Annotated in this window: 42 protein-coding genes; 21 read left to right on the forward strand and 21 right to left on the reverse strand. The window is 71.1% G+C overall.

Going from position 1 to position 42,848, the window contains the following annotated elements:
- Nucleotides 1-479 precede the first annotated feature (479 nt).
- The gene (locus FV234_RS15645) at nucleotides 480-722 is read left to right on the forward strand and encodes a hypothetical protein (protein WP_147830298.1); all 243 of its coding nucleotides are present in this window, start codon (nucleotides 480-482) and stop codon (nucleotides 720-722) included.
- 9 nt (nucleotides 723-731) lie between these two features.
- On the opposite strand, the gene FV234_RS15650 is transcribed toward FV234_RS15645, so the two are convergent.
- Together FV234_RS15650 and FV234_RS15655 are read right to left on the reverse strand one after the other, a co-directional pair.
- A complete protein-coding gene (locus FV234_RS15650) occupies nucleotides 732-2,222 on the reverse strand; it encodes an amidase (protein ID WP_187273703.1) in 1,491 nt (496 codons plus the stop codon).
- 315 nt (nucleotides 2,223-2,537) lie between these two features.
- Nucleotides 2,538-3,059, reverse strand: coding sequence for a DUF2244 domain-containing protein (locus FV234_RS15655; protein ID WP_147751283.1), 522 nt, complete (start codon nucleotides 3,057-3,059; stop codon nucleotides 2,538-2,540).
- Nucleotides 3,060-3,079: 20 nt separating this feature from the next.
- On the opposite strand from FV234_RS15655, the gene nth reads away from it, so the two are divergent.
- Together nth and purC are read left to right on the forward strand one after the other, a co-directional pair.
- Entirely contained in the window at nucleotides 3,080-3,808 is a 729-nt protein-coding gene (nth, locus tag FV234_RS15660; protein ID WP_147830302.1) for an endonuclease III, read from the forward strand.
- A 392-nt stretch (nucleotides 3,809-4,200) separates the two neighbouring features.
- On the forward strand, nucleotides 4,201-4,995 hold the full coding sequence (purC, locus tag FV234_RS15665) for a phosphoribosylaminoimidazolesuccinocarboxamide synthase (protein WP_147728905.1): 795 nt from the start codon (nucleotides 4,201-4,203) through the stop codon (nucleotides 4,993-4,995).
- Here the strand turns inward: purC and FV234_RS26715 are convergent.
- The 4 genes from FV234_RS26715 to FV234_RS15685 form a co-directional block, all read right to left on the reverse strand.
- Nucleotides 4,943-6,688, reverse strand: a complete 1,746-nt coding sequence (locus FV234_RS26715) for a glycosyltransferase (protein ID WP_246686211.1) — start codon at nucleotides 6,686-6,688, stop codon at nucleotides 4,943-4,945. The two genes, purC and FV234_RS26715, sit on opposite strands and share 53 nt — an antisense overlap.
- 2 nt (nucleotides 6,689-6,690) lie before the next feature.
- Entirely contained in the window at nucleotides 6,691-8,688 is a 1,998-nt protein-coding gene (locus tag FV234_RS15675; RefSeq protein ID WP_246686212.1) for a glycosyltransferase, read from the reverse strand.
- Nucleotides 8,689-8,758: 70 nt separating this feature from the next.
- A complete protein-coding gene (locus FV234_RS15680; protein WP_238272672.1) occupies nucleotides 8,759-9,412 on the reverse strand; it encodes a hypothetical protein in 654 nt (217 codons plus the stop codon).
- Nucleotides 9,413-9,429: 17 nt separating this feature from the next.
- Nucleotides 9,430-9,933, reverse strand: a complete 504-nt coding sequence (locus FV234_RS15685) for an invasion associated locus B family protein (RefSeq protein WP_238272676.1) — start codon at nucleotides 9,931-9,933, stop codon at nucleotides 9,430-9,432.
- 334 nt (nucleotides 9,934-10,267) lie between these two features.
- Here FV234_RS15685 and FV234_RS15690 point away from each other — a divergent pair, with 334 nt between their 5' ends.
- Nucleotides 10,268-10,642 carry a hypothetical protein gene (locus tag FV234_RS15690; protein WP_147751280.1) on the forward strand — a complete coding sequence of 125 codons (375 nt, stop codon included), beginning with the start codon at nucleotides 10,268-10,270 and terminating at the stop codon, nucleotides 10,640-10,642.
- A 96-nt stretch (nucleotides 10,643-10,738) separates the two neighbouring features.
- Here the strand turns inward: FV234_RS15690 and FV234_RS15695 are convergent, their stop codons facing one another.
- From FV234_RS15695 to FV234_RS15705, 3 genes are all read right to left on the reverse strand, one after another.
- A complete protein-coding gene (locus FV234_RS15695) occupies nucleotides 10,739-11,470 on the reverse strand; it encodes a SprT family zinc-dependent metalloprotease (RefSeq protein ID WP_147830304.1) in 732 nt (243 codons plus the stop codon).
- 68 nt (nucleotides 11,471-11,538) lie between these two features.
- Nucleotides 11,539-12,813, reverse strand: coding sequence for a polyhydroxyalkanoate depolymerase (gene phaZ / locus FV234_RS15700; RefSeq protein ID WP_147830344.1), 1,275 nt, complete (start codon nucleotides 12,811-12,813; stop codon nucleotides 11,539-11,541).
- Between the two features lie 188 nt (nucleotides 12,814-13,001).
- Nucleotides 13,002-13,619, reverse strand: coding sequence for a YqgE/AlgH family protein (locus FV234_RS15705; RefSeq protein ID WP_147751278.1), 618 nt, complete (start codon nucleotides 13,617-13,619; stop codon nucleotides 13,002-13,004).
- 276 nt (nucleotides 13,620-13,895) lie between these two features.
- Between FV234_RS15705 and FV234_RS15710 the strand changes: the two genes are divergently transcribed.
- Nucleotides 13,896-14,378, forward strand: coding sequence for a peroxiredoxin (locus FV234_RS15710; RefSeq protein ID WP_147751277.1), 483 nt, complete (start codon nucleotides 13,896-13,898; stop codon nucleotides 14,376-14,378).
- 97 nt (nucleotides 14,379-14,475) lie between these two features.
- A complete protein-coding gene (locus FV234_RS15715) occupies nucleotides 14,476-15,117 on the forward strand; it encodes a DedA family protein (RefSeq protein WP_147751276.1) in 642 nt (213 codons plus the stop codon).
- Nucleotides 15,118-15,132: 15 nt separating this feature from the next.
- Here FV234_RS15715 and rnhA read toward each other — a convergent pair whose 3' ends face one another.
- From rnhA to FV234_RS15740, 5 genes are all read right to left on the reverse strand, one after another.
- Entirely contained in the window at nucleotides 15,133-15,603 is a 471-nt protein-coding gene (gene rnhA / locus FV234_RS15720; protein ID WP_147830306.1) for a ribonuclease HI, read from the reverse strand.
- The gene (locus tag FV234_RS15725; RefSeq protein ID WP_147830308.1) at nucleotides 15,600-16,565 is read right to left on the reverse strand and encodes a homoserine kinase; all 966 of its coding nucleotides are present in this window, start codon (nucleotides 16,563-16,565) and stop codon (nucleotides 15,600-15,602) included. The genes rnhA and FV234_RS15725 overlap by 4 nt, the downstream gene beginning before the upstream one ends.
- A 113-nt stretch (nucleotides 16,566-16,678) precedes the next feature.
- Nucleotides 16,679-17,686, reverse strand: coding sequence for a 4-hydroxy-3-methylbut-2-enyl diphosphate reductase (ispH, locus tag FV234_RS15730; RefSeq protein ID WP_147751273.1), 1,008 nt, complete (start codon nucleotides 17,684-17,686; stop codon nucleotides 16,679-16,681).
- A gap of 285 nt (nucleotides 17,687-17,971) precedes the next feature.
- The gene (locus FV234_RS15735) at nucleotides 17,972-18,904 is read right to left on the reverse strand and encodes a cytochrome c oxidase assembly factor Coa1 family protein (protein WP_147751272.1); all 933 of its coding nucleotides are present in this window, start codon (nucleotides 18,902-18,904) and stop codon (nucleotides 17,972-17,974) included.
- A 291-nt stretch (nucleotides 18,905-19,195) separates the two neighbouring features.
- A complete protein-coding gene (locus tag FV234_RS15740; RefSeq protein WP_147830310.1) occupies nucleotides 19,196-20,884 on the reverse strand; it encodes an MCP four helix bundle domain-containing protein in 1,689 nt (562 codons plus the stop codon).
- Between the two features lie 311 nt (nucleotides 20,885-21,195).
- Between FV234_RS15740 and FV234_RS15745 the strand changes: the two genes are divergently transcribed.
- From FV234_RS15745 to FV234_RS15755, 3 genes are all read left to right on the forward strand, one after another.
- Nucleotides 21,196-23,226, forward strand: a complete 2,031-nt coding sequence (locus tag FV234_RS15745; protein WP_147830312.1) for a monovalent cation:proton antiporter-2 (CPA2) family protein — start codon at nucleotides 21,196-21,198, stop codon at nucleotides 23,224-23,226.
- 4 nt (nucleotides 23,227-23,230) lie between these two features.
- A complete protein-coding gene (locus FV234_RS15750) occupies nucleotides 23,231-24,670 on the forward strand; it encodes an MATE family efflux transporter (RefSeq protein WP_238272678.1) in 1,440 nt (479 codons plus the stop codon).
- A gap of 157 nt (nucleotides 24,671-24,827) precedes the next feature.
- On the forward strand, nucleotides 24,828-25,604 hold the full coding sequence (locus FV234_RS15755) for a DUF937 domain-containing protein (RefSeq protein WP_147830314.1): 777 nt from the start codon (nucleotides 24,828-24,830) through the stop codon (nucleotides 25,602-25,604).
- 99 nt (nucleotides 25,605-25,703) lie between these two features.
- Here the strand turns inward: FV234_RS15755 and FV234_RS15760 are convergent, their stop codons facing one another.
- From FV234_RS15760 to FV234_RS15770, 3 genes are all read right to left on the reverse strand, one after another.
- On the reverse strand, nucleotides 25,704-25,913 hold the full coding sequence (locus FV234_RS15760) for a Flp family type IVb pilin (protein WP_238272673.1): 210 nt from the start codon (nucleotides 25,911-25,913) through the stop codon (nucleotides 25,704-25,706).
- A gap of 336 nt (nucleotides 25,914-26,249) precedes the next feature.
- Complete coding sequence (locus FV234_RS15765) at nucleotides 26,250-26,534, reverse strand: DUF3072 domain-containing protein (protein WP_147830316.1); 285 nt, start codon at nucleotides 26,532-26,534, stop codon at nucleotides 26,250-26,252.
- A 429-nt stretch (nucleotides 26,535-26,963) separates the two neighbouring features.
- Complete coding sequence (locus FV234_RS15770; RefSeq protein WP_147830318.1) at nucleotides 26,964-27,851, reverse strand: branched-chain amino acid aminotransferase; 888 nt, start codon at nucleotides 27,849-27,851, stop codon at nucleotides 26,964-26,966.
- Between the two features lie 314 nt (nucleotides 27,852-28,165).
- Between FV234_RS15770 and FV234_RS15775 the strand changes: the two genes are divergently transcribed.
- Together FV234_RS15775 and FV234_RS15780 are read left to right on the forward strand one after the other, a co-directional pair.
- On the forward strand, nucleotides 28,166-28,609 hold the full coding sequence (locus tag FV234_RS15775) for a MarR family transcriptional regulator (RefSeq protein WP_238272679.1): 444 nt from the start codon (nucleotides 28,166-28,168) through the stop codon (nucleotides 28,607-28,609).
- Nucleotides 28,609-29,322 (forward strand): response regulator, encoded by a 714-nt coding sequence (locus tag FV234_RS15780; protein WP_147751266.1) that lies wholly within the window; start codon nucleotides 28,609-28,611, stop codon nucleotides 29,320-29,322. Before FV234_RS15775 ends, FV234_RS15780 begins: the two co-directional genes overlap by 1 nt.
- A 150-nt stretch (nucleotides 29,323-29,472) precedes the next feature.
- On the opposite strand, the gene FV234_RS15785 is transcribed toward FV234_RS15780, so the two are convergent.
- Nucleotides 29,473-31,383: a KUP/HAK/KT family potassium transporter gene (locus FV234_RS15785; RefSeq protein WP_238272680.1), complete on the reverse strand. Its 1,911-nt coding sequence runs from the start codon at nucleotides 31,381-31,383 to the stop codon at nucleotides 29,473-29,475.
- Between the two features lie 249 nt (nucleotides 31,384-31,632).
- On the reverse strand, nucleotides 31,633-31,863 hold the full coding sequence (locus tag FV234_RS15790; protein WP_147751264.1) for a pentapeptide MXKDX repeat protein: 231 nt from the start codon (nucleotides 31,861-31,863) through the stop codon (nucleotides 31,633-31,635).
- A 218-nt stretch (nucleotides 31,864-32,081) separates the two neighbouring features.
- Between FV234_RS15790 and msrA the strand changes: the two genes are divergently transcribed.
- From msrA to FV234_RS15810, 4 genes are all read left to right on the forward strand, one after another.
- The gene (gene msrA, locus FV234_RS15795; protein ID WP_147830323.1) at nucleotides 32,082-32,810 is read left to right on the forward strand and encodes a peptide-methionine (S)-S-oxide reductase MsrA; all 729 of its coding nucleotides are present in this window, start codon (nucleotides 32,082-32,084) and stop codon (nucleotides 32,808-32,810) included.
- 248 nt (nucleotides 32,811-33,058) lie between these two features.
- Nucleotides 33,059-33,418 (forward strand): helix-turn-helix domain-containing protein, encoded by a 360-nt coding sequence (locus tag FV234_RS15800; protein WP_147830324.1) that lies wholly within the window; start codon nucleotides 33,059-33,061, stop codon nucleotides 33,416-33,418.
- Between the two features lie 112 nt (nucleotides 33,419-33,530).
- Entirely contained in the window at nucleotides 33,531-34,838 is a 1,308-nt protein-coding gene (locus tag FV234_RS15805) for an MFS transporter (RefSeq protein WP_147763548.1), read from the forward strand.
- 76 nt (nucleotides 34,839-34,914) lie between these two features.
- Nucleotides 34,915-35,784, forward strand: coding sequence for an amidohydrolase family protein (locus FV234_RS15810; protein ID WP_147830326.1), 870 nt, complete (start codon nucleotides 34,915-34,917; stop codon nucleotides 35,782-35,784).
- Between the two features lie 50 nt (nucleotides 35,785-35,834).
- Here the strand turns inward: FV234_RS15810 and FV234_RS15815 are convergent, their stop codons facing one another.
- Nucleotides 35,835-36,143, reverse strand: a complete 309-nt coding sequence (locus FV234_RS15815) for a YciI family protein (protein ID WP_147830329.1) — start codon at nucleotides 36,141-36,143, stop codon at nucleotides 35,835-35,837.
- A gap of 326 nt (nucleotides 36,144-36,469) precedes the next feature.
- On the opposite strand from FV234_RS15815, the gene FV234_RS15820 reads away from it, so the two are divergent.
- Complete coding sequence (locus FV234_RS15820; RefSeq protein ID WP_147830350.1) at nucleotides 36,470-37,687, forward strand: ABC transporter substrate-binding protein; 1,218 nt, start codon at nucleotides 36,470-36,472, stop codon at nucleotides 37,685-37,687.
- A gap of 106 nt (nucleotides 37,688-37,793) precedes the next feature.
- Here the strand turns inward: FV234_RS15820 and catC are convergent, their stop codons facing one another.
- Nucleotides 37,794-38,069 (reverse strand): muconolactone Delta-isomerase, encoded by a 276-nt coding sequence (gene catC / locus FV234_RS15825; protein ID WP_147751258.1) that lies wholly within the window; start codon nucleotides 38,067-38,069, stop codon nucleotides 37,794-37,796.
- 205 nt (nucleotides 38,070-38,274) lie between these two features.
- Between catC and FV234_RS15830 the strand changes: the two genes are divergently transcribed.
- The 5 genes from FV234_RS15830 to FV234_RS15850 all read left to right on the forward strand — a co-directional run.
- Nucleotides 38,275-38,523, forward strand: a complete 249-nt coding sequence (locus FV234_RS15830) for a plasmid stabilization protein (RefSeq protein ID WP_147830331.1) — start codon at nucleotides 38,275-38,277, stop codon at nucleotides 38,521-38,523.
- A complete protein-coding gene (locus FV234_RS15835) occupies nucleotides 38,520-38,942 on the forward strand; it encodes a type II toxin-antitoxin system VapC family toxin (protein ID WP_147830333.1) in 423 nt (140 codons plus the stop codon). The genes FV234_RS15830 and FV234_RS15835 overlap by 4 nt, the downstream gene beginning before the upstream one ends.
- 187 nt (nucleotides 38,943-39,129) lie before the next feature.
- Nucleotides 39,130-40,485: an aspartate aminotransferase family protein gene (locus FV234_RS15840; protein WP_147830335.1), complete on the forward strand. Its 1,356-nt coding sequence runs from the start codon at nucleotides 39,130-39,132 to the stop codon at nucleotides 40,483-40,485.
- 104 nt (nucleotides 40,486-40,589) lie between these two features.
- Nucleotides 40,590-41,651 (forward strand): SDR family oxidoreductase, encoded by a 1,062-nt coding sequence (locus FV234_RS15845; protein ID WP_147830337.1) that lies wholly within the window; start codon nucleotides 40,590-40,592, stop codon nucleotides 41,649-41,651.
- Between the two features lie 188 nt (nucleotides 41,652-41,839).
- Nucleotides 41,840-42,848: MCP four helix bundle domain-containing protein (locus FV234_RS15850; protein ID WP_147830338.1), on the forward strand; the 1,009-nt coding region annotated here is incomplete at its 3' end.

Genomic DNA, 42,848 nt, shown 5'->3' on the forward strand with positions numbered 1-42,848 from the left:
AATCCAGGGCTATCAACCCCAAACCACCTTGCCCGTCTTGGAGAACCGTGATACCGAACCAACCACTCGGTGGTCCGCCTCAGCGGTGGGAGGCGTCTAAGCCCACCTAAATCCCCTGTCAACCCCGAACCCGGCACCAAGGCCAGACCCGAAACCGACAACACCGCCGACACAAACACCAGGCCACCCGGCTCACGCCAGCTGCCCCTTCGCTCGTCATGTCGGTGGTCCCGAACCAGAACCGCGTCGCCGCCGCCCCCGTTCGATGAACAGGGGTATACGGACACCCACGCAGCCCGTCAACAGGCGAAATGGAACTTTTGCGGATTTTCACGACACAGACATGACAGAGACTGGAAGGCGGCCCCGAGGCGAACAGCGACGCCCTTCCATGACCCGGGGGGCATCCGCGTCGCGGAACGATCCGCCCCCCGATCCGTAGAACCGCGTCGCCACGGGGGCGGCACGGAGCATGCGCGATGGCGATCAAGGCCTTGAACGACCGCAAGAAGCTGTCGAACGACTTCAACGAGGCCAACGACGCCTTCATCGATGCGGTGCTGACCGCGCTGAAGGCCGACGAGATGCCTCTGGAGCTGGCGCGCGCCTACCTCGCCCACCCGGTGGCGATGATGCATTCGGACGGGGCGCAGGCGGTGGCCAACTACTTCGACCGCATTCTGGCGCAGCGCCCGCGGATCGACTGGACGCCGGGCGAGTAAGGCGATCGCTCAGAGCGCAGGCGGGGAGAAGCCGCCGAAGCTCGCCTCGAGATGGCGGCCGAGCGCCAGGGCGACGTCCTCGCGCCACGGATGGGCCGCCACCTGCAGGCCGATCGGCATCCCCTCCGGCGAGGTCCCGACGCGGACCGCCACCGCCGGCCAACCGGTGAGGTTGTGGTTCTGGGCATAGCCCGCCCCCCGTTGCAGCACCGGATCGAAGCTGGTGCCGTGCGGCGGCGCCACGTAGGGTAGAACCGGGGAGAGCACCGCATCGTAGCCGTGCAGGAACGCGAGCTGCGCGTTGCGGAACGCGTCCCAGCGGTTGAACGCCGCCAGCGCCGCGGTGATGTCGGGCATGGCCGGGGCCGCGCGCGAGTTCAGCGACTGCTCGAACAGCGGGGAGATCCGGTCGGTGCCGATCGATCTCAGGAAGGCGCGGGTGCCGGCGCCGCCGTCGCCCCGGGTCATGTCGTAGTAGATGGCAGCCGCCTTGTCCGCGTCCGGCAGGCGACGCTCCTCGACAGCGAGGCCCGCCTCCGCGAAGGCCCGCGCCGCCGAGCGGATCGCGGCGGCGATCTCCGGGGTCGGGGCGGAGGCGCCGTCGTCGTCGAAGTAGGCGAGCTTCATTCCGCGCAGGACGACCGCGCGGGGATCGCGCAGGGGCATGTCGACGATGGTGTAGTCGGAAAAATCCGGCCCGGCGACGACGGGCAGCGCCAGCGCGAGGTCGTCGACGCGACGGGCGATCAGGCTGACGTGGAACACGCTGTTGCGCGCGCCCATCGGCCGGGGGAACTGCCCGGTGCGCGGAATGCGGCCGGAGGTCGGCTTCAGGGCGGCGAGGCCGCAATAATGCGCCGGCACGCGGATGCTGCCGCCGGCATCGGTGCCGAGGCCGAGGGGCGAACCGCCGGCGGCGACGATCGCCGCCTCGCCGCCGCTGCTTCCGCCCGGGGTGCGGGCGAGGTCGTAGGGGTTGTTGGTGCGGCCGTAGACCAGGTTGTCGGTCTCCAGCGCGCCGGCGAGCTCCGGTACGTTGGTCTTGCCCAGCACGATCGCGCCGGCCGCGCGGAGGCGGGCCACCGCGGTGGCGTCGGCCTTCGGCACGAAGCCGGCGCGGCCGAGCGTGCCGCCGGTGCAGATTACGCCCGCGGTCTCCAGCGTGTCCTTGATCGTGACCGGCACGCCGTGGAGGGGTTTTGGTGCCTCGCCCCGCGCCAGGGCAGCGTCGGCGGCGGCGGCCTCGCGGCGGGCTGACTCCGCCGTGACCTGGACGACGGCGTTGAGCCGCGGGTTGACCGCGGCGATGCGGGCGAGATGCGCCTCCACCACCTCGACCGCACTGTAGCGCCGGCTGCGAATCGCCTCGGCCAGCTCGCCCGCCGAGGCGGCGGTGATGGCGTTCGCCTCGGTCCCACGGGCGGGCGACGCCGCGACGGCCGCAGCCGTCGCGATGCCGCCGAGCAGGGTGCGCCGGTCGATGGTGGGGGTGTCGTGCACGTGCGCCCTCCGCTCAGGTGTGAGGACCGAGGCATCTTCCGTGCCGACGAGGCCGGGAATGACAGGTGGTGCCGCGCATCCCCTCTCCCCGCATGCGGGGAGAGGCCCGCACGGACCTCGTCGTCCGTGCGGGGAGCGAAGGCGAAGCCGAAGCGGCGGTGAGGGGGAGGTGGCGGACTTGGCTCTTCCGGCCAAGCCCCCTCACCTTCGGCTACCGCCTCGCTTTGCCGACGACGAGATCGGCAAAGCCCTCTCCCCGCACGCGGGGAGAAGGGGTGCACCTTAGTTTGGGTGATGCGTCGTCGGTTCCTTCCGTCAGTACCCCTTCTTCACCTGCGCGAGCGCCCCGGTGAGGCCGCGGGCGATGCGGGCGCGCTCGTCGGGCGATGCGTCGCGGGCGACGACCACGTATTCCCGGCGCGAGACCAGGGTCAGGCGCTGCAGCCCGTATTCCTCGTCCTCGACCTGGGTGAGCTTGGTCCAGAGCGGGTTGAAGCGCCATTGGTGGCGCTCGCCGCGGTGGCTGACGCGGGTGAGCAGGATTTCGAGCTGCGAGATCATCACCTCCTCGAAGGAGCGGCCGCGGCGGAAGCTGACCTTGAGCGCGGCGTAGATCGCCAGCATGTCGAGTCCGAAGAAACCGGCGATCGGCCAGAAGCCCATGCGCCAGCACCACACCGAGATCACCAGGGAGACCAGGCAGCAGCCGGTCATCACCACCTTGAAGCCGACGCGGCTGAGGGATTGGGCCGGCCGGATGGTAGCCGAGAAGACCGGCTGGTCGATGGTGTCGGGATCGAGGCCGTCCGGGTGGACGTGGAGGTTGCCGCTCGCCATGGGGCCAATATAACCCGACGATGCCAGCCAGGAAGCCGCCCGCCGTGAAGAAAGCCGCGATCGGGGCCACGCTCGCCCGACCGATCGTCGCACGCGCCACCCGCGCGCCCGAGCCCGTCGGGCCGGAGACCCTCGTCGAGATCTTCTCCCGCCTGCGGGCGGCCGACCCGGAGCCGCGGGCCGAGCTCGAATTCCTCAACCCCTACACGCTGCTCGTGGCGGTGGTGCTGTCGGCCCAGGCGACCGATGTCGGCGTGAACCGCGCGACCGGGCCGCTCTTCGCCGTCGCCGACAACCCGGAGGCGATGCTGGCGCTGGGCGAGGAGCAGGTGCGCGGGTTCATCCGCACGATCGGGCTGTTCAACACCAAGGCGAAGAACGTCGTCGCGCTCTCGCGCATCCTGGTGGAGCAGCACGGCGGCGCGGTGCCGCGCAGCCAGGCCGAGCTGCAGGTGCTGCCCGGCGTCGGCGCCAAGACCGCGAGCGTGGTGCTCAACGTCGCCTTCGGCGAGCCGCGCATCGCCGTCGACACCCACATCTTCCGCGTGGCCAACCGCATCCCCCTGGTGGTGGCCGCCACCACCGACAAGGTCCAGGCCGGGCTGGAGGCGCTGGTGCCGGAGCCCTTCCGGCTCAACGCCCACCATTGGCTGATCCTGTTCGGGCGCTACGTCTGCAAGGCGCGCAAGCCCGATTGCCCGCGCTGCCCGATCGCCGACCTGTGCTGCTACCCGGACAAGACGGTGTGAGGGCGGCCCGCGGCTCTATCGTCCAGAGGGAGTGGGAACCCGCGCTTTTACCTTTCCTCTACCGTGATCGAACTTTCGCATCCGTGGGCGACGGCATCGAAGGAGTCGCTCGAAACGCCGACCGTCTCCCTGTCCCGAACGGGAGAAGGGACTGGCGCCCGCTTCGGTACCCGCGGAGCTCGACGAAACCGGCGGCCTTTCCGGGGAAGTGAAGAGCGCACGGCGCGTATCCCCCACCCGGCTAACGCGTTGTGCTGCCAACGCGCTTCGGGTAGTTTGCGGCACGGCCGCCGGAGTTCTGGAGTCATGACTTGTGCCCGCGGCCCGACCTCTCGCGAGGTCTGAACGCCGCGGAATCCGCGCACGTCACGTCGCCCAGGAGCCACGGCCCGATGGACTTCCTCAAACCACGGTACACGCCTATGAACCGCCGCCGTCGCATCTACGAGGGCAAGGCGAAGGTCCTCTACGAGGGTCCGGAGCCGGGAACGCTCATCCAGCACTTCAAGGACGACGCGACCGCCTTCAACGCGAAGAAGCACGAGATCATCGACGGCAAGGGCGTGCTGAACAATCGGATCTCGGAATTCGTCTTCCAGCACCTCAACGACATCGGCGTGCCGACCCATTTCATTCGCCGGCTCAACATGCGCGAGCAGCTGATCCGCGAAGTCGAGATCATCCCGCTCGAGGTGGTGGTGCGCAACGTCGCCGCCGGCTCGCTGGCGACGCGGCTGGGCCTCGAGGAAGGCACGCAGCTGCCGCGCTCGATCATCGAGTTCTATTACAAGAACGACGCGCTCAACGACCCGATGGTCTCCGAGGAGCACATCACCGCGTTCGGCTGGGCCACGCCCCAGGAGATCGACGACATCATGGCGCTGGCGATCCGCGTCAACGACTTCCTGTCTGGCCTGTTCCTCGGCGTCGGCATCCGCCTCGTCGACTTCAAGATCGAGACCGGCCGCCTGTGGGAAGGCGACATGATGCGCATCGTCGTCGCCGACGAGATCTCCCCGGATTCATGCCGCCTGTGGGACATCAAGTCCGCGGACAAGCTCGACAAGGATCGGTTCCGCAAGGACCTCGGGGGGCTGATCGAGGCCTACACCGAGGTCGCCAAGCGTCTCGGCATCATGTCGGAGAACGAGAAGGTCCAGACCGGCGGACCGCGCTTGGTCCAGTAGGCCGGTCGAACCATCCCGCGCGCAGCCGCGCGTGGGTCGAAAGGTTCGGGTCGAAGGCCGGATGATAATGGGGGTCCTGCGCCAGCAGCGGCCCCCATCGCATTTGAAATGCCGCGACCTCGCGGGCGTGGCGGCTTTCGGCCTCCTGCGAGCGCTTCCGGCTCGCCCCCTCGTGGTGATGCAGCACCGCGCCCGGCGCCACCAGCGTGCGATGGCCGGCCGCATTCAGGCGCAGGCATAGGTCGACGTCGTTGAAGTCCACCGCGAAGTGCTCGGCGTCGAAGCCGCCGACCGCGCGGAATTTCCGCGCCTCGACCACGAGGCACGCGGCGGTGACGGCCGACACCGCGTGCGTCGCCTGGAGGCGCATCCCGTAGCCGGGGGCGGCGCCCGGAAAGTGCCGGTGCGCGTGGGTCGCCAGCCCGCCGGTGCCGAGCACGATGCCGCCGTGCTGGATCCGCCCCGCCCCGTCGAGCAGCTTGGCGCCGACCGCGCCGACCTCCGGCCGCAGCGCCTCGCGCACCATCCGCCCGAGCCAGCCCGGCGCGAAGGCCTCGACGTCGTTGTTGACGAAGGCGAGCACCGCGCCCTGCGCCAGGGCGGCGGCGGCGTTGTTCATGCCGGCGAAGTCGAAGGGGCCGGGGCAGTCGACGATGCGCACCCCCTCCCCTTCCAGGATGCGGAAATAGGCCCGCGTCTCGGGCGCGCCGCTGTCGTTGTCGGCGACCAGGATCTCGAGGTTCGGCCAACCGGTCTGCGTGCGCAGGCTTTCCAGGCAGGGCCGCAGCAAATCGACCCGGTCGCGGGTCGGCACGATCACGCTGACGAGCGGGAGCGGGTCGGGCAGCGGATGCAGGACGACGACGACGCCGTCGGGTTCGCGCGCGAGTTCCGTCTCGGCCCGCCCGGTGCGGTCGAGGTGGCGGCGGAGGATCGCGAGACGCCGATCCAGCGAATGCTCCTTCTGCGGACTCGATGTTTCCACCTCGCCGACCGGCCCCCTCTCCCGTCCGGGAGGGGGTTGGGGTGAGAGGTGCGACCGCGCCGGAAAAACCTGGTCCCTCACCCTGTCCCTCTCCCGGACGGGAGAGGGGACCCGCGCCGGGCTTCGGACACCGGCGTCGCCCACATCCGCCCCGATTTGAACCGACGCGATCCCCGGCAGGTGCCCGATCGCGCCGACGCCGTAGCGCTCGGCGATGCGCAGCACGGCCTCCCGCGCAGAGATCTCCGCATCCGCGCCGGCGATCTGCAAAAAGCTCGTTCGGCGCAGCGCCAGCACTGGGCCGAGCCAGTCGACGGCCATCAGGTAGTCCGCATCGAAGGCCGGGCGCAGCAGCGGGAACACCGGCCCCCCGGGCGTCGGCTGGATCAGCGCGTCGCCGTAGAGCGCGTGCAGGCTGGGATCGGCGGCGAAGGCGTCGGCGAAGGTTCGGCACGCGCCCGCGACGAGGGTATGGCCCGGCGCGGTGAGCACGCGCAGGTCGGGCTCGTCCGTCGCCTCGCGTTCGATCGGGAAGCGGTCGAGGATGGCGGCCGGCAGCGCCAGTTGGTGGTCGATCCCGACGAGGGCGGCGAGGCGCTGCCGAGCGCGCAGGCGCCGGCCGGTCAGCCGCGCCCAGAGGATGTCGAGGGTCCGCTGCGGGTGACGTGCCAGGGTGGCGACGATGCCGGGGGGCCTTGCGCGCGCCATGGCTATTCCAGGTCCTCGCCGAAGGTCGTGAGCGACAGGCCTGGATGGTAGTACGGGTCGTGCCGGATCGCGTCGCGCCAGCGCTCGGCGAACCGGGCGGCCTCCTGTTCGAATCGGACGCGTTTAACCCCGACCGAAGGGCCGCGGCTCACCGATTCGAGATGGGCCAGGGTCGCTGCCGGCGTCCACATCGTCTTGCGTCCGGTGGCTTCGAGGCGGAGGCAGAAATCCACGTCGTTGAAGTCGACCGGGAACGCCTCCGCGTCGAAGCCGCCGACGGCGAGGTAGTTTTCCCGTGAAACAGCGAGGCACGCGGCGGTGACCGCCAAGACCTCGTGCGCGACGCGCAGGCGCCCGAGATGCCCTGCGGTGTCGCCCGGGCGCTTGCGCAGGATGTGCCCGGCCCGGCCGCCGAGCCCGACGACGACGCCGGCATGTTGCAGCGTGCCGTCGGCGTAGAGCAGCTTGGCCCCGACCGCACCGACTTTAGGCCGCAGCGCCTGCCTCACCATCGCGTCGAGCCAATCGGGGCGCAGCACCGCCACGTCGTTGTTGAGCAGGACGACGACCGACCCGGTCGCGGCGGCGACCCCGGCGTTGACCATCGCCGAGAAGTTGAACGGCGCGTCGTAGGCCACGATCGTCACTCGCGGATCGCGCCGGAGCGCGTCGTAATGCGCGAGCACGGCCGGATCGGTCGAGCCGTTGTCGACGATCACGCATTCGATCGCGGGATAGGCGGTCTCGTGCAGCACGCCGCGGCAGACCCGTTCGATCAGGTCGAGCCGATCGCGCGACGGGATCACGATGCTGATGCGTGGCGCTGGATCGGGCAGCGGCCAGAGCAGGTCGACCACGCGATCGCGGATCAAAGGCTCGGCGACAGCGGTCCGATGCTGGATGAGCAAATCGGCGCGCGCGACCGCATCCGGGTCGGCGCCGACCGTCTCGGCCAGCACGCGCGGCAAGTGTGCCACGCCGGCCGCGGCCTGCCCGAGCATCAGGTCGAGGGCGAGGGGAAAGGTTTCCCTCGGCCCGACCGGACCATCCGGCAGCCGCGCGAGCAGGGCCGGCGCAGCGAGCCAGGGCCGGCCCTGGTAGCCGGTGACGCGCGCGAGGTCGGGGCTCCAATCGGGCTTCAGCCGCGGGGCGCCGTCGCGCAACTCGTCGGCATAGATCAAGTCGGCCTGCCCGATTTCAGTGGCGAGCAAGCCCAGCGCCTCCGATACGAGGCGGTCTCCGGCGCGGAGGAGGCAGAGGGAGGCGTCCCCGACGAGATCGCGAAGGCTGCGGTCGTCCCGCCACGGCGCGTGCGCGATTCGGGGGTCGTCGAGCGTGGCTTGGTGGGGGGCCTCATGCAGGACGACGGCGCGCCAGCCGGGATGGCTCTGCGCCCGCAGGCTACCGAGCGTCGCAGCGAGGCTTTTGGAATCCGCATCCGCCAGGACGAGCACGCGGATCGCCATTGGATCGCGGGTCCCCTCTCCCGTTCGGGAGAGGGGGTCGGTCGCGGCAGCCGCGTTCCGTCGGTCCATGCCGCCACGGGGTTCGGGCAGCGGTGCGGCCCGCTCCGCCGCCCAATCCGAATACCGTGCGCGCGGCGTCACCGCGCAGGTGCCGCGGAGGGTGTCGCGGTAGCGGCGTTCGTCGCCGCGCAGGCCTTCGTAGAGCGCGGAGATTCCGCGCAAGGGCTTGGTCGCCAGGGCCTGCAGGAACAGGCTCGCCGTGCTGCGGCGCCCGACGCGCTCCAGCACGAAGCCGGGTTCGGCGGCGAGGTGGATCTCGCACAGGTCGTCCGGCAGCAGACCGAGCCAGTGGGCGTAGGCCTGTGTGACGCCGGGCAGCACCACGTCCTCGACGCCCTCCGCTCGGACCAAGCGAAGCATCGGCCGGCGCGGGCGAGTCGTCGGCGGTTCGCGATAGGTGAGGACGATCCAGCCGCCGCCCGCCATCTCCGGCAGCACCAGGCGCAGGTCGAAGACCGGGTCGGCGGCCGGCACGAGGCGGAACGGGGTCGCGCGCCCGAGGCGGGCGGTCAGGCGCGGAACGGGCCGTGTCCCGGCTGCGGCCTCACTGCGCGGCGCCCGCCTCGACGGGGGCTTCGGACGTCGTCGCTTGAGACGGCGCCGCGGCCACCGGGGCGCGGCGGCGAGGTTTCGGCTTCGTCGGCGCCTTCGGGGCGCCGCCCAGGCCGACCACGATCTCGTAGTCGGCGCTCATCGCCGCGGGGACGGGGATGTCGTCCTCCACCATCGAGGTGAAGCCCTGCGCCTCGCCGGGGCCGACCACCACCGCGACGCGGCGGGTGCGCGTGGTGACGGTCTTGTCGTCGTGCTTGATCGCGATGGTGAAGGGCACGTCGAACCGGCCCGCCGCGCCGGAGGGACCGAGCAGGACGCGCGCCTCGACGCCGACCTTGACGGAGATCGACCCGTCCGCGCGCCGGGTGCATTCGCGGGCGACGCGCCCGAGGGAGACCTGGCTGCGGATGCCGGCCGCCGTGGCGCCAGGCGGGTTGGTCAGCGCGGCGCCGCCCTCCGGCACGTCGACGGTCGGGCAATAGGCCGCCTCGAGTTCCTTGGGCTGCGACGGGGGCACGGTGGTGCCGCCGTACTTGAACAGGTTGGAGAAGACGTTGCCCTCCTCGGCGCCCGCCGGCGCCGCGCCGAGCGCCAAGACGAGCCCGCAAAGCGCCGCTCGTCCGATCCCCAAAGCCCCGATCATGCCGCGCCTCCCGATGGTCACTTCAGGCTGTCGAACCCGGCGGCGAAGCCCTTCATCGACAGCGGGATGCCAACGCCCTCTTCCGGCGTCTGGAACACGATGAAGGTCGCCTGCGTGCCGGCCTTGAACTGGCGCACGAGGCCCTCGTCCATCACCACCTCGGCGACACAGCCGGTGGTGAGGCAGCGCACGAAGCCGGCGCGGCCGACATCGGTCTGGTCGATCTTCAGCCCGAGCCCGGAGGGCAGCAGCACGCCGAGCGGCGCCACCACGCGGAGCAGGTAGCCGCGGTTGTCGGCGGTTTTCAGCACGATCACGACGAGGGTGAGGTTCGGCCGGTCCTCGGCGGCGAGGTACTGCACCATGGCGCATTGCTCGGCCTTGGCCCCGGCCGGCGTCTCGCAGCGCAGCTGCCAATCCTCGAAGGTCTTGCGCACCATCCCCTGCGCCTGAGCCGCCCCGCCCAGGCCGGCGAAGAATCCGGCACCGAGCAAGCCGGCGGCGAGGGCCGCGGATGCCAGGCCCAAGGCCGGGCGCCGGACGCGATCGAAACTCCTCCCGAAACTCCTGCGCAGCCGCACGGACGATCCCTTCACGAGCGTACCCCAAACCCGCCGCGGGCGGGGCCTTGCCGAAAACCCGGGTGTTCCGACCATGCGGGGGCCGGCGCTGTCAAGCGAGGCACACGCGCAGGCGCGGCATTCGAGGGAAGCCGACACTCGGTTCGGTCCGCGGAGCCGTCGAACACGCGGGACCCGGCCTTCCGCGGACCAAATGTTGCCGCAATGCGCTATCCCCCGAATGCGGCGCGGCCTAGATATCGCTGCGATGCATCACCACACGAGAGCCGGCGCCATGCGTGTCCTCGCCCTGACCGTCCTGCTGCTCGGCGCCTCCGGCGTCGCCGCGACGGCCGAGCCGCTTCCCATCGGCGAGACGACCTATGTCGAGCGCTCGCTCAACCACGACGGCCTGCTCACGGTGGAACACCCGCCGGTGGAGCGGAATCCCTACGGCCGCCGCAACGGCAACGCCGCCATCGCCGGCTTCTGCCGCGAGGGCGGCCTGGTCCGCCGCCGCGACGAATACGGCAACCCGATCATCGTCCGCCAGCGCGAGCTCTGCGACAGCGTCGCCCCCCGCACCCTGGCCCCCGGCGAGGTCGACCCGCGCCCGACCTGGCCGGCGGAACGGGTCTCCCGCGAGCGGGTGCTGCGCTCGAAGGGCTGAGGGGCGCTGCCTTCGATACTGCGGCCGAGGGCGTCATGACTTCTCGCGACGCATCCCTCCCCCCTCTGCGCGGGAGGGAATGTTCCGCTTACGCCCTCACCCGTAGCGATGCAGCGCCGTGCCGTTGCGCTTGAGCCAAGCTTCCGCCGCGTCGACCTCGGGGCAGAGCTGGCCCAGCAGGGTCCAGAACCGGGCCGAGTGGTTCATTTCGCGCAAGTGCGCCATCTCGTGGGCGACGAGGTAGTCGAGCACGAAGGGCGGTGCGAGGATCAGGCGCCAGGAGAAGTTGAGGGCGCCGCCCGCGGTGCAGGAGCCCCAGCGGCTGCGCGTGTCGCGCACGGTGATCCGCACCGGCCCCTGGCCGAGCTTGGCGGTGTAGTGCGTCACCGCGCGCGCGAGGTCGGCCCGCACTGCCTCGTCGAGGAAGGCCCGCACCCGGCGGGCGACGTGCTCGGGGCCGCACGAGACCGAGAGCGTGGGCTCGGCCGCTTCCTCGATCCGGGTGATGCCGCTGCGCGAGCCCCGCCGCACGATCCGGTGCGGCACGCCGCGCAAGGGCACCATCGCGCCTTCCGCGAGCGGCACCCGTTCGGGCACGCGGGCGAGGCGGGCGGCGATCCAGCCGCCGTGACTCACGGCGAAACGCTGCGCCGTGCTGATCGCGCTGCGGGCCGGCAGGGTGATCACCACCTCGCCGGTCGCGGCCGAGACGCGCAGCGTCAGGCGCCGCGCGGTCGGGCGCCGGCGCACCGCGATGCGATAGGTCTCGCCCGCGTGGACGATGTCGAGATGGTCGGGATCGGGGCGTCGCAGCAGCGCGAAGGGCATGGAGACAGTCTAGCTCCGCCGCCCCCGCCCCTAAAGAGCGAAGGCGACAGATTCTTGCGGTCGTCCGCTCAGCTCGCGAGCCGCAGCGGCCGCTCGGCGGCGGGCAGCCCCTGCATCTCGCGCACGAAGGCGGCGATGCGTGGGGCGATGACCGTGCGGTAGCGCGAGCCGTTGAACACGCCGTAATGCCCGACGCCCGGCTGCAGGTGGTAGGCCTTGCGCTCGGCCGCCAAGTTCGGCGTCAGGTCGAGGGCGGCGAGCGTCTGGCCGACGCCGGAGATGTCGTCGTTCTCGCCCTCCACCGCGAGGATCGCGCAGCTTCGGATCGCCGTCAGGTCGACCGGGACGCTGTGGTGGCGCATCGTGCCCTTGGGCAGGTCGTGGTTCACGAACACCGTCTCGACGGTCTGGAGGTAGAACTCGGCCGTCAGGTCCATCACCGCCAGGTACTCGTCGTAGAACGCGCGGTGCTTCTCGGCCGAGTCGCCGTCGCCCTTCACGAGGTGGTCGAACATGTCGGAATGGGCGTCCCTGTGCCGGTCGAGGTTCATCGCCATGAACCCCGCCAGCTGCAGGAAGCCGGGATAGACCGCCCGGAACGCGCCCGGGTGGATCGGCGGCACGTAGGAGATGGTGTTCGATTCGAACCACGCCTGCCCGCGCTCCTGCGCCATGCAGTTCACGGCGGTGGGCGAGCGGCGGGTGTCGATCGGCCCGCCCATCAGGGTCATCGAGACCGGCACGCCGGGGTCTCCGGCCGCCTCCATCACCGCCACCGCGGCGAGCACCGGAACCGCCGGCTGGCACACGGCCATGACGTGGAGGTCCGGCCCGAGGGCGGCGAAGATCGCCTTGCAGTAGTCGATGTAGCTGTCGAGATCGAACCGCCCGGCGAGCAGCGGCACCATGCGCGCATCCGACCAGTCGGTGATGAAGACGTCGTGGTTCGGCAGCATCGCCTCGACGGTGCCGCGCAGCAGCGTGGCGTAGTGCCCCGACATCGGCGCCACCACGAGGAGCTTGGGCTGCGGCTCGGCCGGCGGGTTGGCGAAGGCGCGCTCGAACGCGATCACCCGGCAGAACGGCCGCTCCCACACCACCCGCTCGGTCACCCGCACGGCGACGCCGTCGACGACCGTCTCGGACAACCCGAAGGCCGGCTTGCCGTAGCGGCGGGTGGCGCGCTCGAACATCTCGCACCCGGCCACCATCGAGCGGGCATAGGGAGAGTAGGAGAGCGGGTTGGCCGGGTTCTGCAGACCGAACCACGCCATGTCGGCGGCCATGCGCGCCGGCGCCATCATGTACCGTATGCCCTCGAAGGCAGTGTAGGCGAGATCCATTCGAGCCATGGGAACGCTCCTTCACCCGGACGTCGACGTGGGGCGTCGCAGGCAACCACCTTACCACGGCGATGGTTCCGGGTAAGGCCGGCTGCGCAGACGTGCCGACGGTCGCGCGAGCGTGATGCGATCGGTGTCAGCGCGGACGCGTTCGCTGTCGTCGCCCCAGCGGATCGACCGGCGCGCCCTCAGGCCCGCCCGGCGCTCACCGAGAGCATGGCCGGGTCGATGCCGTTGCCGCGCAGCGCCCGGTCGTACTTGCCGGCCAGATCCGCGTGGAAGATCAGGTCCGGGTCGGCCGGGCAGTTGAGCCAGCCGTTGGCCATGATCTCGCTCTCGAGCTGGCCCGCCTGCCAGCCGGCATAGCCCAGCGCCAGCACGGCGCTGGCCGGCCCGTCGCCGGCCGCGATCGCGCGCAGGATCTCGACGGTGGCGGTGAGGCAGATGCCGTCGTCGATGATCAGCGTCGACTGGTCGATGTGGAAGTCGTCGGTGTGGAGCACGAAGCCGCGCTTGCCCTCGACCGGGCCGCCCATCAGCACCGGCATGTGGCCGACCCGCTCGCGCAGGCGGATCGCGTCGGCCTCGCCCGCCACGTCGAGCTGCACCAGCAGGTCGGGCATCGACAGGTCGGTCACCGGCTTGTTGACGATGATGCCCATGGCGCCGTCGGCCGAGTGCGCGCAGACGTAGATGACGGATCGGGCGAAGCGCGCATCCGCCATCCCCGGCATCGCCACGAGGAACTGGCCGTCGAGGTAGGCGGGATCGCTGGAAGCGGGCGTCGGTGTCGAAGGCCTGGGCATCCCCGCATGCTACGCTCAGCCCCCCCGATGTCCAGCGGACAAAACGCCGTGCAGCCCCGGCCTCGCGGGCGCGCGGACGGCCGCGTCTCGCTCGACAGCCCCGGCGGGCCGCGCTAGGTCACCGGCCATCCGAAGCGGTGCCGTCCCGCGACGCGCCGGCGCCGTTCCGGGTCGCATCGCGACGGGGAACGGCACCAAGCTCTTCTCGTGACGTGCGTCCTTCGCCGAACCGGCGTTCCCTTCGGCGGACCGCACTTTAGTAAGGAACGTTCAGCCATGACGATTCAGGTCGGCGATCATCTGCCCCAGGCCACCTTCCGCATCACCGGCCCCGAGGGCCCCCTGGCCAAGACCACCGACGACGTGTTCAAGGGCCGCCGCGTCGTGCTGGTCGGCGTGCCGGGCGCCTTCACCCCGAGCTGCCACCGCAACCACCTGCCTGGCTTCGTCGCCAACAAGGACGCGCTCCTCGCCCGCGGCGTCGACGCCATCGCCGTCACCTCGGTCAACGACGTGTTCGTGCTCGAAGCGTGGTCGAAGGCCAGCGGCGCGGAAGGGCTCGAGTTCCTGGCCGACGGAAACGGCGACTTCGCCAAGGGCCTCGGCCTCGAGATGGACGGCAGCGGCTTCGGCCTCGGCCTCCGCTCCAAGCGCTACGCGATGCTGGTCGAAGACGGCGTGGTGCGCGTGCTCAACGTCGAGGAATCGCCCTCGAAGGCCGACACCTCGAGCGCTGAAGCGCTGCTCAAGGTGATCTGAACCCAAGGGTTCGGTCGGACGGGGGCGCGGCGGACCCGCGCCCTCGAATGGCCACCTTCCCGTTGCGAATTGCGGCCCGTCCAACCTCAGGGGCCGCATGTCCTTCCTGCACGAACTGCCGATCGCCGACCTGATCGCCTCCTACGGCTACGTCGCGATCTTCGTCATCATCACCCTTGAGAGCGCCGGCGTGCCGATGCCGGGCGAGACGGTGCTGATCTCTTCGGCGGTCTACGCCGGCACCACCGGCAACCTCAACATCGCGCTGATCATCGCCGCCGCCGCGGCCGCCGCGATCATCGGCGACAACCTCGGCTACTGGGTCGGCCGGCGCTGGGGCATGCCGCTGCTGCTGCGCTACGGCCGCCTGATCGCCCTCGACCACGGCCGACTCAAGCTCGGGCAGTACCTGTTCCGCGAGCATGGCGGGAAGATCGTGTTCTTCGGCCGCTTCACCGCGATGCTGCGGGCCTACGCGGCGCTGCTCGCCGGGGTGAACCGGCTCGACGCCCGCCGCTTCATGCTGTTCAACGGGCTCGGCGGCCTCACCTGGGCGACCGCGATGGGCCTCGGCTCGTACTATTGCGGCCGCTCGATCGAGACCATCGCCGGCCCCGTCGGGCTGGCGCTGCTGGCCGTGGTGATCTTCGGCGGCCTGGCCCTGTGGCTGTTCGTGCGCCGCCACGAGACGCGGCTGCTGGCCGAAGCCGAGCGCGCGATCCCCGGCCCCCTCGCCTGAGCGGCGGCGAGCCGTTCAGCGCCTGGTCTTGAACGGCGCCATCGCGGCCACCGCGAGGGCGTCGACGCGGTTGTTCAGCGGGTCGCTGGAGTGGCCCTTGACCCAGTGCCACTCGACCGCGTGCCGGGTGCGGGCCTCGTCGATGCGGCGCCACAGGTCCTCGTTCTTCACCGGCTTCTTGTCGGCGGTTCGCCAGCCGCGCGCCTTCCAGCCGTGGATCCAGGTGGTGACGCCCTGGCGCAGGTACTGCGAGTCGGTGAACACGTCGACGCGGCAGGGCCGCTTGAGCGCTTCCAGCGCCTCGATCGCGGCGAGCAGCTCCATGCGGTTGTTGGTGGTGTGCGCCTCGCCTCCCGAGATCTCGCGGCGCGTGTCGCCGTAGATCAGGATCGCGCCCCAGCCGCCGGGGCCGGGATTCCCGGAGCAGGCCCCGTCCGTGTAGATCTTCACCCGGGTGGGGGCCTCGTCGGTCGCCGCCTCGCTCATCGCGTCCACCCGTAGGCGGCGGCATCCCGGGCCTGCCGGTGGAAGGTCAGGCGGCGATCGTACTCGCGCGGGTCCTTCGGCTGGACCAGGGCGCCCGGCGGCACGTTCAGCCAGTCGACCAGCCGGGTCAGCATGAAGCGGAGCGCGGCACCGCGGCACAGGATCGGCAGGGCCTCGACCTCCGCCGGCTCCAGCGGGCGCACCGCCTCGTAGCCGGCGATCAGCGCCGCGCCCATGTCGCGGTGGTAGGTGCCGTCAGGGGAGAAGCACCAGGCGTTGAGGCAGATCGCGAGGTCGTAGGCGAAGGCATCCGTGCAGGCGAAGTAGAAGTCGATCAGCCCCGACAGCCCGTCGCCGATGAAGAACACGTTGTCGGTGAACAGGTCCGCATGGATCACGCCGCCGGGCAGGTTCGCGGGCCACGCGGCCTCGAGCCAGGCGAGGTCGTCGCGGGTGCGCGCGGCGAGGCCGGCCGAGACCACGTCGGCCTGGCTCGCCGCCTGGTCGAAGAGCGGGCGCCAGGCGCCGACCGAAAGGCTGTTGTCGCGGCGCATGCCGAAGTCGGCGCCGGCGGCGTGGAGCCGCGCCAGCGCCTGGCCGAGCTCGGCGCAGTGATGCGCGGTCGGCGCCTTGACCGAGACCCCGTCGAGGAAGCTGACGATCGCCGCCGGGCGGTCGCAGAGGGTGCCGAGCGCCGTGCCGTCGCGGTTTCGGACCGGCTGCGGGCAGGCGAGCCCGCGGGTCGCCAAGTGCTCCATCAGGTTGATGAAGAACGGGAGGTCGCCGGCCCGCACCCGCTTCTCGTACAGGGTGAGGATGTAGGCGCCGCCGGTGGTGTGCAGGAAGAAGTTGGTGTTCTCGACGCCTTCCGCGATGCCCTTGTAGGAGAGCAGCCCGCCGATCTCGTAGTCGGCGAGGAAGTCGGTCAAAGCCGCGTCGGATACCTCGGTGTAGACGGCCACGGCGCTTCTTTTCTGACGATCTTCAGGTCAATCGGCACACGACGATGTGTCCCGCCGGCTCGAGCCGGCGGGACGGGCGGATGATCGCACCCGCCACCCAAAGTCGCAAAAACCTACTCGGCGGCTTCGCTGCGAAGCTCGCGCGGCAGCGGGAAGACCATGTCCTCGACCACCGTCTGCACCGTGTCGACCGTCACCGTGTAGCGGGCGGCGAAGGCGTCGATGATCTCCTCCACCAGCACCTCGGGGGCCGAGGCGCCGGCGGTGAGGCCGAGCTTGGTGATGCCCTCGAAGGCCGGCCAGTCGATCTCCTCGGCGCGGAGAACGAGGCGGGTGATCGGGCAGCCGACGCGCTCGGCGACCTCGCGCAGGCGCTGCGAGTTCGAGGAGTTCGAGGAGCCGACGACGATCAGCGCGTCGACCAGCGGTGCGATCTGCTTTACCGCCTCCTGGCGGTTGGTGGTGGCGTAGCAGATGTCGTCCTTGTGCGGCCCGGTGATGGTCGGGAATTTTTGCTTCAAGGCCGCGACGATGTGGAGGGTGTCGTCCACCGAAAGCGTGGTCTGCGTCACCCAAGCGAGATTGTTGGGATTCTCGGGGGTCAGCGCCGCGATCTGCTCCAGGTCCTCGACCAGGGTGATCGAGCCCTTGGGCAGCTGGCCCATGGTGCCGACGACCTCCGGGTGGCCGGAATGGCCGACGAGGAGCACGTGGCGGCCGCGCTTGTGGTGGATCTCGGCCTCGCGGTGGACCTTGGTCACCAGCGGGCAGGTGGCGTCGATGGTGATCAGGCCGCGGTTGTCGGCGTTGGCCGGCACGGTCTTCGCGACGCCGTGCGCGGAAAAGATCACCGGCGCCTCGCCGTCGGGGACCTCGTCGAGCTCGCGCACGAACACCGCGCCTTTGCGCTTCAGGCTCTCGACCACGTACTTGTTGTGCACGATCTCGTGGCGGACGTAGACCGGCGGCCCGTAGATCGCGAGCGCGCGCTCGACCACGTCGATCGCCCGCACCACGCCGGCGCAGAAGCCGCGGGGGGCCGCGAGCAGGATCTCCAGCGGCGGCTTGACCGTTGCGGTGGCCCCGTCTGAGGCGGTGTCGAGATTCGTGATGGCGCTCATGATCCGGGATGTGGCGAGGGGAGACCCGCCCTGTCAACCGGGCGGCCGCGGCAAACCCACCGCGTGGTCGAACCGTGTAGCACGTTTGCCGGCGCGGGAGACCCCCGCGGGCGACGGTTCGTCTGCGCGGGTTTTTCGGGCGGAGGTGAGCGCTAGCAGGAGCCGCCGACGTCACCTCTTCCCTTCCCCGGCAGTGGGGGAGGGAAGAGGTGGTGTCCTCGTCTGCACGATGCGTGAAGCTGGCAGCCCCTGAGAGAAGGCGCCACCGGTGCGCCCCGCGATCCGTCAGGGGGCGACGGTGAAGGTCGCCGACTTCGGCGGGATGCCGTCGCCGGAAACGGTGACCCGGTATCGGCCGGCCTGCCAGCCGTCCTTGAAGGTGACGGTGAAGCTGATCAAGTTCTTCGCGACGTCGTCGAGGACGACCTTACTCTGGTAGAACGTGTCGTCCGCCTCGCCGCCCGCCGCCTTCAGCTTGGTCCAGTCCGCGACCAGGGTGGTGCCGGCCGGCACGCCGGACGGGGTGAACTGGAGCAGCACCGCCTCCTCGCCCGCCTTGAAGGTAGTCTTGGCCTCGCCGGCGTTCGAGGTTTTCAAGCGCAGGTCGACCACGTTCGCCTCGGGGCGGGCAAGGTCGAGGGCCTGCTCCTGGCCGGCGGGCGTCAGGCGCAGGCCCGTGAGCCGCCACATGTCGGCGTCGCGCACGGCCTTCACGAACACCTTGCCGTCTCCCTTCGGCCCGGTGGCGGTGAAAGTCAGGTCGGCGCTGCCGTCGCCCTTGCCGTCGTCGGTCTTGATCGAGCCGCCCGCGCTGCCGGCGGTGATCGGGGCGCCCAGGCGCTCGATCGCCTGCGGGCTGGCCTGCAGCCGCACTACCGCGAGCTTGTAGGGCTCGGACTCGTTCAGCAGGGTGCTGACGCCGAGGACGACGCCCAGGATCAGGAGGCCGAACAGGGCGAGCGAGCCGACCATCGCCACGACGCCCCAGATCGCCCATGTCCGCTGGACCCGCTGGAAATGCTCGACGCTGGTCCAGCGCCCGTTCCGCCACGCCCAGGCGCTGCCCTTCGCGCCGAGCACGAACGGCATCACGAAGCCGACGAACGGCGCGAACACCAGGAGCGCCAGGAAGGTGTTGTTGCCCAGGCCCCAGATCCAGTTGAGCAGGAAGGCGCCCCAGTTCCAGCGGTCGAGTTCCGGCGGGATCTCCCGCGGCAAGCCGAGTCCCGGGGCCGATCCGGGCAAAGGCGCGGCGGAACCGGGCGCGGGGGCAGCGGGGGGCAGGGTCGCGGTCGACATGGTCCAAGTCCGGGAGCTCGATCGAACGTGTCCGGCCCGCGCGCCCCGACGACCCGGGTGCGAGCTCAGGCCGCACCGTCCTGATAGCGGCCGATCGCGGGTCCCGCCCGGGGGAGGACTTGGCCCTCCGTCCCGCTTTCGTATCCGCGCGTCCCGAATCCCGGAATTCGAGGCGCGCCCGGCGCCGTTCGGGCTCCCTATGCCCTCGTCTCAGGCGGCCCGCAGCGAGGCGAGCATGCGGCCCATCTCGGCGTCGAGGTGCTCGGACTGGCGCGACAGCTCGGTGGCCGAGATCAGCACCTGGGAGGCCGCCGCGCCGGTCTCGTCGGCCGCCGCCGCGAGTCCGCCGACGTTGGCCGTCACCGCCCCCGTCCCGGACGCCGCCTCGCTGACGTTGCGCACGATCTCCTGCGTCGCCGCGCCCTGCTCCTCCACCGCCGCAGCGATCGAGGCCGAAACCCCGGAGATCTCGCGGATCCGGCCGGCGATGGCGTCGATCGCCGCGACCGCCTGACGGGTCGAGGCCTGCATCCGCCCGATCTGGCCGCCGATCTCGTCGGTGGCCCGCGCCGTCTGCGCGGCGAGTTCCTTCACCTCCGTGGCCACCACCGCGAAGCCGCGGCCGGCTTCGCCCGCGCGCGCCGCCTCGATCGTGGCGTTCAGGGCCAGCAGGTTGGTCTGGCCGGCGATCGACGAGATCATCGCCACCACGTCGCCGATCCGGGACGCCGCCTCGCTCAGCTCCTGCACCACGGCCGCCGTCTGCGCGGCCTCGGCCACGGCACCCTGCGCCAGCGCCGACGAGCCGCCGACCTGCCGCCCGATCTCCAGCACCGACGCGCCGAGCTCCTCGGCGGCGGCCGCCACGGTGTTGACGTTGGAGGCCGCCTCCTCGGCGGCCATCGCCACCGTCGTCGATTGCGAGGCCGTCTGCGTCGCGGTCGCGGTCATGCTCTGCGCCGTCGCCTGCAGCTCGGTCGCCGCCGCGGTCACGGTGGCGACGATGCCGCCCACCGAGCGCTCGAAGGTGTCGGCCATCTGGCGCATCGCGTCCTTGCGCTGCGCCTCGGCGCCGGCCCGCGCCAGGGCGGTGTCGGCCTCCAGCGCGCGCATCCGCAGCAGCGCGTCCTTGAACACCTGCACCGCGTCGGCGACGCGACCCATCTCGGTGCGGGTGCCCTGGAGCGGGATCGCCACGCCGAGGTCGCCCTCGGCCAGGGCCTGCATCGGCCGCACGACGCGGTCGATCCCGCGCCCGACGCCGACGGTCAGCAGCACCGCCATCGCGACCGCGAGGGCCAGAGCCGCCCCGAGGGCGGCCACGATCCAGAACCGGGTGCGCTCGACGGAGACCACGGCGGCGGCCTCCGCCCGCGCCGCGCCCTCGGCGTTGAGCGCGATGATCTTCTCCAGCGTGATCGAGGCCTTGCGGCGGGTCTCGATCCCCTTCGACTGGTACACCGCCAGCGCCTCGGCCTTCTCGCCGGCGCGCGAGTGGGCGAGGATCGGGGCCTCGGTCGCCGTGAAGGCGCGCCAGTCCCGCACGAAGGCCTCGTAAAGCGCCCGCTCCTCGGGGGAGGTGATGTTGCGCGCGTAGGTCGCGATCGCCGCGTCGATCGTCTGGTTGCGCTGGGCGATGTCGGCATCGATCGCGGCCAGCGCCTTCGGCTCGGTCGTCAGCATGTGGCGCAGCAGGCTGGTGGTGTAGCGGCCGGTCAGGGCGTCGACGACGCCGGCATCCCGCACGCTCGGCAGCCAGTTCGTCTGCACGTCCACCAGCAGCCCGTTGACGCTCGAGACGCCGACGAGGCCGAGCATGCCGAGCCCGAGCAGGAACGCGGTCAACGTCGCGAAGGCGGCGACGAGCTTGGCACGGATCGAGAGGATTTTCAGCGACACGACGGACTCCGGGAATATTGTCTTCAGCGGATCATGCTCCCCCGAACATTGCCCTCCTCAGGTCTAGGGGCGCAGCGTTAACGAATACAAAAGTTCAACCGCAAACTGCAGCTGCGCCGCAGGGACGGGATTCCGCGCAGCGCCCGCCTCTAAGGTCGCGCCGTCGCCCCCGCAACGCCGCGCCGTGGGCCGGCCGGGTGACGAACGGCACGCGCAAAGCCCTCGCGCCTCCGCGCCGACCGCGGTAAGGGCAGGACGTCTAGTCCAAGACCTCCCACCCAAGACCTCCCGTCCTCGCGATCAGGCACTTCATGGCGAGCCCGGCCGAACATGCGAGCTTCCTGCCGCCGGTGCTGACGTTCCTGTCGGCGGCGGTGATCGGCGTGCCGATCTTCCGGCTGCTGGGGCAGAGCGCGGTGCTCGGCTACCTCGTGGCCGGCGTTCTGATCGGCCCGTCCGGCCTGTCGCTGATCGCCGAGCCGGAGACGGCGGCGAGCGTCGCCGAGATCGGCGTGGTGCTGCTGCTGTTCATCGTCGGGCTGGAGCTGCATCTGTCGCAGCTCGTCTCGATGCGCCGCGACATCTTCGGGCTCGGCACGGCGCAGCTCGTCGTCTGCGCGATCGTGCTCGGGGGCCTCGGCGTGCTGTTCGGCGCGGCGCCCAGCGCCAGCGGGATCATCGGCATCACGCTCGCGCTCTCGGCCACCGCGGTGGCGCTGCAGCTGCTGGAGGAGCGCGGCGACCTCGGCACCGCCTACGGCAGCCGCGCCTTCGCGGTGCTGCTGTTCCAGGACATCGCGGTCGTCGGCATCCTCGCGGTGATGCCGCTGCTGGCGTCCGCCGGCGGCGGCAGCGGCGCGCCCTGGCTCGGGGACGCCGCACTCTCCACGGGCAAGGCGCTGGCGGCGATCGTCGCCGTCGTGCTCGTCGGCCGCTACGGCCTGAACCGGTTCTTCCGCCTGCTCGCCGCGAGCGGCGCCCGCGAGGTGATGACGGCGGCCGCACTCCTGGTGGTGCTCGGCACCGCGCTGCTGATGCAGGAGGTCGGCCTGTCGATGGCGATGGGCGCGTTCCTGGCCGGCATCCTGCTCTCGGAATCGAACTTCCGCCACCAGCTCGAGGCCGACATCGAGCCGTTCCGCGGCATGCTGCTCGGCCTGTTCTTCATGAGCGTCGGCATGTCGATCGACGGGGAGCTGGTGCGCGCGGTCTGGCCGCTCCTGTTCGGGGCGACGCTGGCCGCGATCCTGGTCAAGGTCGCCCTCGTGGCCGGGCTGTTCCGCCTGTTCGGCTCGACCTGGCTCGACGCGGTGCGCGGCGCCGCGATCCTGGCGCCGGCCGGCGAGTTCGCCTTCGTGCTGCTGCCGCTCGCGGGCTCCCTGGGGCTCACCGACGCCACCGCGACGCGCTTCGCGGTGGCGCTGGCCGCGCTCACGATGCTGATCGGCCCGGTGGCGGCCAAGGGCCTCGACAAGGCCCTCGACGTCGTCCGCGCCCGCCGCGGCGGCGAGGCGCTGCCGGCGACGGACGTGGTCGAGAGCGCGGAGGCGCGCGTGCTGGTGATCGGCTTCGGCCGGTTCGGGCAGATCCTGACGCAGGTTCTGCTCGCCGAGGGCGTCGGCGTGACCGTGATCGACAAGGACGTGGAGCAGATCCGTTCGGCCTCGCGCTTCGGCTTCCGGATCTACTACGGCGACGGCACGCGCCTCGACGTGCTGCGCGCCGCCGGCATCGGCCGGGTCGACCTCGTCTGCCTGTGCCTCGACGACGCGGAGGCGAGCCTGAAGATCGTCGACATCGTCCACGAGGAGTTCGAGTCGGTGCGCACCTACGTCCGCGCCTACGACCGGATGCACGCCGTGGAGCTGATGAACCGCGACGTGGACTACGTCGTCCGCGAGACCGCCGAATCCGCCCTCGCCTTCGGCCGCGCCACCCTGGAGGGCCTCGGGCTGTCCTCCGCCGACGCCGCGGCGCGGGTCGAGGACGTCCGCAAGCGCGACGTCGCCCGCCTCGTGCTGCAGCAGGCCGGCGCGTTGCCCGAGGGCGGCGGCTGGATGCGCGGCATCGGGGTGGCCGAGATGAAGCCCGAGCCGCTCACCGCCCCGCAGCGCCCCGCCCGCGCGCTCAGCGCCGAGACCCGCGACATCATCGGCAACGACCGCCGCGAAGCCGCCGGCCGCATGCTCGACCGCCCGCCGACGGAGACCGCCGAGGCCCGGGCCGAGCGCGAGGCCGAAGCCGAGGCGCAGGCCGAGGCCGACGCCCGCGCGGAGGCGGAGGCTCAGGCCGAACGCGCGCTCCGGACCCCGGCGATGGAGGTTCAGAACGGTGAGCGGTGAGACCCTGGTCCCTCCCCCCTCCACGGGGGAAGCGGGCCCGCCGGCACCCGAATCCGGGCGCTTCGTCACCGGCTCGATCTTGCGCCACGTGGTGGTGATGAGCGCGACCGGCTCGATCGGGCTGATGGCGGTGTTCGTCGTCGACCTGTTATCGCTGCTCTACGTGTCGAAGCTCGGCGACACCAACCTCACCGCCGCGGTGGGCTTCGCCGCGATCGTCCAGTTCTTCGCCATCGCGATCAACATCGGGCTGATGATCGCCGCCGGCGCGCTGGTCAGCCGCGCGATCGGCGCTGGCGACGGCGCGGGCGCGCGGCGGATCGCGACCTCGGCGACGCTGCTCGGGATCGCGGCTTCCGCCCTCCTCGTCGCGCTCCTGCTGCCGCTCTCGGACCCACTGCTGCGGGCGATCGGGGCGGAGGGCGAGACGCTGCGGGTGGCCGAGCGCTTCCTCTGGATCGCCCTGCCCTCCAACGTGCTGATGGGCCCCGGCATGATGTTCTCGGGCCTGCTGCGGGCGGTGGGCGCGGCGCGCCAGGCGATGTTCGTGACGCTGGGCGGCGCACTGGTGACGGTGGGCCTCGATCCGCTGCTGATCTTCGGGGCCGGGCTCGGGGTCGACGGGGCGGCGATCACCACCTGCGTGGCGCGCGCCACCTTCGCGCTGGTCGGCTGGCACGGGGTGCGGCAGCACCGGATGCTCGCCGCCCCGCGCCTCGCCGAGACGCTCGCCGACGCGTCGCTGGTGTTCAAGATCGCCTTGCCGGCGGTGCTCACCAACCTCGCGCCCTCGGTGGCCAGCGCCTTCCTCGCCCACGTGCTCGCCCGATACGGCGCGGTGGCGGTGGCGGCCAACGTGGTGATCGACCGCCTGACGCCGGTTGCTTTCGGCGGGCTGTTCGCGCTGTCGGGCTCGATCGGGCCGATCCTCGGACAGAACTGGGGCGCCGGCCGCTTCGACCGGATGCGCGGCGTGCTTCGCGACGGGGCACTGGTCACGTTTCTCTACAGCGCGATCGTCTGGGCGGCCCTGGTGCTCGCCCGCGGCCCGCTGATGCGGCTGTTCGAACTCGACGGGGTGGCCGCCGACCTGTTCGGGTTCTTCTGCTTCGTCAGCGGCGGGGTGTGGTTCTTCAACGGGCTGCTGTTCCTCGCCAACGCCTCGTTCAACAACCTCGGCTTCCCGTTCCGCTCGACCCTGCTCAACTGGGGCCGGGCGACCCTGGGCACGATGCCGCCGGCGCTCGCGGGCGCCGCGTTGTACGGCCCGCGCGGCGTCCTCGCCGGCGTCGGAATCGGCTCCCTCGCCTTCGGCGTGGCCGGCATCCTCATGGCCGTCCGCACCGTGACGCTGCTCGAGCGCGACGCCGTCGCGCCCGTGCGCGCGCCCGATCCCGAGGCGGCGATGGCCGCGGGGCCCGCGCAGGGCGGCGCGCTGGTCTAGTTTTCACGCGATCCGCGGTGGATGCGCGGCCCGATCGTCCCGCCCCGCGACCGGACCCCGCGCCGGCAACTGGTCAGCGGCGTCGATAAGGGTCTAGACTTCGTCCGCGCGGCCCGAAGTGGGATGTCGCGTGACGAACAGACCAAGGCCGTGCGCGATGTTCAACCCGCTCGACATGCTTCAGGCCCAAAACGGCGCCGGGATGCAGAATGTCGCGCAGCAGTTCGGCCTCACCCCCGAGCAGACGCGCAGGGCCATGGAGGCCCTGATGCCGGCCTTCGCGCTGGGGCTGCAGCGCAGCGCCATGCCCGACCCGACCGGCCTGTCGCAGATGTTCGGGATGGGCGGTGCACGGCCCGCCGCGAGCCCGGCCGAAAGCATGCTCGGGCAGATGTTCGGCTCGCCCGCCCTGACCCAGGCGATCCTGCAGCAGGCCTCGTCGGCGAGCGGCGTCGGCTCGCAGGTGCTGCGCCAGATGCTGCCGATGATGGCCGGCGCGGTGGTGGCGAGCATCGTCCACATGCTGCTGAACCAGCAGGCTCCGGAGGCCAAGGCGGCGCCCGCCCCGGCGCCCTCGCCCTTTGCGGTCGCACCGGGCTGGGCCGAGATGATGAAGGCCTTCGTGCCCGCCCAGGAGGCGACCAAACCGCAGCCGGCCAGACCTCAGCCGGCAAAGCCGCAGGCTGCCCGGGCCGCGCCGAAGCCGGAGGCCGACGCGACGCCCGGCATGTTCGAGCAGATGCTGAAGACCGGCGCCGAGGTCCAGGAGCAGAACGTGCGGGCGATGCAGGGTCTGTTCGAGGCGTTCTGGACCGAGGCCGATCCGGCCAAGGCGGGCGCAACGAAAGCCGGCGCCGACCTCAAAGCCCGGCACGCGCCCGAATCCCCGGACGCCTCGCACAGGCCGCGCAAGGGGCCGCCGGGCGCGCGGTGAAGGCGGCATGAGAACATGGTCGAGCGCGGTGGCTGCCGGCTCGCGTGAAGGCAATGCGCGTACACGGTGGCCGAGAGCGTTTTCGCGTCCCGGAGAGGCTCAGTTCTGGCTGATGGTGTTGCCGATGGTCGCGTAGACTTGGCCGACCCTGGAGGCGTAGAGGCGGATGCTGCCGACCGCGACCAGGAAGACGAATCCGGCGATCAGGGCGTACTCGATGCTCGTCGCACCGCGCACGTCGGCGGCGAAGCGGCGTATCGGAGAGGCGGCCTCGGCCCTCTCCCGCATTTCGACGACCGGCCCCGACATTGATGATCGCTTTCCTTCGCCGAACCGGCCTGACACGATCCTAACGCACGCCACCTTGCCGATGTTTTAAACCCATCGCCGGCAACCGGCCTGAGCAAGATAAGATTTTAGGAATAAACGGCGAATGCCGCCGAGCGCGGAGCGTCCCCGAACGCCCTGCGGGTTCCGCTCTCTCACCATTCCGTCAGGTTCCTCCAGGTCGGCTCCCCCCATCACCGGACGCGTCGCGCGAAGCACCACGAGGCTCCCTCTCCCGTACGGGAGAGGGTTGGAGTGAGGGGATGCTCTTGGATATCCGCCAAGCGCCGCACCGCGTCGTCAGGCGTCCCTGCCCGCTCAGCCGTGGCCGGCTTCCTTGCGCAGGGCGTCGATGCGCTTGGAGGCCTCGGCCTTGTCGAGGTCGGGATCGAACGCCTCGGGCTCCTTGGTCTCCTCGGACAGGGTCTTGAGGTAGGAGGCCTGCGCGCCGGTCATCGGCTCGCCGCCGGTGGTCCACTGATCGGGATCCTTGATCTGGTTCGACACGTCTTTCGGGTCGGTCTTGGGGTTCTCGTTCGAGGCAGACTGGGTGTCAGCCTTGGGGCTGGACTTCGCATCGGACTTGGCGGCGGCCTTGGTCATCGGGCACTCATGCGTTCTTGGAATGTTCCGTTAGAACGCAGCCCGGACCGCCACGGTTCCTCGCTGGCGGGAACCGCCTGGGGATAGGATGTCCGGCCCGCAGCTTTCCGCGCGAAGGCGTGTCGAGCGGGCGCATTTGGTCGGCCGGGCCCCATGCCGCGCATCATCGCGGTCGCCTCACGAAACAACCCGAACGCCGTGCGAGCTGTCGTGTTCACACGTCTTCCGCAAATGGCCCCGGACGGATCGGTGGAGGCGCTGGCGCGGACCCCTCTCCCGAACGGAAGAGGGAACCCGCGCCTCACCGGCACGAGGGATGAAGCGCGGGTGGGACGAGACGAAAACGGCGGCCCCATCGGACCGCCGTGCCTTCCCACTCAAGCCGCTCGCGCGGTTCTTCCCCTCGGGCCGCTCGAGCTTCTTCCCCGCTCAAGCTGCTCGGGCTTGAGGCTGCACCTCGGCGAGGTAATCGTCCATCAGCGTCTGGGTGATGGCGCCGGGCACGAAGCGGTAGGGACCGATCTCGGCCACCGGCGTGACCTCCGCGGCCGAGCCGGTGATGAAGCACTCCGAAAAATCGGCCATCTCCTCGGGACGGATGCGGCGCTCGGTCACCGCGATGCCGCGGCGGCGGGCCAGATCCATCACCGTCTGACGGGTGATGCCGTTGAGGAAGCGGTCGGCGGTGGGGGTGTGGATCGCCCCGTCGCGGATGAAGAACACGTTGGCGCCGGTGCACTCGGCGACGTTGTCCTCGAAGTCGAGCATCAGCGCGTCGGCGTAGCCCTTGTTCTCGGCCCGGTGCTTGGAGATCGTGCAGATCATGTACAGGCCCGCCGCCTTCGAGGCGCAGGGGGCGGTGCGGGGATCGGGCCGGCGGTAGTCGGCGATGTCGAGGCGGATGCCCTTCATCTTGGTGGCGGCGTCGAAGTAGCTCGGCCATTCCCAGGCGGCGATCGCCAGGTGGATGGTGTTGCCCTGCGCCGAGACGCCCATCATCTCCGAGCCGCGCCACGCGACCGGGCGGAGGTAGGCGTCCTGGAGGCCGCTGACCTTCAGCACAGCCTCCTTGGCCGCGACGATCTCGGCGGCGGAATAGGGCACGGCGAAGTCGAGCAGCTCGGCGGAGCGGCGCAGGCGCTCGGCGTGGGCGAGGCTCTTGAAGATCACGCCGCCGTAGGCGCGCTCGCCCTCGAACACCGACGAGCCGTAATGCAGGCCGTGGCTCAGCACGTGGATCTTGGCGTCCCGCCACGGCACCATGGCGCCGTCGAACCAGATGGTGCCCTCGCGCTCGTCGAACGGGATCACGGACATGGGGGGTCTTCCTGGAAATCGTCGCGGCCCGTAGGCACGGGCACTTCGGCGGGGACGATGTCGGCGGGCCGCACCACGGCGGCTCGAGCGGGGTTGACGGGTATCAACCGGCCTGGAATATGTCAACGACACTGACGTATATCGCTTCGGCGTCGCCCCCTCCGACGCCGACCGTCCTTCCTGCCTTTCGCGCCGCAACGGGACACGGGCCGCACGTGACATCCCCCGCCCTCCGCGAACGCGACGAATCCGGCGCGCCGGCCGCCCGCGAGCACGACGCCGCCGCTGCGCCGGCCGCCTGCAGCAGCGACGACCTGATCGAGCTGCTGTTCTTCGCCTATCGCGACTTCGTCGGAGACCCGGACCGGATCCTGGCCGAGTACGGCTTCGGCCGGGCGCACCACCGGGTGCTGCACTTCGTCGATCGCTATCCCGGCCTGACCATCGCCGAGCTGCTCGACATCCTGCGCATCACCAAGCAGAGCCTGAACCGGGTGCTGAAGGACCTGATCGGCCAGGGCTACGTCGCCCAGCGCCCGGGCACGAGCGACCGGCGCCAGCGTCTGCTCACCTGCACCGAGAGCGGCCAGCGCCTGGCCGCCGACCTCACCCGCGTGCAGGCGCGGCGCCTGGCGCGGGCGCTGGCCTCGCCCGAGGACGCCGCCGCCCCCGAGAGCTTCCTGATGGCGATGATCGAACCCGACGAGCGCGCGGTCGTCCGCCGCCTGATGGCGCGTCGCGGCGGCGGGGCCGCCTGATGGCCGCCCACGCCCGCACCGAGCTCTCCGACGGCGCGCCGCACGTCCTCGTGGTCGACGACGACCGGCGCCTGCGCGAGCTGCTCGCCCGCTACCTCGCCGAGCAGGGGTTCCGGGTCACCGCCGCCGCCAGCGCCGCGGAGGCGCGGGCCAAGGCCCAGAGCCTGGTCTTCGACGCGATGGTGCTCGACGTGATGATGCCGGGCGAGGACGGCTTCGCCTACGCCCGCAGCGTGCGCGAGACCTCGCGCGTTCCGATCCTGATGCTCACCGCCCGCTCCAACCCGAACGACCGGGTGATGGGGCTGGAGATCGGCGCCGACGACTACCTGCCGAAACCGTTCGAGCCGCGGGAGCTGACGCTCCGGCTCACCAACATCATCAACCGGGCGTCCGGCCCCCGCCGCGACACCGGCACCGGCGACGTGGTGACGTTCGGGCCGTTCTCCTACCGGATCGAGCGCGGCGAGCTGAGGCGCGAGGACGAGATGATCCGCATCACCGAGCGCGAGCGCGAGATCCTGACGATCCTGGCCGGCGCGCACGGCGCCAACGTCGAGCGCGAGGCGCTGGCCGGCGCCGGGGGGCTGGCCGCCGAGCGCACCATCGACGTGCAGATCAACCGCCTGCGCCGCAAGACCGAGGTCGACCCGGCCAACCCGACCTTCCTGCAGACCGTGCGCGGCGTGGGCTATCGGCTCGCGGTGGATTGAGGCGATTCCGGATCGGGCGCGGGTTCCTTCTCCCAGGGGGAGAAGGACAGGATGAGGGGCGTGAGCTTTCCGGTTAGGTCACGCCCCTCACCCCAACCCTCTCCCCCTGGGAGAGGGAGCCGGTCGGCGCTTCCCGCGCGGTCCCGCCCCTCAAATCTCGATCTCGGTCCCCACCTCGACCACCTGTCGCGTCGGCAGCCCGAAATGCGCGCCGGTTCGCTCGGCGTTGCGCTTCATGAAGGCGTAGAGGCCCTCGCGCCAGCTGTACATGCCGGGGTTGGTGGGCGAGGGGATGATCGCCTCGTGGCCGACGAAGTAGGTGATGTCCTCGATGAACTCCGCCGGCAGCAGTCCGCTGGCCACCGCGCATTGCAGCCCTTCCGGGATCGAGGCCGTCTGCATGAAGCCGTAATGCAGCACCACGCGCTCCATGCCGGGGGTGTATTGCGAGATCGCCTTGCGGATGCCCGAGGCCACCAGGGTCACCTGCGCACGCTGCGTGGCCGGCACGATCGGCTCCTCCTCGTAGATCACGGTGATGAGGAGGATGCGCTCGTGCAGGCAGCGACTGCGCTCCACCAGGCGCCCGAGCGCCATCGGGATGCCCTCGCTCGCCGCCGACAGGAAGGCGGCGGTGCCGGGCAGCGTCACCGGAGGATGCGAGGCGAGGCGGGCGAGGAACGCGGACTCCTTCTGGCGCAGAGGCTCGCGCACCGCCTCCAGCACCCGGTTGCCCTTCATCCAGGTCAGCATCAGGAAGGCCACCGTGAAGGCGAGAACCAGCGGGAACCAGCCGCCCTCGAGCAGCTTCGTGCTGTTGGCCGCCAGGAACACGAGGTCGATGGCCAGGAAGAAGCCGTTGACCGCGAGCACCGCGGCCAGGCTGTAGCCCCAGCGCAGGGCGATCAGCGCAGCGAGCAGCGTGGTGATGCCCATCAGCGCCGAGACGGCGATGCCGTAGGCGCCGGCCAGCGCATCGGAGGAGCCGAACACGACGACGGCCACGAGGGTGGCCAGCGCGAGCAGCCAGTTCACCGCCGGCACGTAGATCTGCCCGCGCTCGTCCCGGTCGGTGTGGACCACCCGCATCGTCGGCATGAAGCCGAGCTGGATCGCCTGCTGCGTCAGCGAATACACGCCCGAGATCACCGCCTGCGAGGCGATGACCGTGGCCATGGTGGCCAGCGCCACGAGGGGATAGTGCGCCCAGTCCGGCGCGAGCCGGTAGAACGGGTTCTCGATGGCGTCCGGCTCGGCGATGAGCAGCGCGCCCTGCCCGCAATAGTGGATCAGCAGCGCCGGGAGCACGAGGCCGAACCAGGCGGTGCGGATCGCCGGGGCGCCGAAATGCCCGAGGTCGGCATACATCGCCTCGCCGCCGGTGACCGCGAGGAAGGCCGCGCCGAGCATCAGGAACGACACGTGCCAGCCGGCATGGAACAGGAAGTCCACCGCCCGCCAGGGGTTGGCCGCCGCCAGGATCTGCGGCACCTGCCAGATCGCGGGGACCGCCAGCAGCACCAGCACCGTGAACCACACCAGCATCACAGGGCCGAACACCCGGCCGATCACCGTCACGCCCTTCCGCTGCACCAGGAACAGGCCGATCAGGATCAGGATCGTCAGCGGCACGACGAAGGGCGTCAGCACCGGCGCGTCGACCTTCAGCCCCTCGATCGCCGACAGCACCGAGATCGCCGGGGTGATCGCGCCGTCGCCGTAGAGCAAGGCCGCGCCGATCAGCCCGACGACGAGCAGCAGCGCCTGCCAGGTGCCGGCCTTGGCGTGGCGGGCGCCGAGCAGCGCCAGCATCGCGACGATGCCGCCCTCGCCGCGGTTGTCGGCGCGCAGGATCAGCACCGCGTATTTCAGCGAGACGATCAGGATCAGCGACCACAGGATCAGAGAGACCGCGCCGGTGGCCGCCGCCGCGACGGGCGCCCCGCCGGAGATGCCGGCCTTCACCGCCTCCTTGAAGGCGTAGAGCGGGCTGGTGCCGATGTCGCCGTAGACGACGCCGAGGGCCCCCAACGTCAGCGCCGGGCCGGCCGCGTGCCGCACGGCCCCGGGCTTTCGCGCGACGGGGGCGACCGGAAGGCCGTCTTTCTCCGCGAGGGGGACGGCTTGGCTCACGCGGGGTGCCCTCGGATCGAAGATCGCGCAGACGCTGCCCGCATCCGCATGCCCGTTCAAGGGGCCGGACCCGGCGAATCCGGAGGACCCACGGCGATTTGTTCCGATCGGAGGCGGACGGCGCCCGCGCCGCTGCTCGATCCGCGGCCGGCCGGCGCCGGCCGCGGGCGCAGGACCCTACTTCTTCATCGGGTCGGCCTTCATCGCGTCCTTGCTCATCGCGTCCTTGTGCATGGAGTCCTTGTGCCCGGACTCCTTGGCCATCGAATCCTTGTGCATCGAATCCTTGGCCATGGAGTCCTTCTTCATCATCGCGTCCTTCGACATCGATTCGGCGGCGTGGACCGGTGCCGACAGAGCGAAGGCGGCGAGCAGCAGGGAGGCGGTGGCGGCGAGGCGATGGCGCATGATCGGACATCCTTGAGGACGGGACACCGTCGTCCCGATGCAGCCCCTTCGACCGGGTTTCGCCACCGGTTACGCGGCGCGCGACCGCCATGAGGCCGGCGATTTTCGCCGTTGTTCGCCCTCGGCGGAACCGCGTAACCGCGCGCCCGTCGCCGGCGAAAAGACCGGATGGGCGCGCGATCACCGCGCCGCATCACCCGATCCCGACGGAGACCGCCATGTCCCTGAAACCCGAACGGTCCGGCCGGAGCGGCGTCGCACTCGCAACGGTCGCGGGCCTCGCCCTGATGGCCGGCGCGTTCTCGCTGCGCGGCCTCGCCCACGCGGAGGAGCCCGGCCGCCGCCTGCCCGAAGCGGCCGTGACCGCCAAGGAGATAGGCCTGCGCACCGCGACGCTCGCCGGCGGCTGCTTCTGGGGCGTGCAGGGGGTGTTCCAGCACGTGCGCGGCGTGCGCCAAGCGGTGTCGGGCTATGCCGGCGGCGACGCGGCGGACGCCCGCTACAGCGCGGTCAGCACAGGCGGCACCGGCCATGCGGAGGCGGTGCGCGTCACCTACGATCCGGCGGTGATCCGCTACGACGAACTGCTACGGATCTTCTTCTCGGTGGCCCTCGACCCGACGCAGGTGAACCGCCAGGGTCCCGATTCCGGCCCGCAATACCGCTCGGCGATCTTCCCCGCCGACGCGGAGCAGGCGGCGGTGGCCAAGGCCTACATCGCGCAGCTCGACGCCGTCCACGCCTACGCAAAGCCGATCGCCACCCGGATCGAGCCCGGCGCGACCTTCTATCCGGCGGAGGGCTACCACCAGGACTTCATGGCGAGCCACCCGAACCACCCCTACATCGCCGCCAACGACGCCCCGAAGCTGCGCGACCTGCAGGCGCTGTTTCCCGAGCGCACCACGCCGGAGCCGACGTTGGTCGGCGGCCGCCCGCCGGCTTGAGCCCCGTCCTCCCGTCCACCGCCTCGTCCTGAGGTGCTTCCGCGAAGCGGAAGCCTCGAAGGAGACCTCCAGGGATCGCAGCGCGTTCTGGAGGCCTCCTTCGAGGCCCCTTGCCAGGGCAAGGGGCACCTCAGGATGAAGGGGCATGGGTAAGATGAAGGCCCAAGCGCGGCCTCCGTCGATGGTGACGGAGCCGCCTCCCCATGGCTCGTCCGTGCAGCTACGGTCGGCTCGCGGAGGATATCGACATGAGCACCCTGACGGTCGGCATCGGCTCCATGGCGGATGCGAGGACCCGGTTTCTCGAGGCGGCCGCTGGAGCCGCGGCGGGGCGTGCCTCCGCAGCCGCGCCGGCGATCTACTTTGCCAGCTACGACGAGATGCATCGCGTCCTGGCGCCTGCCCGTTTGGCGATCGTCAAGGCGATGGCGGGCCAGGGGCCGCTCGCCATCCGCGAAGTCGCCCGCCGCGTCGGCCGCGACGTCCAGGCCGTGCATCGGGACGTCGTGACGCTCTCGGATGCCGGAATCGTCGATCGGTCGGAGGCCAGCGTGACGTTCCCCCACGATCGCATCCATGTCGAGTTCGACGTCGGCGCCGCCGCCTGAACAGCCGCGGGCGACAAACACCGCCCTTGTCCCCGCCCGGCGCCGTCCCCGCCCTTGTCCGCGCGTCCCGATCCACGCCAGGATCGCGCATCAGGGGCGCGGGGACGAAATCATGGCGGCGGCTTCGGGACCGGGAACCTCCAAACCCCTCGACGTGGTGCCGATCGAGGATGCGAGCCTCGGGGCGTTCTACCGGAGCATGAACCTCACCGAGCGGCGCACCTTCTGGGCCTGCGCCGCCGGCTGGGCGCTCGACGGCATGGACTTCATGATCTACCCGCTGGTGATCGGCACGATCATCAGCCTGTGGAAGGTCGACCCCGGCACGGCGGGGCTCGCCGCCACCGTCACGCTGCTGGCCTCGGCTTTGGGTGGGTGGATCGCCGGGTTCGTCGCCGACCGCATCGGCCGTGTGCTGACGCTGCAGATCACCATCCTGTGGTTCTCGTTCTTCTCGCTGGTCTGCGCCTTCGTGCAGAACTTCGAGCAACTGCTCGTCGCCCGCGCGCTGCTGGGCCTCGGCTTCGGCGGCGAGTGGGCGGCCGGCGCGGTGCTGATGGGCGAGACCATCCGGGCGCAGTATCGCGGCCGGGCGGTCGGCTCGGTCCAGTCCGGCTGGGCGATCGGCTGGGGCCTGGCGGTGCTGTCGCAGGCGGTGCTGTTCTCCTATCTGCCGCCCGAGAGCGCATGGCGCTGGATGTTCGTGATCGGCGCGTTCCCGGCGCTGCTGGTGTTCTACCTCCGCCGCTACGTCGAGGAGCCGAAGGTCGCCGCCGAGACCCGCGCCAAGGCGCGCGCGGCCGGGGAGCAGCCCAAGCTCTGGGAGATCTTCGCCGGCCCGCTCCTGCGCACGACGATCCTCGCCTCGCTCGCCGCGGCCGGCTGCCAGGGCGGCTACTACGCCATCACCACCTGGCTGCCGCGCTACCTCACCACCGAGCGCGGCCTGTCGATCGTCTCCTCCACCGGCTACCTCTCGGCGCTGATCGTCGGCTCGTTCGCCGGCTATCTCGTCGGTGCCTGGCTCGCCGACCGGCTCGGGCGGCGCCCGCTGTTCCTGATCTTCTCCGTCGGCGCGATCCTCGTCATCGTCGCCTACACCCAGCTGCCGCTCTCGAACGCGGTTTTGTGGGTTCTGGGCTTTCCGCTGGGCTTCTTCGCCTCCGGCTACTTCTCGGGGATGGGCGCCTTCCTCACCGAGCTCTACCCGACACGGCTTCGCGGATCGGGCCAGGGCTTCTGCTACAATTTCGGCCGGGGCCTCGGCGCGCTGTTCCCGTACCTCGTGGGCGAGCTCTCCAAGTCGATCGGCCTCGCCTCGGCGATCGCGGTCTTCGCCGCCGGCGCCTACGGCGTGTTCTTCCTGGCCGCCTTCGCCCTGCCGGAGACGCGGGGCAAGGTGCTGCACGTGGACGGTTAAGGGGCGAAGAAGCCCTTGCATCCCCGCCCCCTCTGCTGGGGCGGGAAGACGCGTCGAGCCCGGACGAGAGGACGCCATGACCCCGATCCGCGATTGCCCCGCCCCCGATCCGACCCCATCCGGGCCGACGCGCTACGCCGTGCCGGCGGGCGCCGTCGACACCCACGCCCACGTCATCGGCCGGCCGCCGGCCTATCCGTTCGTGGAGAACCGCAGCTACACCCCGCCGGCCGCGCCCGCGGCGGCCTACCGCGCGATGCTCGACGCCACCGGCATGGCGCACGGCGTGCTGGTCCAGGTCAGCGTCCACGGCACCGACAACCGGCTGCTGCTGGAGACCCTGGCGACCGACCCCGCGCGCCTGCGCGGCGTCGCCGTGATCCCCCTCGGCCTGCCCGAGCGGGACCTCGCGGCGATGAAGGCGGCGGGCGTGGTGGGCTTGCGCCTCAACGTGCTCTACGGCGGCGGCATCGATTTCGATCAAGTCGAGGCCTACGGCGCGCTCGCCCGCGAGATGGGCTGGCACCTGCAGTTCCTGATCGACGCGCGCAGCCTGCCGCCGCTCGCCGCGCGGCTCTCGCGGCTGCCGGTGCCGTTCGTCGTCGATCATATGGGCCACATGCCGACCTCGGCGGGCCTCTCGGACGAAGGCTTCTCCACCCTCGTGGCGCTGGTGCGCGACGGCGCCTTCGTGAAGCTGTCGGGCGCGTTCCGCACCTCGGTCGCGGGCGCGCCCTACGCCGACACCATCCCCTTCGCCCGCGCGCTCAACGACGCCGCGCCGGAGCGCTGCCTGTGGGGCTCGGACTGGCCGCACGTCGCCGCCTGGGACGGGCCGCCGAAGCTCTCGACGCTCCTCGACCTGATGGCCGACTGGGTGCCGGACGAAGGGCGGCGCCAGAAGCTCTTCGTCGAGAACCCGCGCGCGCTCTACGGTTTCGGCTAGGCTTGGGGCTTCAGCTAGGTTTGGGGCTTCAGCTAGGTTTGGGGCTTCAGCTAGGTTTGGGGCTTCAGGTAGCTCCGGCCGTCGAGGTAGGCCTTGCGCCAGCGCTGGATCGCCACCCGCTCGAACAGGCCGGCCTTCGTGAACGGGTCCTCGGCGATGAAGGCTTCCGCCTCCGCCCGGGTTTCCACGTCGACGACGTAGAGGCCGCCGCCCGCATCCGACCCGTCGTCGGCGAGCTTGGCGCCGCAGGCGAGCAGCAGCGCGGCCTGGGCTTCCAGGAAGGCGAGGTGCTCGGCGCGGGCCTCGCGGCGCAGGTGCTGGTGGCCGGGCTTGTCGAAGGTCTCGATGATGAACGGCATGGCGGCTCCGGGCGCGCGGCTGATGTTTCCGATGCGCCAGGTGTAACGCGGCGCAGGGCGCGCGGCGCCGGCGGGCCCTGACACCGGGCAAGCGTTCTCACCGGTTCGACCCGGCCGGGCGCGATCGGTGAGCGGGACGCACCTATAAGAAGAGCGCCGACCCGCCGCGCGCCGCCGTTCTCCTGGCGGATTGCGCGCACGGCACCGGCCTGCCTCCGGACGCGGGACGACCCGCCAACCGGGGGAGGCCGCACCACCGCTTCCGCGCATGAGCACGCGGAGCGGCCTCGCGCCGCCAGCCCTCGGGAGGACCCTCCGTGACACGCATCATCCCGGCCTCCGCGCTCGCCGCAGCGCTGCTCGCAGGTGGCCTCGCGGCCACCCCGGCCCGCGCGCAATACGCCGACGGCGGCATCAAGATCGGCGTGCTGACCGACATGTCCGGCGGCTACTCGGACCTCGCCGGCAAGGGCTCGGTGACGGCGGCGCAGCTGGCGATCGAGGATTTCGGCAAGACCGTCGGCGGCCGCAAGGTCGAGCTGATCGTCGCCGACCACCAGAACAAGGCCGACATCGCCTCCACCATCGCCCGCCGCTGGTTCGACACGGAAGGGGTGGACGCGATCTTCGACACGAACTCGTCGGTGGCGGGGCTCGCGGTGCGCGAGGTGGCCCGCGCCAAGGGCAAGGTCGACGTCAATTCCGGCGCCGGCTCGATGGCGCTCACCAACGCCGCCTGCTCGCCCACCGGGGCGCACTGGTCCTGGGACACGCACGCGCTGGCGGCCGGCACCGCCGCGGCGCTCGCGGACGACCCGAAGAACACCTGGTTCTTCATCACCGCCGACTACACCTTCGGGCACGACCTCGAAGCCCAGGTCACCCGCGTCGTGAAGGCGAAGGGCGGCACCGTGCTCGGCTCGGTCAAGCACCCGTTCCCGAACGCCGACTTCTCGTCCTACCTGATCCAGGCGCAGGCCTCGGGCGCCCGGATCATCGGCATGGCCAACGCCGGCGCCGACACGATCAACACCATCAAGCAGGCCGCCGAGTTCGGCATCGCGGAGGGCGGCCAGTCGCTCGGCGGGCTCAACATCTTCCTCACCGACGTCAACTCGGTCGGCCTGAAGGCGGCGCAGGGCATGATCCTGACGACAGGCTTCTACTGGGACCTCGACGACCGCACCCGCGCGCTGGCCCAGCGCTTCGGCGCGCGCATGGGCGGCCGGATGCCGACCATGGTCCAGGCCGGCGACTACTCGGCGGTGCTGCACTACCTCAAGGCGGCCGAGGCGGCGGGCACCGACGACGGCCTCGCGGTGATGGCCAAGATGCGCGAGCTGCCGATCGAGGACGCCTTCGCCCGCAACGCCAAGCTGCGCCCCGACGGCCGCATGGTGCACGACATGTACCTGGCGCGGGTGAAGACGCCGGCCGAGTCGAAGGGCCCGTGGGACTTCTACACGATCCTCAAGACCATCCCCGGCGACGAGGCCTTCCAGCCGCTGGCGCAGAGCACCTGCAAGCTGGTGACGAACCCGTAGGCGGACGGGTAGCCCGCGCGTCCCTCACCTCCCCGTCGTCCCGCGCCTGCCTTCCGCGACCCGGGAGACGGGGAAGGGTGCCGTCGCGCGTCGGACCAAGGCCGGCTCAGATCGCCGACGGATGCCGGGCCAGCGGCGTCACCGCCACGCTCATGAACGGGAAGAGTGGCAGGCTGGAGAGGATGGCGTGGAGCTCGTCGTGGTCGGCCACGTCGAACACGCTGATGTTGGCGTACTGCCCGGCGATGCGCCAGAGATGCACCCACCGGCCCGATTCCTGAAGCGCCTGCGCCTGCGCCTTCTCCTCGGCCTTCAACCGGTCGAACTCGGCCGGCGGCAGGTGCGTGGGCGGATGGACCTCCATCCTGACGTGATACAGCATCGCTTCCTCCCCGCTCCCTCGTCGCCAGCCCGGCCGCGCCATCATAGCGCCGCCGCATCACGGTTGCGCGCGGATCGGCTCCCCCGGGTGTGCTAACCCGCGATCCGAGCAAGGAAGAGGCACCCGCCGAAGCCCCGCGCGCAAGGCGCGTTGCCGAAGCATCCATCGACGGATCATTTGCAGTCATTGACCGACGGGCGTGCCCATGGCCGTGCTGACGATCCGCAACATCGACGACGCCCTCAAGGCACGCCTCCGCGTCCGCGCCGCGATGCACGGCCGATCGATGGAAGACGAGGCGCGCGACATCCTGCGCTCCGCCCTTTCCAGCGAAGTTCCCCGCCCCCGCGATCTCGGCCGGGCGATTCATGAGCGTTTCGCGGCGCTCGGCGGCGTCGACCTGCCGGACGTGCCACGCGAACCCGGCCGGGAGTCGCCGGACTTCGAGGCGTGATCGTCCTCGACACCAACGTCCTCTTCGAGTTGATGCGGCCCAGCCCCGAGCCGAAGCTCCTGGCCTGGTTCGCGCTGCGACCGATCGCGGGCTTGTTCACCCCGCCCCTGACGCAGGCTGAAATCTTCTACGGCCTCGTCCTCCTCCCGGAGGGTCGGCGGCGCGATGGGTTGATGGCGGCGGCACGAACGATCTTCGAGGTCGAGATGGCGGGACGGGTCTTGCCCTTCGACGGCGATGCCGCCGCGGCCTATCCCGAGATCGCCATCGGGCGGCGCAAGGCCGGCCAGCCGATCGGTCCGATCGATGGCCAGATCGCGGCGATCGCTCGGTCGCGCGGCGCGCGGCTCGCGACGCGCAACGTTCGGGACTTCACCGGCTGCGGGATCACCGTCATCGATCCCTGGACGGTCGCCTGACGGAAGCGTCGCGTTTCTCACTGACGCGCTGGTCATCGCCTCGGCCGCGCAGCCGCCGCGCGTCGCATGTCGGGCGTGGGCCGCCTGCATCAAAAGCACTTGTTGCGACGCGCAAAACCGGTTCCCCTGCCGACGAGCCCAGGGATCCGAGCCCCCGCGCATCCCGCCCCCCACCGAGGAGCCATCCATGTCCGACCTGAACGCACCGACGGATGCGCCTGCGCGGAAGAACGCGCCCGCGTTGGAGGCGTTCTGGATGCCGTTCACCGCCAACCGCCAGTTCAAGGCGGCGCCGCGGATGTTCGTGGCGGCCGACGGCATGCACTACACTACCGACGACGGCCGGCAGGTGCTCGACGGGACGGCGGGTCTGTGGTGCTGCAACGCCGGGCACGGGCGGCGCGGGATCGCGAGCGCGGTCGAGCGCCAGCTCGCCACGATGGACTTCGCCCCGACCTTCCAGATGGGGCACCCGATCGCGTTCGAATTCGCCGAACGCCTGGCCGAGATCGCCCCCGGGCCGAGAGGAAAGAAGCTCGACCGGGTGTTCTTCACCGGCTCGGGCTCGGAATCGGTCGACACCGCGCTCAAGATCGCGCTGGCCTACCAGCGGGCCGTCGGACAGGGCACCCGCACCCGGCTGATCGGGCGCGAGCGCGGCTACCACGGCGTCGGCTTCGGCGGCATCTCGGTCGGCGGCATCGTCTCGAACCGGCGGGCCTTCCCGACGCTGCCCGGCGCCGACCACCTGCGCCACACCCACGATCCGGCGAAGAACGCCTTCACCAAGGGCCAGCCCGAGCACGGGGCCGAGCTCGCCGACGACCTCGAGCGCCTCGTCGCGCTTCACGGCGCCGAGACCATCGCGGCCTGCATCGTCGAGCCGGTGGCGGGCTCCACCGGCGTGCTGGTGCCGCCGAAGGGTTACCTCGAGCGCCTGCGCGCGATTTGCGACGCCCACGGCATCCTGCTGATCTTCGACGAGGTGATCTCCGGCTTCGGGCGGCTCGGCGCGCCCTTCGCCGCCGACTTCTTCGGGGTGACGCCGGACCTCGTCTGCACCGCCAAGGGGCTGACCAACGGCACCATCCCGATGGGCGCGGTCTTCGCCGGCCGCCACGTCCACGACGCCCTGATGGACGGCCCGGACGGGATCGAGCTGTTCCACGGCTACACCTATTCCGGCCACCCGGTGGCCTGCGCGGCGGGGCTCGCGACGCTGGACATCTACCGCGACGAGGGCCTGCTCACCCGCGCGGCCGAACTCGCCGACGACTGGGCCTCGGCGATGCACGACCTGCGCGGGGGCAACCGCGTGATCGACATCCGCACCATCGGCCTGATCGCCGGCATCGAGCTGGAGCCGCGCCCCGGCGCGCCGGGCAAGCGCGCCTACGACGTGTTCGTGGATTGCTTCGCGCGCGGCCTGCTGATCCGCGTCACCGGCGACATCGTCGCGCTCTCGCCGCCGCTGATCCTGGAACACGGCCAGATCGACGAGATCGCCCGCGTGCTCGGGGATGCGATCGACCGGGTGGCGTGAAGGGGGGACGGAGCGCGTCTTCGCCCTTCGCTGCAACGCAACGCACGCCCGCTGGTTGAACCCGCGAAACGAGGGCCGCGCGCCCTCGGCAGCGAGGATCATGCATGACGGGTTCGGTTCTGATCGTGGGCGCCAGCGGCATCGTCGGGAGCGCGGCCGCCGAACGGTTCTCCGCCGAGGGCTGGAAGGTGGCGGGGCTGGCGCGCAAGCCCGTGGCGCAGGACGGCGTCACACCGGTCTCGGCCGACCTGCAGGACCCCGCCTCCCTCGAGCGGGCGCTCTCCGGCCTGGCGCCGAGCCACGTGGTGCTCGCCACCTGGATGCGCCGCGACACCGAGGCCGAGATGATCCGCGTCAACGGCGCGATGGTGGAAAACCTGCTCGCCGCGCTCCGCCCGGCGGGCTCGCTCCGGCACGTGGCCCTGGTCACCGGCCTGAAGCACTATCTCGGGCCGTTCGAGGCCTACGGGAAGGGCGCCGTGCCGCAGACCCCGTTCCGCGAGGAGCAGGGCCGGCTCGACGTGGAGAACTTCTACTACGCGCAGGAGGATGCGGTGTTCTCGGCGGCCGCCCGCGACGGCTTCGCCTGGAGCGTCCACCGCCCGCACACGATCATCGGCAAGGCGGTCGGCAACGCCATGAACATGGGCACGACGCTCGCCGCCTACGCCACGCTCTGCCGCGAGACCGGCCGCCCGTTCCGCTTCCCCGGCTCGGGGATGCAGTGGAACGGCCTGACCGACATGACCGACGCGCGGCTGCTCGCCCGCCACCTGCTCTGGGCCTCGACCAGCGCGCGCGCGGCCAACGAGGACTTCAACGTCGTCGACGGCGACGTCTTCCGATGGAGCTGGATGTGGGGCCGGATCGCGGAATGGTTCGGGATCGCGGACGAGCCGTTCGACGGCACCGTGCGGCCGCTCGAGACGCAGATGGCCGAGGACGGGCCGGTCTGGGCCGAGATCGCGGCCCGCCACGGCCTCGCCGAGCCCGACCTCGCGAAGCTCGCCTCGCCATGGCACACCGACGCCGACCTCGGCCGGCCGATCGAGGTGGTCACCGACATGAGCAAGAGCCGCCGGTTCGGGTTCCTGGACTACCAGCCCACCGACGACGCGTTCTTCGACCTGTTCGCCCGCCTGCGGGCCGACCGGCTGATCCCGTAAGACGCTGGCTGTGAGAGCACGCGCCACGTCGGCGGGGCGCGACCAGCCCGTCGACGTGGCCGCCAAGACGAGACTAAGAATACTTAGACGAAGAAGGAATTATTATCCAATCAAGGGTAGTGGCGCCCTTATAGGGCAATCTTAATCGTGATCGGCAATCTAGGATCCGACGTTTCAAGGATTCCGCGATGTTGGCCCATGTCACGATTCGAACGCGCCTGATCGGCGCAGTGCTGGTGCTGTTCGCCCTCACGGCGGGGTTGGGCGGCTTCTGCTTTTCGCGCATCCACGCCCTCAGCGCGGTCACCGACGACCTCGGCGGCAACGCGCTGCCGTCGACGCGCACCCTCGGGCGGCTCGCCACGAACTTCGAGACCCTGCGCAGCCGGCAGCTCGCCTACCTGCTGTCGAGCGAGGAGCGCCGGCCGCAATCCCTGCCGCGGCTGCGCGCCAGCATGGCCGACATCGAGTCCGACATCGCCGCCTATGCAGGCCTCGTCAGCGACGGCGAGGGTGCGCTGTGGGACGCGGTGAAGGCGACGGTGCCGGCCTACTCGGCCATGGGAGAAGAATTCATCCGCCGCCTCGACGCCGCCGACACGAAGGGCGCCACCGCCTACGTGCTCGACGGAATGCTGCCGGCGCTCAACGCCGCCCGCGCCGCCCTGAAGGCCAACCTCGCCTTCAACGAGGCCGCCGGCAAGACCAGCGCCGCCGTCGCGCAGGCGTTGGGCGAGCGCGCCCGCCTCGCCATCGCCGTCGTCCTCGCCCTCGTCGCGGCGACCACCGTCGCGGTCGGCTGGATGTCGGTCTCCACGATCTCCGCGCCCGTCCGGCGGATGGCGCGGGTGATGGACGTGGTGGTGGCCGGCGACACCACGGTACTGGTGCCGCATACCGGCGAGCGCAGCGAGCTCGGCGCGATGGCGTCGGCGGTCCAGGTGTTCAAGGAGAACCTGATCCGCACGCGCAAGCTGGAGGCGGAGACGGCGGACGCGCGGCTGGCGGCGGAGGCGCAGCGCAAGGCCGGGATGCGGCAGATGGCCGACGACTTCGAGGCGGCGGTGGGTGGCATCGTCGGGATGGTGTCGTCCTCGGCGACCGAACTGCAGGCCACCGCCCGGACCCTGACCGCGACCGCCGCCGAGACCGCGGGCCAGTCCACCACGGTGGCGGCGGCCGCCGAGGAGGCCGGCA

The organism is Methylobacterium sp. WL8 (assembly GCF_008040045.1).
GTDB classification, from domain to species: Bacteria; Pseudomonadota; Alphaproteobacteria; order Rhizobiales; family Beijerinckiaceae; genus Methylobacterium; species Methylobacterium cerastii.

Excerpts from the sequence above, each read along its gene's own strand:
- FV234_RS15705 (WP_147751278.1), bottom strand. The coding sequence starts at position 13,619 with ATGCCCAGGCCTTCGACACCGACGCCCGCTTCCAGCGATCCCGCCTAC.
- rnhA (WP_147830306.1), bottom strand. The coding sequence starts at position 15,603 with ATGAGCGAGGCGGCGACCGACGAGGCCCCCACCCGGGTGAAGATCTAC.
- FV234_RS15715 (WP_147751276.1), top strand. The coding sequence starts at position 14,476 with ATGTCCTTCCTGCACGAACTGCCGATCGCCGACCTGATCGCCTCCTAC.
- FV234_RS26715 (WP_246686211.1), bottom strand. The coding sequence starts at position 6,688 with ATGGCGCGCGCAAGGCCCCCCGGCATCGTCGCCACCCTGGCACGTCAC.
- catC (WP_147751258.1), bottom strand. The coding sequence starts at position 38,069 with ATGCTGTATCACGTCAGGATGGAGGTCCATCCGCCCACGCACCTGCCG.
- FV234_RS15645 (WP_147830298.1), top strand. The coding sequence starts at position 480 with ATGGCGATCAAGGCCTTGAACGACCGCAAGAAGCTGTCGAACGACTTC.
- FV234_RS15695 (WP_147830304.1), bottom strand. The coding sequence starts at position 11,470 with ATGCCCTTCGCGCTGCTGCGACGCCCCGATCCCGACCATCTCGACATC.
- purC (WP_147728905.1), top strand. The coding sequence starts at position 4,201 with ATGGACTTCCTCAAACCACGGTACACGCCTATGAACCGCCGCCGTCGC.
- FV234_RS15710 (WP_147751277.1), top strand. The coding sequence starts at position 13,896 with ATGACGATTCAGGTCGGCGATCATCTGCCCCAGGCCACCTTCCGCATC.
- ispH (WP_147751273.1), bottom strand. The coding sequence starts at position 17,686 with ATGAGCGCCATCACGAATCTCGACACCGCCTCAGACGGGGCCACCGCA.
- FV234_RS15840 (WP_147830335.1), top strand. The coding sequence starts at position 39,130 with ATGTCCGACCTGAACGCACCGACGGATGCGCCTGCGCGGAAGAACGCG.
- FV234_RS15800 (WP_147830324.1), top strand. The coding sequence starts at position 33,059 with ATGAGCACCCTGACGGTCGGCATCGGCTCCATGGCGGATGCGAGGACC.
- FV234_RS15845 (WP_147830337.1), top strand. The coding sequence starts at position 40,590 with ATGACGGGTTCGGTTCTGATCGTGGGCGCCAGCGGCATCGTCGGGAGC.
- FV234_RS15760 (WP_238272673.1), bottom strand. The coding sequence starts at position 25,913 with ATGTCGGGGCCGGTCGTCGAAATGCGGGAGAGGGCCGAGGCCGCCTCT.
- FV234_RS15780 (WP_147751266.1), top strand. The coding sequence starts at position 28,609 with ATGGCCGCCCACGCCCGCACCGAGCTCTCCGACGGCGCGCCGCACGTC.
- FV234_RS15810 (WP_147830326.1), top strand. The coding sequence starts at position 34,915 with ATGACCCCGATCCGCGATTGCCCCGCCCCCGATCCGACCCCATCCGGG.
- FV234_RS15805 (WP_147763548.1), top strand. The coding sequence starts at position 33,531 with ATGGCGGCGGCTTCGGGACCGGGAACCTCCAAACCCCTCGACGTGGTG.
- FV234_RS15680 (WP_238272672.1), bottom strand. The coding sequence starts at position 9,412 with ATGATCGGGGCTTTGGGGATCGGACGAGCGGCGCTTTGCGGGCTCGTC.
- FV234_RS15655 (WP_147751283.1), bottom strand. The coding sequence starts at position 3,059 with ATGGCGAGCGGCAACCTCCACGTCCACCCGGACGGCCTCGATCCCGAC.
- FV234_RS15765 (WP_147830316.1), bottom strand. The coding sequence starts at position 26,534 with ATGACCAAGGCCGCCGCCAAGTCCGATGCGAAGTCCAGCCCCAAGGCT.
- msrA (WP_147830323.1), top strand. The coding sequence starts at position 32,082 with ATGTCCCTGAAACCCGAACGGTCCGGCCGGAGCGGCGTCGCACTCGCA.
- FV234_RS15830 (WP_147830331.1), top strand. The coding sequence starts at position 38,275 with ATGGCCGTGCTGACGATCCGCAACATCGACGACGCCCTCAAGGCACGC.
- nth (WP_147830302.1), top strand. The coding sequence starts at position 3,080 with ATGCCAGCCAGGAAGCCGCCCGCCGTGAAGAAAGCCGCGATCGGGGCC.
- FV234_RS15755 (WP_147830314.1), top strand. The coding sequence starts at position 24,828 with ATGTTCAACCCGCTCGACATGCTTCAGGCCCAAAACGGCGCCGGGATG.
- FV234_RS15790 (WP_147751264.1), bottom strand. The coding sequence starts at position 31,863 with ATGCGCCATCGCCTCGCCGCCACCGCCTCCCTGCTGCTCGCCGCCTTC.
- FV234_RS15745 (WP_147830312.1), top strand. The coding sequence starts at position 21,196 with ATGGCGAGCCCGGCCGAACATGCGAGCTTCCTGCCGCCGGTGCTGACG.
- FV234_RS15815 (WP_147830329.1), bottom strand. The coding sequence starts at position 36,143 with ATGCCGTTCATCATCGAGACCTTCGACAAGCCCGGCCACCAGCACCTG.
- phaZ (WP_147830344.1), bottom strand. The coding sequence starts at position 12,813 with ATGGATCTCGCCTACACTGCCTTCGAGGGCATACGGTACATGATGGCG.
- FV234_RS15770 (WP_147830318.1), bottom strand. The coding sequence starts at position 27,851 with ATGTCCGTGATCCCGTTCGACGAGCGCGAGGGCACCATCTGGTTCGAC.
- FV234_RS15690 (WP_147751280.1), top strand. The coding sequence starts at position 10,268 with ATGCGTGTCCTCGCCCTGACCGTCCTGCTGCTCGGCGCCTCCGGCGTC.